At 66.1% G+C, this 55,357-nt stretch carries 55 protein-coding genes (1 of these 55 cut by a window edge); 28 read left to right on the forward strand and 27 right to left on the reverse strand.

The window, feature by feature from the left end; translation table 11 throughout:
- A partial coding sequence (locus AC1RWL_RS28925) for a transposase (RefSeq protein ID WP_493096987.1) occupies positions 1-281 on the forward strand: 281 nt, incomplete at its 5' end.
- Between the two features lie 79 nt (positions 282-360).
- Here the strand turns inward: AC1RWL_RS28925 and AC1RWL_RS28930 are convergent.
- From AC1RWL_RS28930 to AC1RWL_RS28940, 3 genes are all read right to left on the reverse strand, one after another.
- Complete coding sequence (locus tag AC1RWL_RS28930; RefSeq protein WP_256119166.1) at positions 361-1,260, reverse strand: DMT family transporter; 900 nt, start codon at positions 1,258-1,260, stop codon at positions 361-363.
- Between the two features lie 32 nt (positions 1,261-1,292).
- Positions 1,293-2,639, reverse strand: coding sequence for an NAD(P)/FAD-dependent oxidoreductase (locus AC1RWL_RS28935; protein ID WP_493096986.1), 1,347 nt, complete (start codon positions 2,637-2,639; stop codon positions 1,293-1,295).
- 103 nt (positions 2,640-2,742) lie between these two features.
- Complete coding sequence (locus AC1RWL_RS28940) at positions 2,743-3,603, reverse strand: NmrA family NAD(P)-binding protein (RefSeq protein WP_493096985.1); 861 nt, start codon at positions 3,601-3,603, stop codon at positions 2,743-2,745.
- A gap of 82 nt (positions 3,604-3,685) precedes the next feature.
- Between AC1RWL_RS28940 and AC1RWL_RS28945 the strand changes: the two genes are divergently transcribed.
- Complete coding sequence (locus AC1RWL_RS28945) at positions 3,686-4,618, forward strand: LysR family transcriptional regulator (protein WP_493096993.1); 933 nt, start codon at positions 3,686-3,688, stop codon at positions 4,616-4,618.
- 8 nt (positions 4,619-4,626) lie between these two features.
- On the opposite strand, the gene AC1RWL_RS28950 is transcribed toward AC1RWL_RS28945, so the two are convergent.
- Positions 4,627-5,562 carry an AraC family transcriptional regulator gene (locus tag AC1RWL_RS28950; RefSeq protein WP_493096984.1) on the reverse strand — a complete coding sequence of 312 codons (936 nt, stop codon included), beginning with the start codon at positions 5,560-5,562 and terminating at the stop codon, positions 4,627-4,629.
- A 151-nt stretch (positions 5,563-5,713) separates the two neighbouring features.
- Between AC1RWL_RS28950 and AC1RWL_RS28955 the strand changes: the two genes are divergently transcribed.
- Positions 5,714-6,772, forward strand: a complete 1,059-nt coding sequence (locus AC1RWL_RS28955; protein ID WP_493096983.1) for an NAD(P)-dependent alcohol dehydrogenase — start codon at positions 5,714-5,716, stop codon at positions 6,770-6,772.
- Positions 6,773-6,776: 4 nt separating this feature from the next.
- Here the strand turns inward: AC1RWL_RS28955 and AC1RWL_RS28960 are convergent, their stop codons facing one another.
- From AC1RWL_RS28960 to AC1RWL_RS28975, 4 genes are all read right to left on the reverse strand, one after another.
- Positions 6,777-7,760 carry a Gfo/Idh/MocA family protein gene (locus AC1RWL_RS28960; protein WP_493096982.1) on the reverse strand — a complete coding sequence of 328 codons (984 nt, stop codon included), beginning with the start codon at positions 7,758-7,760 and terminating at the stop codon, positions 6,777-6,779.
- A gap of 8 nt (positions 7,761-7,768) precedes the next feature.
- Positions 7,769-8,932, reverse strand: coding sequence for an adenosylhomocysteinase (locus AC1RWL_RS28965; protein WP_493096981.1), 1,164 nt, complete (start codon positions 8,930-8,932; stop codon positions 7,769-7,771).
- 66 nt (positions 8,933-8,998) lie between these two features.
- Complete coding sequence (locus tag AC1RWL_RS28970; RefSeq protein WP_493096980.1) at positions 8,999-9,952, reverse strand: LysR substrate-binding domain-containing protein; 954 nt, start codon at positions 9,950-9,952, stop codon at positions 8,999-9,001.
- A 69-nt stretch (positions 9,953-10,021) separates the two neighbouring features.
- Complete coding sequence (locus AC1RWL_RS28975) at positions 10,022-10,531, reverse strand: hypothetical protein (protein WP_493096979.1); 510 nt, start codon at positions 10,529-10,531, stop codon at positions 10,022-10,024.
- Between the two features lie 138 nt (positions 10,532-10,669).
- On the opposite strand from AC1RWL_RS28975, the gene AC1RWL_RS28980 reads away from it, so the two are divergent.
- The 6 genes from AC1RWL_RS28980 (at position 10,670) to AC1RWL_RS29005 (ending at position 17,686) form a co-directional block, all read left to right on the forward strand.
- On the forward strand, positions 10,670-11,332 hold the full coding sequence (locus AC1RWL_RS28980) for a TetR/AcrR family transcriptional regulator (protein ID WP_493096978.1): 663 nt from the start codon (positions 10,670-10,672) through the stop codon (positions 11,330-11,332).
- A 250-nt stretch (positions 11,333-11,582) separates the two neighbouring features.
- On the forward strand, positions 11,583-12,836 hold the full coding sequence (locus AC1RWL_RS28985) for a sarcosine oxidase subunit beta family protein (RefSeq protein ID WP_493096977.1): 1,254 nt from the start codon (positions 11,583-11,585) through the stop codon (positions 12,834-12,836).
- Positions 12,837-12,935: 99 nt separating this feature from the next.
- Positions 12,936-13,220, forward strand: coding sequence for a sarcosine oxidase subunit delta (locus AC1RWL_RS28990; RefSeq protein WP_493096976.1), 285 nt, complete (start codon positions 12,936-12,938; stop codon positions 13,218-13,220).
- Positions 13,201-16,002, forward strand: coding sequence for a 2Fe-2S iron-sulfur cluster-binding protein (locus AC1RWL_RS28995; protein WP_493096975.1), 2,802 nt, complete (start codon positions 13,201-13,203; stop codon positions 16,000-16,002). Before AC1RWL_RS28990 ends, AC1RWL_RS28995 begins: the two co-directional genes overlap by 20 nt.
- A complete protein-coding gene (locus AC1RWL_RS29000) occupies positions 15,995-16,516 on the forward strand; it encodes a hypothetical protein (protein ID WP_493096974.1) in 522 nt (173 codons plus the stop codon). Before AC1RWL_RS28995 ends, AC1RWL_RS29000 begins: the two co-directional genes overlap by 8 nt.
- A 54-nt stretch (positions 16,517-16,570) precedes the next feature.
- The gene (locus AC1RWL_RS29005; RefSeq protein WP_493096973.1) at positions 16,571-17,686 is read left to right on the forward strand and encodes a branched-chain amino acid ABC transporter substrate-binding protein; all 1,116 of its coding nucleotides are present in this window, start codon (positions 16,571-16,573) and stop codon (positions 17,684-17,686) included.
- A gap of 110 nt (positions 17,687-17,796) precedes the next feature.
- On the opposite strand, the gene AC1RWL_RS29010 is transcribed toward AC1RWL_RS29005, so the two are convergent.
- Both AC1RWL_RS29010 and AC1RWL_RS29015 read right to left on the reverse strand, forming a co-directional pair.
- A complete protein-coding gene (locus AC1RWL_RS29010) occupies positions 17,797-18,972 on the reverse strand; it encodes a M20 metallopeptidase family protein (RefSeq protein WP_493096972.1) in 1,176 nt (391 codons plus the stop codon).
- Complete coding sequence (locus AC1RWL_RS29015; RefSeq protein WP_493096971.1) at positions 18,972-19,931, reverse strand: threonine/serine dehydratase; 960 nt, start codon at positions 19,929-19,931, stop codon at positions 18,972-18,974. The genes AC1RWL_RS29010 and AC1RWL_RS29015 overlap by 1 nt, the downstream gene beginning before the upstream one ends.
- 164 nt (positions 19,932-20,095) lie before the next feature.
- Here AC1RWL_RS29015 and AC1RWL_RS29020 point away from each other — a divergent pair, with 164 nt between their 5' ends.
- Together AC1RWL_RS29020 and AC1RWL_RS29025 are read left to right on the forward strand one after the other, a co-directional pair.
- Positions 20,096-20,704: a helix-turn-helix transcriptional regulator gene (locus AC1RWL_RS29020; RefSeq protein WP_493096970.1), complete on the forward strand. Its 609-nt coding sequence runs from the start codon at positions 20,096-20,098 to the stop codon at positions 20,702-20,704.
- On the forward strand, positions 20,701-21,663 hold the full coding sequence (locus AC1RWL_RS29025) for an ornithine cyclodeaminase family protein (RefSeq protein WP_493096969.1): 963 nt from the start codon (positions 20,701-20,703) through the stop codon (positions 21,661-21,663). The genes AC1RWL_RS29020 and AC1RWL_RS29025 overlap by 4 nt, the downstream gene beginning before the upstream one ends.
- Before the next feature lie 3 nt (positions 21,664-21,666).
- Here the strand turns inward: AC1RWL_RS29025 and AC1RWL_RS29030 are convergent, their stop codons facing one another.
- Entirely contained in the window at positions 21,667-22,386 is a 720-nt protein-coding gene (locus tag AC1RWL_RS29030; RefSeq protein WP_439629399.1) for a YopT-type cysteine protease domain-containing protein, read from the reverse strand.
- A gap of 209 nt (positions 22,387-22,595) precedes the next feature.
- Positions 22,596-23,630 (reverse strand): helix-turn-helix transcriptional regulator, encoded by a 1,035-nt coding sequence (locus AC1RWL_RS29035; RefSeq protein ID WP_493096968.1) that lies wholly within the window; start codon positions 23,628-23,630, stop codon positions 22,596-22,598.
- 354 nt (positions 23,631-23,984) lie between these two features.
- On the opposite strand from AC1RWL_RS29035, the gene AC1RWL_RS29040 reads away from it, so the two are divergent.
- The 7 genes from AC1RWL_RS29040 to AC1RWL_RS29070 all read left to right on the forward strand — a co-directional run bounded on the left by AC1RWL_RS29040 (position 23,985) and on the right by AC1RWL_RS29070 (position 33,719).
- Positions 23,985-25,538, forward strand: coding sequence for an ABC transporter substrate-binding protein (locus AC1RWL_RS29040; protein WP_256119186.1), 1,554 nt, complete (start codon positions 23,985-23,987; stop codon positions 25,536-25,538).
- Positions 25,539-25,615: 77 nt separating this feature from the next.
- Positions 25,616-26,605 (forward strand): ABC transporter permease, encoded by a 990-nt coding sequence (locus AC1RWL_RS29045; protein ID WP_130520143.1) that lies wholly within the window; start codon positions 25,616-25,618, stop codon positions 26,603-26,605.
- Positions 26,605-27,519: an ABC transporter permease gene (locus tag AC1RWL_RS29050; protein ID WP_256119187.1), complete on the forward strand. Its 915-nt coding sequence runs from the start codon at positions 26,605-26,607 to the stop codon at positions 27,517-27,519. The genes AC1RWL_RS29045 and AC1RWL_RS29050 overlap by 1 nt, the downstream gene beginning before the upstream one ends.
- Positions 27,516-29,348 (forward strand): dipeptide ABC transporter ATP-binding protein, encoded by a 1,833-nt coding sequence (locus tag AC1RWL_RS29055; protein WP_493096967.1) that lies wholly within the window; start codon positions 27,516-27,518, stop codon positions 29,346-29,348. The genes AC1RWL_RS29050 and AC1RWL_RS29055 overlap by 4 nt, the downstream gene beginning before the upstream one ends.
- 34 nt (positions 29,349-29,382) lie before the next feature.
- Positions 29,383-30,969, forward strand: a complete 1,587-nt coding sequence (locus AC1RWL_RS29060; protein WP_493096966.1) for a GMC family oxidoreductase — start codon at positions 29,383-29,385, stop codon at positions 30,967-30,969.
- Between the two features lie 116 nt (positions 30,970-31,085).
- Entirely contained in the window at positions 31,086-32,519 is a 1,434-nt protein-coding gene (locus tag AC1RWL_RS29065) for an aldehyde dehydrogenase (protein ID WP_493096965.1), read from the forward strand.
- 30 nt (positions 32,520-32,549) lie between these two features.
- A complete protein-coding gene (locus tag AC1RWL_RS29070; RefSeq protein WP_493096964.1) occupies positions 32,550-33,719 on the forward strand; it encodes a M20 aminoacylase family protein in 1,170 nt (389 codons plus the stop codon).
- Between the two features lie 2 nt (positions 33,720-33,721).
- On the opposite strand, the gene ltnD is transcribed toward AC1RWL_RS29070, so the two are convergent.
- The 8 genes from ltnD to AC1RWL_RS29110 form a co-directional block, all read right to left on the reverse strand.
- Positions 33,722-34,627, reverse strand: a complete 906-nt coding sequence (ltnD, locus tag AC1RWL_RS29075; RefSeq protein WP_493096963.1) for an L-threonate dehydrogenase — start codon at positions 34,625-34,627, stop codon at positions 33,722-33,724.
- A gap of 19 nt (positions 34,628-34,646) precedes the next feature.
- Positions 34,647-35,423 carry a hydroxypyruvate isomerase family protein gene (locus AC1RWL_RS29080; RefSeq protein WP_493096962.1) on the reverse strand — a complete coding sequence of 259 codons (777 nt, stop codon included), beginning with the start codon at positions 35,421-35,423 and terminating at the stop codon, positions 34,647-34,649.
- Positions 35,424-35,426: 3 nt separating this feature from the next.
- Positions 35,427-36,059, reverse strand: a complete 633-nt coding sequence (gene otnC / locus AC1RWL_RS29085; RefSeq protein WP_493096961.1) for a 3-oxo-tetronate 4-phosphate decarboxylase — start codon at positions 36,057-36,059, stop codon at positions 35,427-35,429.
- Positions 36,056-37,306 (reverse strand): 3-oxo-tetronate kinase, encoded by a 1,251-nt coding sequence (gene otnK / locus AC1RWL_RS29090; RefSeq protein ID WP_493096960.1) that lies wholly within the window; start codon positions 37,304-37,306, stop codon positions 36,056-36,058. The genes otnC and otnK overlap by 4 nt, the downstream gene beginning before the upstream one ends.
- Position 37,307: 1 nt before the next feature.
- Complete coding sequence (gene denD, locus AC1RWL_RS29095) at positions 37,308-38,300, reverse strand: D-erythronate dehydrogenase (RefSeq protein ID WP_493096959.1); 993 nt, start codon at positions 38,298-38,300, stop codon at positions 37,308-37,310.
- Positions 38,301-38,311: 11 nt separating this feature from the next.
- The gene (locus AC1RWL_RS29100) at positions 38,312-39,043 is read right to left on the reverse strand and encodes a FadR/GntR family transcriptional regulator (protein WP_493096958.1); all 732 of its coding nucleotides are present in this window, start codon (positions 39,041-39,043) and stop codon (positions 38,312-38,314) included.
- 129 nt (positions 39,044-39,172) lie between these two features.
- A complete protein-coding gene (locus AC1RWL_RS29105; RefSeq protein ID WP_256119194.1) occupies positions 39,173-40,045 on the reverse strand; it encodes a lipid kinase in 873 nt (290 codons plus the stop codon).
- A 62-nt stretch (positions 40,046-40,107) separates the two neighbouring features.
- Positions 40,108-40,299, reverse strand: coding sequence for a hypothetical protein (locus AC1RWL_RS29110; RefSeq protein ID WP_493158573.1), 192 nt, complete (start codon positions 40,297-40,299; stop codon positions 40,108-40,110).
- A 41-nt stretch (positions 40,300-40,340) separates the two neighbouring features.
- On the opposite strand from AC1RWL_RS29110, the gene AC1RWL_RS29115 reads away from it, so the two are divergent.
- The 4 genes from AC1RWL_RS29115 to dhaL all read left to right on the forward strand — a co-directional run bounded on the left by AC1RWL_RS29115 (position 40,341) and on the right by dhaL (position 45,654).
- Positions 40,341-41,288 carry a substrate-binding domain-containing protein gene (locus AC1RWL_RS29115; RefSeq protein WP_256119195.1) on the forward strand — a complete coding sequence of 316 codons (948 nt, stop codon included), beginning with the start codon at positions 40,341-40,343 and terminating at the stop codon, positions 41,286-41,288.
- 80 nt (positions 41,289-41,368) lie between these two features.
- Positions 41,369-42,868 carry a sugar ABC transporter ATP-binding protein gene (locus AC1RWL_RS29120; RefSeq protein WP_493096957.1) on the forward strand — a complete coding sequence of 500 codons (1,500 nt, stop codon included), beginning with the start codon at positions 41,369-41,371 and terminating at the stop codon, positions 42,866-42,868.
- Positions 42,858-43,850, forward strand: coding sequence for an ABC transporter permease (locus tag AC1RWL_RS29125; RefSeq protein ID WP_023515831.1), 993 nt, complete (start codon positions 42,858-42,860; stop codon positions 43,848-43,850). Before AC1RWL_RS29120 ends, AC1RWL_RS29125 begins: the two co-directional genes overlap by 11 nt.
- 37 nt (positions 43,851-43,887) lie before the next feature.
- The gene (gene dhaL, locus AC1RWL_RS29130) at positions 43,888-45,654 is read left to right on the forward strand and encodes a dihydroxyacetone kinase subunit DhaL (RefSeq protein WP_493096956.1); all 1,767 of its coding nucleotides are present in this window, start codon (positions 43,888-43,890) and stop codon (positions 45,652-45,654) included.
- Between the two features lie 67 nt (positions 45,655-45,721).
- Here dhaL and AC1RWL_RS29135 read toward each other — a convergent pair whose 3' ends face one another.
- Complete coding sequence (locus AC1RWL_RS29135; protein ID WP_256119198.1) at positions 45,722-46,678, reverse strand: sugar-binding transcriptional regulator; 957 nt, start codon at positions 46,676-46,678, stop codon at positions 45,722-45,724.
- 181 nt (positions 46,679-46,859) lie between these two features.
- On the opposite strand from AC1RWL_RS29135, the gene AC1RWL_RS29140 reads away from it, so the two are divergent.
- Both AC1RWL_RS29140 and AC1RWL_RS29145 read left to right on the forward strand, forming a co-directional pair.
- Entirely contained in the window at positions 46,860-47,273 is a 414-nt protein-coding gene (locus tag AC1RWL_RS29140) for a SyrB-like regulator (protein WP_493096955.1), read from the forward strand.
- Positions 47,274-47,414: 141 nt separating this feature from the next.
- Entirely contained in the window at positions 47,415-47,927 is a 513-nt protein-coding gene (locus AC1RWL_RS29145; RefSeq protein ID WP_493096954.1) for a hypothetical protein, read from the forward strand.
- On the opposite strand, the gene AC1RWL_RS29150 is transcribed toward AC1RWL_RS29145, so the two are convergent.
- The 3 genes from AC1RWL_RS29150 to AC1RWL_RS29160 form a co-directional block, all read right to left on the reverse strand.
- Positions 47,928-48,422, reverse strand: coding sequence for a hypothetical protein (locus AC1RWL_RS29150; RefSeq protein WP_493096953.1), 495 nt, complete (start codon positions 48,420-48,422; stop codon positions 47,928-47,930).
- 104 nt (positions 48,423-48,526) lie between these two features.
- Positions 48,527-49,009, reverse strand: a complete 483-nt coding sequence (locus AC1RWL_RS29155) for a transposase (protein WP_493096952.1) — start codon at positions 49,007-49,009, stop codon at positions 48,527-48,529.
- A gap of 111 nt (positions 49,010-49,120) precedes the next feature.
- Positions 49,121-49,519 (reverse strand): hypothetical protein, encoded by a 399-nt coding sequence (locus AC1RWL_RS29160; RefSeq protein ID WP_493096951.1) that lies wholly within the window; start codon positions 49,517-49,519, stop codon positions 49,121-49,123.
- Between the two features lie 78 nt (positions 49,520-49,597).
- Between AC1RWL_RS29160 and AC1RWL_RS29165 the strand changes: the two genes are divergently transcribed.
- On the forward strand, positions 49,598-50,305 hold the full coding sequence (locus tag AC1RWL_RS29165) for a glutathione S-transferase (protein ID WP_493096950.1): 708 nt from the start codon (positions 49,598-49,600) through the stop codon (positions 50,303-50,305).
- Between the two features lie 19 nt (positions 50,306-50,324).
- Here AC1RWL_RS29165 and AC1RWL_RS29170 read toward each other — a convergent pair whose 3' ends face one another.
- The 3 genes from AC1RWL_RS29170 to AC1RWL_RS29180 form a co-directional block, all read right to left on the reverse strand.
- The gene (locus AC1RWL_RS29170) at positions 50,325-51,278 is read right to left on the reverse strand and encodes a pirin family protein (RefSeq protein ID WP_439617260.1); all 954 of its coding nucleotides are present in this window, start codon (positions 51,276-51,278) and stop codon (positions 50,325-50,327) included.
- A 68-nt stretch (positions 51,279-51,346) separates the two neighbouring features.
- On the reverse strand, positions 51,347-51,958 hold the full coding sequence (locus AC1RWL_RS29175) for an alpha/beta hydrolase (RefSeq protein ID WP_493096949.1): 612 nt from the start codon (positions 51,956-51,958) through the stop codon (positions 51,347-51,349).
- Between the two features lie 63 nt (positions 51,959-52,021).
- Positions 52,022-52,954 carry a ring-cleaving dioxygenase gene (locus AC1RWL_RS29180; protein WP_493096948.1) on the reverse strand — a complete coding sequence of 311 codons (933 nt, stop codon included), beginning with the start codon at positions 52,952-52,954 and terminating at the stop codon, positions 52,022-52,024.
- Positions 52,955-53,180: 226 nt separating this feature from the next.
- Between AC1RWL_RS29180 and AC1RWL_RS29185 the strand changes: the two genes are divergently transcribed.
- The 3 genes from AC1RWL_RS29185 to AC1RWL_RS29195 all read left to right on the forward strand — a co-directional run.
- Positions 53,181-53,738: a hypothetical protein gene (locus tag AC1RWL_RS29185; RefSeq protein WP_493158575.1), complete on the forward strand. Its 558-nt coding sequence runs from the start codon at positions 53,181-53,183 to the stop codon at positions 53,736-53,738.
- Positions 53,739-53,829: 91 nt separating this feature from the next.
- The gene (locus AC1RWL_RS29190) at positions 53,830-54,633 is read left to right on the forward strand and encodes a helix-turn-helix domain-containing protein (protein ID WP_435268228.1); all 804 of its coding nucleotides are present in this window, start codon (positions 53,830-53,832) and stop codon (positions 54,631-54,633) included.
- A 178-nt stretch (positions 54,634-54,811) separates the two neighbouring features.
- On the forward strand, positions 54,812-55,357 hold the 5' portion of the coding sequence (locus AC1RWL_RS29195; RefSeq protein ID WP_493096992.1) for a hydrolase. It continues 105 nt past the right edge of the window; only the first 546 of its 651 coding nucleotides appear in the window; its start codon is at positions 54,812-54,814; its stop codon lies off the right edge, out of view.

Below are 55,357 nucleotides of genomic sequence, written 5' to 3' on the forward strand. Positions count from 1 at the left end.
GGCGTCAGATCGCCTCACTGGCGGGACTGGCTCCCTTCACGCGGCAATCGGGCAAGTGGCGCGGCAAGAGCTTCATCAGCGGCGGGCGCGGCAAGGTTCGGGCCGTGCTGTTCATGGCTGCCCTCGTTGCGGCCCGTCACAACCCGGTCCTCAAAGCGTTCCGCGATCGTCTCGTTGAAGCCGGAAAGCCGAAGATCGTCGCCATCGTCGCGACAATGCGAAAGCTCCTCACCATCCTCAACGCCATCATCCGCGACAGCAAACCATGGAAAAGCGCTTGACTGACAAGACAGTCGCTCTCCCCGCGGGGGAGAAGGGGAAAACGGCAAAGTCGAATTCCATATGCGATAGCCCTGGCGCTCAGGGTGAGGCGATGTTCCGCGGCGACAGCGCGACGCGGCGCTCCCAGATAACGAGGACCATGCTGGCGGCGACGATGAGGAAGGCGCCGATGAAGACGTTGAGGGCTGGGATTTCCGCCCAGATGGCATAGCCGTAGACGAAGGCCCAGATCAGGCCGGTATATTCGACCGGCGCCAGCGCGGAGGCCGGCGCGTAGCGAAAACCCTCGTAGAGCAGGAACTGCCCGAGCGTCGCCACGAGGCCGAGCGCGAACATCAGCATCCACCCTTCCGCATCTGGCGTCTTCCACATCCAGGGGAAGGTGGCCGCACAGGCGATGCCGAAGAGCAGGCTGGTCGCGAACATCTGCGTGAGCGTGCTCTCGCTGCGGCTGACGAGGCGGATGAGGATGGTGCTCCAGGCCCAGCAGAAGCCCGCGACGAGGCACATGGCGGCGGGGATGAGGTTGGGCGAATGGGACGGGTTGGCCGCGATGATGACGCCGACGAAACCGCCGACGCAGGCGATCCAGCGGCCGGCGCCCACCGCCTCCTTGAGCACGAGGATCGACAGGAACACCGTGATGATCGGCGCGGAGAAATAGAGCGTGGTGAGTTCCGCGAGACCCAGATAGCGCGCGGCATTGTAGTAGAGCAGCCAGGCGACGAGCATCAGCGCGGCGCGCAGCACGACGGTTCCGCGATAGGGGCTCTTCAGGATCGAGGGGTGGCGGTAGACGCGGATCAGCACGCCGGAGACCAGCACGATGACGAGGCTTCGCACGAACAGGATCTGCGGAACCTCGTAGGTCGCCACCATCCATTTCACCAGCGCATCCTGCATGGCGAAACAGGCATAGCCGGCCGAGGCCAGCGCAATGCCGGCCAGCGGTTTCGTGTCGATCAGTCCGGAACTCATGATGGCCTCAAGATGTCATGCCTTTTTGCCCGTCAAAGCCCGGGGCCAGGCCGAATGGCGCTTCCATCGCTGAAGCGCGCCAGCCGGAAACGGTGGAGACGATGGCCGGGATCGTTGCCCTGGATGAGATCCGCGACGACGCGCCCGATGCCCGGCCCGATGCCGAAACCATGGCCGCTCATGCCGGTCGCCACGAAGAGGCCGTCGATGGCCTGCGCGCGGTCGACGATAGGCACGACATCCGGCATGGCATCGATCATGCCCGCCCAGGTCGTGCGCAGCGAAACCGGCCCGATCTGCGGGAAAAGCGCCTGGAAGTCGCGTTCGATCGCGTGGAGGCGGGCGTTTTCCGGCGCGGGATTAAGGACCCGCATCGCCTCGAAGGGGCTCGGGCCGTCCGGCGTCCAGTCGCGCGGCGTCGTCCAGCCGTCCGGAAACGCCGTCGGCGCGGCGAAGCGATAGCGCATGCCGAGCGGATTGGCCTTCAGGACGGGGAGATATTTTGGCGCATGCCGAAAGGCGTCCGGGCCAAGCGCGAGCTGGCTGCTGCCGCCCGGTGCCAGCGTGTAACCGCCATCCTGCCGGCGCCGGAAGGCGATTTGCGCATCGGCCGCCGCACCCGCATGGATCTCCGGCAGCGGCCCGGTGGCGGCCACGGTGGCGCGCACGCTGAGCTGCGGAATGGAAATGCCGTGCTTGCGCAGGAAGAGCGACGACCACGCGCCGCCCGCGACCAGCACGCTGGACGTTGCGATGAGGCCCGCCTCCGTCCACACGCCGCTGACCCGGCCGGCCGAAAGCTCCAGCGCGCGTGCGGCGCAGTTTTCCACGATCCTGACGCCGTGGCGCACGGCAAGGCGGGCGAGCGCCGGCACGGCGATCCACGGCTCGGCGCGCATGTCGGAGGGCGTGACCATCGCGCCGGCATAGCGGCGTGCGGCGCCCTCGAAGAGGCTGGCGGTCTCGTCCCCATCGATGAGGCGGGTGTCGAGGTCGTGCTCGGCGGCGATCTTCATGAAGGCGTCGAAGCCGGCGAGGTCCTTTTGCGACCGGGCGAGATAGGTCACACCCGTCCGGTTCAGGCCGATATCCTCGCCGCTTTCCTCGGCCAGCGCCCGCCAGAGGCGGCAGGCCTCGATGACGATCGGAAGCTCGTCCGCATCGCGGCCCTGCTTGCGGATCCAGCCCCAGTTTCGCGACGACTGCTCGGCGGCGATGCGTCCCTTTTCCACCAGCGTGACGGATATGTTCCGCTTGGCCAGGAAGAGCGCGGTGGTGACGCCGATGACGCCGCCGCCGATGATGACCACATCGGACGCCTGCGGCGGCGGCCCGGGATAGCGGATGGGATCGGCCAGGGAGAAGGGAAAGGTGAGCACGGGATGCATTCTGGGGCAGGAGAGTCGCTGCCTTGGCAGTACCAGATAAACCGCCGCCAAACTACTGGCTTCCGCTCGGATTCGCGCCCCGGAATGCTGCCGGTCACGGTGGGACGATGCGCTCGACCGCCGTCGAAAGCGCGATCATGCCGCGGCGGTGTTCGGTGCCGGCCTCATGCAGGAACAGGCCCTTGGCGATGCCGTCATACATGTCGATGAGCGCGCGTGCCACCGCGCCGGGCACGCCCTCCTCGGCCAGCAGCGCGGCGCGGCGCTCGGGGGGAACCAGCGCCGGCACCACCGGGCGGCCGAGAGCCTGCGCGAAGGCCGCGGCCACGTCGCCGGCGCTCCAGTCCTGCGGCCCGGCGATTTCCACCACGCGCTTGCCGGTCCAGTCTTCGCCGAGCAGGGCCGCGGCGGTGCGCCCGACATCGATCGTGCTGACCATGGCGATCTTCTGGGCGGGGTCAAGGAAGGAGGGCAGCACGCCTTCGGACAGGGCCGCACCCGCCACCTCGCTCCAGGTCTCGACGAAATAGCCCGAGCGCAGGAAGGCGGTCGCCGGCGCGGCGCCGTCCAGCAGCGTCTCGAACCGGTTGAGGGTGGCGATGATGCCGGTGCCGGCGGCATGCTGCGCGCCGATGGACGACAGGATGACCGCCTTGGGCAGATGCGCCCGCCGTGCTGCCTCGGTCAGCGCCGCGCCGAGTTCCTCCGTGCGCGCAAAGGGATCGCCGCTCATCGGCGGCGGATTGAGCAGGAACGCACCCGCCGCACCCTGCAACGCTTCCGCCAGCGCATCGGCATCCTCGATATGCGCGACGGCCACCTCGGCGCCGAGCGCCCGCCATTTTTCGCCCTGTTCCGCCTGCCGCAGGACGACGCGCACGGCCTCGCCGCGGTCGATGAGGGCGCGGGCGGTCTCGCCGCCGGCCCGTCCGTTTGCTCCCAGCACGACATACATGTTTGCCTCCTTCGGTTGTTGGATGGAGGAAAGCTTAAGCGCGGCATTTCCATGCGTCCAATGCATGGTATATATAGTCACCATGCACCAAGTGGATTTACGCCGGATCGATCTCAACCTGCTGGTGGCGCTGGAAGCGCTGCTCGACGAGAGGAACGTCACGCGCGCCGCCCACCGGCTTGGCATGAGCCAGCCGGCCGCAAGCCGCGCGCTCGGGCGGTTGCGTGCGCTGTTTTCCGATGCGCTGCTGGTCGAAGGGCCGGGCGGCTATGTCCTCAGCGCCCGCGCCGAGGAGATGCGCCCGCTGCTGCAAAGGATTCTGGCGGGCGTGGGGGAAATGCTGGCGGCGAATGCGTTCGAGCCTGCGAGCGCGACGGGCCGCATCCGGCTTCTCATGGCCGATCTCCAGGCGACCGCGCTGGCACCGCACCTGCTCGCCCGCCTCGCCCGCGAGGCGCCCTCCCTCGACGTCGATATCGTCGCGCCCGGCACCAACGGTTTCGAGGCGCTGGAGCAGGGGGCGGCGGAGGCCATGGTGGCGCTGGTCGAGGACGCGCCGGCCGGCATCCAGCGGCGCGGCCTCTATGACGAGGAACTCGTGACGCTGATGCGGGCGCAGCACCCGGCCCTTGCCGAACCCCTCACGCTCGACCGCTTTCTCGCCCTTGAGCACATCGTGGTGAGCGTCACCGGCGTCGGGCCTGCGCCGGTGGACGAGGCGCTGGCGCGGCTGGGACGGACGCGGCGGGTGAAGCTGCGCGTGCCGAACTTCCTCGCCGCCGTCGAGATCGCCGCCCGCTCCGACCTCGTCATGACGCTGCCGTCGAGCCTCGCACGCGCGGCCGCCACCATGGGGCGCTTCATCTCGCTCCCGCCGCCGCTCGATCTTGGCCGCTTCACGATGAGCCTCGCCTGGCACGCGCGCCAGCAGGATGCGCCGCGCCACATATGGCTGCGGCGCGCCATCGTCGCGGCGGCGGCGGATATGGCTTCGGGGAACGGGGCCGGAGGGTAGGGACCGGTTCAGCGGCCTTGCAGGAGCGCGATGTCGCGGATCGGCGGATTGCCGAACAGCCGCCTGTATTCGCGGCTGAACTGGGTGACGCTTTCATAGCCGACGCGGAAGGCCGTGGTGCCGGCATCGAGCCGCTCGGTCAGGAGAAGGCGGCGCGCCTCGTGCAGCCGGATCTGCTTCTGGTACTGCAGCGGGCTCATGCGCGTGATGGCGTTGAAATGGTGGTAGAAGGTCGACACGCCCATGCCGGCCATATCCGCCAGAACCTCGATCGAGGCCGGTTCGGCATAATGCGCGCGCAGCCAGCTGATGATGCCCGCGATCCGGTTGTGCTGCGTGCCATGCCGCGCGATCTGGCGAAGCTGCCCGCCCGCCGGCCCGACGAGCAGGTGGTAGATCACCTCGCGCAGCACCATGCGGCCGAGGATTGGGATGTCACGCGGCACATCCGCAAGGGCCGCCAGCCGCAGGATCGCGTCGAGCAGGCCGGCCGTCACCATGCCGATCGTCATGCCGGTGCCGGCATCGCTTGTGGCGATGCCCTCCAGGTCGATCTCGGCGCCGACCGCCTGCACCGCCGCAAGGTCGAGCTTCAGCATGAGCGACAGGAACGGATGCGCCTCGCTGCCGTCGAGCACCTGCGCGATCGTCGGCAGGTCGACGGAGGTCAGCATGAACCGGCAGGCATCGTACTCATAGACATTCGCGCCCACCATCACGCGCTTGCGCCCCTGCACGACGAGCGAGAGGCTGGGCTCGTAGAAGGCCGACGCGGGGTCGCAGGCCGAGCCGCGGCGATAGAAGGACAGGCCGGGAACGGCGGACTGGCGGTCGTCCGCGCCGGCGAGATCATGCAGGATGCGGTCGGCCAGCCGGGCGCGCGCGATCGCCCTCTCGTCGGGATGGCCGGCCGGGCTGTGTTTCTTGTCGTCGGGGCGCAACATGGCGGGCAGAGTAGCGTCGCACCCGCCCGGCAGCAAGCGGCCGGGCGGCGGGCAAGAGGATTGGGCAACAATCCGGAAGGATTGAGCTACCGCGGCGGGCAGGCTGCGGCTAGCTTCTCCCCATCTTCCCGAATGTGAACGGAACCTCCCCATGCAAACGACCGGATACGCCGCCTACGACGCGGACACACCCCTTGCCCCCTTCTCCTTCGCCCGGCGCGAGCTGCGCGACAACGACGTGGCGGTCGAGGTGCTCTATTGCGGCATCTGCCACACGGACCTGCATATCGCCAAGAACCTCTGGAAGGACTGGTTTCCGACGAGCTACCCGACCGTTCCCGGCCATGAGATCGTCGGGCGCGTCGTCGAGGTGGGCAAGGACGTCACGCGCCATGCCGTCAGCGACCTCGTCGCCGTCGGCACCATCATCGACAGCTGCCAGCATTGCGACCAATGCCGCCGGAACGAGGAGCAGATGTGCCGCCAGGGGCCGACGCTCACCTATGGCGGGGCGGACCGGATCGACCGCAGCATGACCTATGGCGGCTTTTCGAAACATATGATCGTGCGCGACAATTTCGTGCTCAAGCTGCCGGACGGGCTGGATGCCGCCCGCGTCGCGCCGCTGCTTTGCGCCGGCATCACCGTCTATTCGCCGTTGCGGCTGTGGAATGTCGGCCCGGGCAGCCGGGTCGGCGTCGTCGGGATCGGCGGCCTCGGCCATCTCGCCGTCCGCTTTGCCGCAGCCCTCGGCGCCAGCGTTACCGTCATCACGCGCTCGGCGGCGAAGGGCGAGGAAGCGCAAGCGCTCGGGGCCGACAGCGTGCTGATCTCGACCGCGCCCGACGCCATGGCGGCCGCGGCATCGTCCTTCGACGTCATCATCGACACGGTGCCCGTCGGCCACGACATGTCGCCCTATATCGACCTCCTGGATGTGGAGGGCGTGCTGGTGATCGTGGGGGCGCTCGATACCATGAAGGGCTTCAGCTCCCTGCCGCTCATCACCGGGCGCCGGCGCATCACCGGTTCGCCCTCGGGCGGCATCGCCGAGACGCAGGAAATGCTCGATTTCTGCGCCAGGAAGCAGATCCTGCCCGATTGCGAGATCATCGAGATGCACGAGGTCAACGACGCCTTCGACCGGCTGGAGCACGGCGACGTCCGCTACCGCTTCGTCATCGACATGGCATCGCTCGCCGTGGAATAGGCCTTCACGCCCGGCAATGCTGCTCCCAGTCGACAAGCATCGACAGAATTTCCAGCGAATCGGATAGGCGCGGCGCCGGGCGGGGTGGCCGCGTCGCTCCATCGGCAAGGCAGGCTTCGACCGTGCGGAGCTGGTAGTCGAAGGCATCGCCATCGGCCTCGACGATGATCTCCTCGACAGTGCCGTCGTGGTCGCGGATTTCGATCCGCGAAGGCCCGGCCTGCGGCAGCCAGGGATTGGCCGGCAGGCGCAGGCTCGCCTTCTCGCCATGCACGGCGAAATCGTGGGTCAGCCCATAACCGTCGCTGCATTGCAGGCTGGCCAGCACGCCGTTTGAGAAGCGCGCGGTCAGCGCCGCATCGATAAGGTTGCCGTTCGGAGCAGCGTTGCCCAAGCCCGTCACTTGCCGGGCGGCGAAGGCTTGTGGTCCGCAGGCGGCCTGCACCACGAAATGCAGCAGCGAGACCGGATAACAGCCGAGATTGAAGAGCGTGCCGCGCCCGGCCGGATTGGCGACGCGCCAGATATCGGCGGCGTAGAAGCCGGTAATGGCGCGCAGCGCACCGAGCCGGCCGGAGGCGAGGATCTCGCCCAGCCGCGCCGTCAGCGGGTGGGAGAGATACATCAGCCCTTCCATGAAGAAGATGCCGCTATCCTCCACCGCGCCTGCCAGTGCCTGCGCATCGGCAAGCGTGGTGGTCAGCGATTTTTCGCACAGCACCGCCTTGCCGGCCTTGGCGGCGGCAATGACCGCCTCGTGGTGCACATGGTTCGGCAGGCCGACATAGACGGCATCCACGTCGGGATCGGCGAGCAGCGCCGTGATGTCGCGGTAGGTGCGGGTGACGCCGTGGCGGGCGGCGAAGGCGGCAAGCCGGCCTTCGTCGCGTCCGGCGACGGCCTGGATGCGCGAGGCCGGGCTTTTCGCAATCGCGCCGGCCATGGTGTCGGAAATGAAGCTCGTGCCCAGAATGCCCCAGCGCAGCATGGTCGCTCCTATCGGTTGAGATCGAGGAAGGCGCTTGCCACGGCGCGGTCGATATCGGCGGGCACGGGCACGAGGCAGGCGTCTGCGCCCAGCGTGCGGCCTGCCACCCGCTCCAGGCAGCGGGCCTGCATGGCAAAGCCCAGATCCATCGCCTCGATGCTGTTGCCGAGCGGGCGCGGGCCGGCGAGATTGGCCATGTGCCCGGCCGCAAGCAGGTGGATGCGTCGGCCGTCCGCAAGGATAATCGTCTCGATGCCGTCTTCGGGCGACGATGCCACCGCGGCGACCGCGGGATCTGCGACGAGGCCGTCGCGGTCGATCTCGTGCGGAAAATGGCCGCCGTTCATCAGGATGACGCCGTCCTTCAACAGCGGCAGGTCGGCGGCGGTGACGATGCCCGGATGGCCGGTGACGGTGACGATCACGTCGGCCGCGCGGATGGCATCTGCCCGATGCGGTGTGGAAAACCCGTCGAGATGGGCCTCCAGCGTCGTCACCGGATCGATATCGACGACGCTGACGGCGCTGTAGCCCTGGCGGAAGCAGGCGGCGGTGCCCTTGCCGCAGGCGCCGTAGCCGAAGACGAGCACGCGCTTGCCGTTTGTCGAGCGGTTGGTGAAGCGCAGGAAGCTTTCGAACAGGCTCTGGCCGACGCCATGGCGGTTTTCGGCAAATTGCTTGATGGGGCTGTCGTTGATGACGAGGATCGGCCGCGCCAGCCTTTCGCGCAGCGGCGCCAGCCGCGTGCGGCCGGAGGTGGTCTCCTCCGTGCCGCCGATCAACCCGTCATAGGGGCGTTCGAGGAAGCGCGCGAAGAGATCGCCGCCATTGTCGAGCAGCAGGTCGGGCTTTTCGTCGAGAAGCGCATCGATGAAACCGTGATGCGCGCCGGCATTGCGGGTCTGCTCGCCGATGATGGCGATGCCATTGTCCGCGAGGAAGGCGGCGGTCGCCGGCTGGGTGCTGTTGAGGTTGCCGGTCGCAACCACCCGCGCGCCACCGGCCTTCAGCGTCAGGAGCAGCGCGGCGGTCTTCGGCTCCAGGTGGATGGCGGTGCCGATCGTCAGGCCGGCAAAGGGCTGCGTTTGCGCAAACTCGGCCGCGATGCCGCGGAGCAGGCGGCAGCCCGATGCCACCCAGTCGATGCGCGAAAATTGCGGGTCCTGTTGCATGTTTCCCCTATCCGGTCTCGTGGTTCGATCCAGATAGAACTTTCCGCCCGCCCGGCGGCAGGGACATTATTCTGCGCTGCCGGGCAGTTTTCCTGCGCCCTCCCGCGTCAGCCAGGCCCGGAGCGCGAGGATCGCCTTGCCCTCGGCGTCCATGGCGCGGCAGCACAGGCGGTAGCCGACGGGCCGGGCGACGAAGCCGAGCGGCGCGACGAGCGCGCCTTCCGCCAGTTCGCGCTCGATGGAGGCGCCGGGTGCTGCGACGATGCCGAGCCCCGCTTTCGCGGCGGCGATGGCAAGCTCCAGCGTCTCGGTCTCGAAGCGCTTGTGGAACCGCAGGGGCGGCGTGCCGCTTTCGCGGAACCAGTCGTCGAGGAGGTATGCGACATCGCGCGCGACGATGGCGACGGCGGCCGACGCCTCGCCGCCGTCCACCGCGCTTTGCAGCTTGGCCGCCTCGGCCGGCGTTCCGACAAGGCCGAACTCGTCCTTCATGAAGCCGAAGGCGGCGATATCGGGCAGCGGCCGGTATTCGCCGCCGACGATCAGCGCGTCGAGGTCGGGCCGGTCGGCCAGCGTGAAGGCGACGTCGACGGGGATGATGTCGATTTCCAGCGCCGGCAGGTCGGCCATCAGCCGCGGCAGGCGCGGGATTAGCCAGTTCGCGGCGAGCGGCATGGGGGCACCGAGGCGGATGCGCCGGCGCCGCTCCGCATCCGTGATCTCATCGGCCGCGCGTGTGAGAATATCGAGGGCAACGGCGACGGCGTCGGCGAAACGCCGGCCGGCATGGGTGAGCGCCACCCGTCCGCCCTCGCGGCTGAGCAGGGCGACGCCGAGGCTGTCCTCCAGGCTCGCCATCTGCTGGCGCACGGCGCCGGGCACGACGCGCAGCTCTTCCGCCGCGGCCCGCAGGCTGCCGCGCCGCGCCACCGCATCGAAGGCGCGCAGGGCATTGAGCGGCAGGGCTGTCGCCGCGCGCGGTCTGCCTCCCGGCAGGGACGGGGCGTCCTTCGCAGCCATGGTTGCCTCTCCTTCGCAAAGCTTCAGGAGTCTTTGCCATGGCCGGCGCGCGGGCAGAAGCGATTTTCGCTACTGGCGCTGGAGCGTGATCCGGCTCGTCGTCACCGTCTTGCCCGAGGCGGGGTCGCGGTCGGTGGTCGTGAGGGTCAGGCCGTCATTGCCGGCTTTCGCCACGGAGAGGCTTGCGCGCCGGTCGCCGTTCACCTCCTTGGCCCAGCCGATGGCGAGGTTCAGCGTATCGCCCCGGCGCTTGCCGGACAGCGATGCCGGCCCGGAGCCTGCGCCGATATAGGAGCCGCGATAGGCGCCGCCGAAAATCTTCAGGTCGACGCCGACCGCCCTCGACACAACGAGCAGGCCGCGGCAGCGCCCCTTGAGCGACAGCGAATTGCCCGATGCCGTCGAGGTGAAGGTGCAATCGACGTTGATCGGCTCCTTGTTGGTGCGCAGGCGCACCTGGCCCTGGCCGGCATACTGGCCCTCAAGGCCGCCCAGGAACTGTTCTTCGCTGGCATTCGCGCCCGTGGAGAGCAATATCGGCGCACAGCAGGCCAGCATGGCCGGAATGATGCGATTCATGATGTTTCTCCCAAAACCGGAGTAAGGCTGCTGGCGTAACCGCCAGAGACCCCGCGAAGTTCCCCCGAACTTGATATCCCGTCCGGCATTGCGCAACATAAGCCCGCATGGAGCGGCGAAACCGGGTGAGACGACATCGTGAATGAGAAGAAGCCCCCGGGCGCAAGAGCCGGCGCCGCGAAGCAGACGACCGGCCGCATGACGCGGGAGGCCTGGATCGAGGCGGGCATCGAGGCGCTCGCCGCGGAAGGCATCGCCAATGTGAAGATCCAGGTGATGGCCAAGACGCTCGCGGTGTCGCGGTCGAGTTTCTACTGGTTCTTCGCCGATCTGCAGGAACTGCACCGGGAACTGCTGGACTATTGGCTGCGCAAGAACACCAGCCCGATCATCGAGCGCGCCCTTCGCCCCGCGCAAACGGTGACGAAGGCCGTGTGCCACATCTTCGAATGCTGGGTGGACCCTGCGCTGTTCGATCCGCGGCTGGACGCGGCGGTCCGATCCTGGGGGCAGGTGGATGCGGCCGTGCGCAGCGTCGTCGACCAGGCGGACGACCAGCGCGTCGATGCCGTGGCGCGCATGTTCCTGCGCTACGATTATCCGCAGCAGGAAGCCTTCATCCGCGCCCGGGTGCTGTATTTCACGCAGATCGGCCACTACACGCTCGGCATGCGCGACGACCGCGACATGCGGCTGCGGCTCCTGCGGCCCTATCTCCTCAGTTTCACCGGGCGCGAGGCGCCGGACGACGAGGTCGAGGCTTTCGAAAGCCTGGTGCTGCGCGTGCAGCCCGACGGTTGACAATGGACAGGCCTGTACGGCCGCAAATCCTTCCCACCCGTCAGTGATGGCGGCGAACGCGCTTTCGACCGTTGCAGCCCGTCGCACTCTTCTGGACATCAGTGTCCAGATGTTTTATTGAGACCGTGGGATCAATCAAAAACGCGGCCTTGAAGGCCGGTTCCGCCATGCAGGGGCAGCGCATGAAGCAGCACTCAGCCTTCCCGGTTTGCCGTTGCGCGCTGGCGCATGCGGGCAAGGGCGCCGCGCGATGACGCGGCATTATTCGGCCCTCTCGCTGCTGAAGGAAGGCCTGAGAAGCCAGCAGGGATGGCAGCAGGCCTGGCGCTCGCCGGAGCCGAAACCGCGCTACGACATCCTCATCATCGGCGGCGGCGGGCATGGGCTGGCGACGGCCTATTACCTCGCCAAAGTGCACAATATCCGCAACATCGCGGTCATCGAAAAGGGCTGGCTCGGCGGCGGCAATACCGGGCGCAACACGACGGTGGTCCGCTCCAACTATTTCTTCCCCGAAAGCACGGCGCTCTACGACCTGGCACTGCGGCTCTACGAGACGCTCGGCCGCGACCTCAACTACAATATCATGCTGTCCCAGCGCGGCATCGTCACGCTCGCCCACAGCGAGGCGGAGATGGAGATGGCGGCGCGCACCGTCAACGCCATGCAGATCAACGGCACGGATGCCGAACTGTTCGGCGTGGACGAGGTGCGCCGCGTGCTGCCGCTCCTGAATTTTTCGCCCGAGGCGCGCTATCCGGTTTTCGGCGGGGTCTGGCAGGGCAGGGCCGGCACGGCGCGGCACGATGCCGTCGCCTGGGGCTATGCCCGCGCCGCCGACCGGCTGGGGGTCGATATCATCCAGTCCTGCGAGGTGGAAGAATTCCTTGTCGAGGGCGGGCGCTGCCGCGGCGTGAAAACCAGCCGCGGCGAGATCCGCGCCGAGCGCACCGCCATGGTCGTCGCCGGTCATTCCTCGCATCTCGCGGCCAAGGCCGGCTTCCGCCTGCCGATCACCTCCTATGCGTTGCAGGCCTGCGTTTCCGAGCCGATCAAGCCGGTGCTCGACACCGTCGTGCTGTCGCCGGGAACCGGCACCTATGCCAGCCAGTCCGACAAGGGCGAACTGGTTATCGGCGGCGCGCTCGACCGCGTCCCCTCCTATGGCCAGCGCGGCAACCTGCCGATGCTGGAAGGCGTCGTGTCGGGCCTGCTCGAAATGTTCCCGAGCTTCCGGCAATTGCGGCTGATGCGGCAATGGGCCGGCATCGTCGATGTCACGCCGGATTCCTCGCCCATCCTCGGCGAAAGCCCCCTGCCGGGGCTCTTCCTCAATTGCGGCTGGGGAACGGGCGGCTTCAAGGCGATCCCGGCCGGCGGCACGCTGCTCGCCCATCTGCTCGCCACCGGAAAACACCACGATGTCAGCCGGCCCTTCGATCTCGACCGCTTTGCGCGCGGGCGGCTGATCGACGAAGCCGCCGGCTCCGGCATCGCGCACTAGAGCAAATCCGGCGGACCGGACTTGCTCCAGATTTTTGTTTGTACCGCATTGTCCGACGCCGAAGCGACGCTCCGGCTGGAAATGCTCCAGGAGACCGCCATGCAGCTTTTTCCCTGCCCCTTCTGCGGCCCGAGAAGCGAGACCGAATTCCACTTCGGCGGTGACGCCGGCAACCGGCGACCCGAGGGGTTTCGCGCGGTGACGGATGGCGAATGGGCGGCCTACCTGCACGAGCGCAACAACCCGCGCGGCGCGGCCAGCGAAATCTGGATGCACATGACCTGCGGCGAAGTGTTCCGCATGGAGCGCGATACGGTGCATCACGGCGTGGCGCAGGCCTTCGCCCTTTTGGAAGGAGGCGGCGATGACGGCTTGGCGCACTGAGGGCGGCACGGCCATCGACCGGACACGGCCGCTGCGCTTCACCTTCGACGGGCGAAGCGTCGCCGGCTTTGCGGGCGATACGGTCGCCTCGGCGTTGCTCGCAAGCGGCGTCTCGATCGTCGGGCGCAGCTTCAAATATCATCGTCCGCGCGGCCTCTGGGGTGCCGGCGTCGAGGAACCGAACGCGCTTCTCGACATTGCGGGCGGCATGCCGAACACGCGCGCCACGCAGGTTCTCGCCGCCGATGGCCTCGTAGCGCGCAGCGTGAATGCCGAGCCGAGCGCGGAGAAGGATCGCCATGCCTTCCTCGACGCCTTTGCCCGCTTCATCCCGGCCGCCTTCTACTACAAGACCTTCATGTTTCCCGACTGGCACCTGTTCGAGCCGCGCATCCGCCAGATGGCGGGCCTCGGCACGCTGGACGAGAGGGTGCGCGCGCCGGCCTTCGCCGAACAGGTCAACCATCATTGCGACGTGCTGGTGGTCGGTGCCGGCCCCGCAGGCCTTGCGGCGGCCCGCGACGCCATGCGCGCCGGCCGGCGCGTCGTGCTCTGCGACGACGGCCGGCAGGCGGGCGGCAGCCTGCTCTTCCGCGCGGCGACGATTGAAGGAAAACCGGGCGCAGCCTGGGCCGCGGATGTGGTGGCGGAGCTGGAGCGGGCCGGTGCGCTGGTGCTGGCCGGCACGACGGCCTTCGGTATCTATGACCACCACCTTATCGGCCTGAACCAGAAGGGCGAGGGCGGCGCGCCCGACCGGCTCTGGCGGGTTCGCGCGAAATCCATCGTGCTTGCCACGGGCGCCATCGAACGGCCGCTGCCCTTCGGCAACAACGACCTGCCTGGCATCATGTCGGCCGAGGCCGCGCTCGTCTATCTCCGGCGCTTCGGCGTCGCCGCCGGGCGCCAGGTCGTGGTGGCGACGAACAACGGGCTGGCCTATGAGACCGCGCAGGCGCTCTCGGCCGCCGGTGCCGATGTCACGGTCGTCGACTACCGGGCCGATGCCCCGTCGCCCGAGGGGCTGCGGGTGCTCACGGGCCGCACCATCGTCAAGGCCAGCGGCCGGGGCGCCGTCAGCGCCGTGCGGCTGTCCGACGGCAGCGTGCTGGAGGCCGATGCGGTGCTCGCCTCCGGCGGCTTCACGCCGACCGTCCACCTCTATTGCCAGGCGCAGGGCAAGCTCGACTGGCGCGACGACATCCTCGCCTTCGTGCCCGGCCGGCCGGTGGACGGCGTCGAGGTGGTGGGGGCCGCCGCCGGTGACTTTTCGCTGCCGGCGGGGCTTGGGGAGGGCGCGGGCCAAGACCTCGGCATCGTCGCGGCCTGGCCGAAAGCGCGGGCGAAGGAGCGCGTCTGGATCGACCTCCAGAACGACGTGACGGCCAAGGACGTGGAGCTCGCCGTGCGGGAAAATTTCGTCTCCGTCGAGCACCTGAAGCGCTACACCACGCTCGGCATGGCGACCGACCAGGGCAAGACCTCGAATGTCAACGGCCTGGCGCTGGTGGCCGAATTGACGGGCCGACGCATTCCCGAGGTGGGCACGACGACCTATCGCCCGCCCTTCACGCCGGTTCCGCTCGCCTCCTTCGCGGGTGCGCGCTCCGGCACGCGCATGAGCCCGCTCCGCCGCCTGCCGCTGGAATCCGAGCACCGGGCGGACGGCGCGACCTTCCGCGAATATGGCGGCTGGCTGCGGCCGGCCTTTTACGGGGATGGTGCGCCGGAAGACCGCATCCAGGCGGAGGCGAAAGCCGCGCGCACGGGCGTCGCGCTGTTCGACGGCTCGCCGCTCGGCAAGATCGAGGTCATCGGGCCGGACGCCGCGTCCTTCCTCGATTTCATCTATTACAACACCATGTCGACGCTCGCCCCCGGCCGTTGCCGCTACGGCTTCATCCTCTCGGAAGCGGGCAATATCTACGACGACGGCGTGCTGGTGCGGCTCGACGAAAACCGCTTCGTCGTCTCCTGCTCCTCCTCGCATGTGGCGGGCGTGCATGCCCTGCTGGAGGAATGGCGTCAGGACCGTTTCGACCGCCGGCGCGTCTTCATTCACAACGCGACCGCCGAAATGGCGACGCTGACGGTGACCGGCCCGCAATCGCGCGCGCTTCTCGAAGCAATCGACCTCGACCTGGACGACGCCGCCCTGCCGCACATGGCCGTCGCCATGGGCCGTTTCGAGGGGCAGGCGGTGCGCATTGCCCGGGTCAGCTTCACCGGCGAACGCTCCTACGAAATCTCCGTGCCGGCCGACCACGCCGCTTCTCTCTGGTCAAGGCTGAGGCGGGAAGGGCAGGCTTTTGGCGCGACCTTGCTGGGTCTTGAGGCGCTGATGGTGCTGCGCGCGGAGAAGGGCTACATCGTCATCGGCAAGGACACGGACGGCACGAGCCGGCCGATGGATTTTGGGCTTACCGCGCCGCTGGAGAGGAAGAAGGTCGAGTTCATCGGCCGCCGTTCCCTGGTCACTGAAGATGCCGCGCGCCCGGACCGCCGGCAGTTCGTCGGGTTGGAGGCGATCGACGGCGCGGGTGTGCTGCCGACCGGCGCGCATGGCATCCAGCACTTGGCCGGCACGCCGCGCAGCATCGGCTATGTCACGTCGAGCTATTTCAGCCCCGCGCTCCAGCGGCCGATCGCGCTCGGGCTGATCGAGCGCGGCCTCGATCGCATGGGCGATATCATCGAGTTGCAGCATTTGCGCGAGGTGCGGCGCGCCCGCATCGTCGCCGCCTGCGCCTTCGACGCCGAAGGAGGCCGCCTCCATGCTTGACAATTCCCGCAAGTGGCGGCCCGAACCGGACTGGGCGAGCGCCCGCCTTGCGGGCCGCACGATCCAGCTTCGCGCCGTTACCGGCCTGCCGCAACGCCTCGTCAGTGGCGACCTCGACCGCTTCCTCGCCGGGCATGGTCTCGGCAAGGATGTCGGCGCGCTCGGCCTCGCCACGGGCGCACGCTATGCGGTGCGCCTCGCCCGCGACCGCCTCCTTGCGGTCGGCATTCCCGTCGATGACGGCTGGCACGATGCGGGATATGCCGTGACAGGCGCCGGCTCGGCCTTGCGGGTCTTCGAGGCGCGGGGAGATGGCATCCGCGATCTCCTGGCGCGCGCGACGACGATCGATGTCGACAATCCGGGGCCGTGCGCCGCCCTGTCGTTTTGCGGCGTGACGGCGGTCGTGTATTTTCACGAGGACACGCAGACATTGCGCATCCACGCCGACCGGGGGCTTGCCGCCTATCTGTGGGAATGGTTCGAATGCCAGCCGCTGCTGTCGGCGCGATAGGTGTTTTTTGGAAGGAGCAGCCGCGCTGGTGCGGCTGCAAAGAGGGAGTTGAGAATGAAGAAGATCCTGATTATCGGCACGGCCATCGGCCTGCTCATGGGTAGTGCCGCCCGCGCGGAAGACCTGACCTTCGCCGTGGCGGGTCCGCTGACCGGGCCGCTCGCCACGATCGGCGACCAGTTCAAGCAGGGCGCGCAGGCCGCCGCGGACGCCATCAATGCCAAGGGCGGCGTGCTCGGGCGCCAGATCAAGCTCCAGTTCGAGGACGACCAGTGCGACCCGAAGCAGGCCGTCTCGGTCGCCAACCGGATCGCGGCGAGCGGCATCAAGTTCGTCGACGGCCATGCCTGCTCGGGCTCCAGCATTCCGGCGTCGGCGGTCTATGCCGAAAACGGCACGCTGATGATGAGCCCGGCCTCCTCCAACCCGGTCATGACGGACGATGCGGCCGCCAAGGGCTGGACCAACATCATGCGCCTCTACACCCGCGACGACGCCCAGGGCGCCTTCATCGGCCCGTGGATCGCCAAGGAATATGCCGGCAAGAACGCCGCCGTGCTGCATGACAAGACGGCTTACGGCCAGGGCGTGGCGGATGCGGTGCGCGCCACCATGAACGAGAACGGCCTGAAGGAAGTGCTCGCCGAGGGCATCAATGCGGGCGAGAAGGACTATAACGCGCTCGTCACGAAGCTGAAGGACGCCAAGGTCGATGTCGTCTATTTCGGCGGCTATCACCCCGAAGCCGGCCTCATCCTGCGCCAGGCGGCGGAGCAGAACTACAAGTTCCAGCTGATCATGCCCGATTCCATCGCCTCGCCGGAATTCTGGCAGGTCGCAGGCCCGGCCGGCGAAGGCACGCTGTTCGTCTTCCCGTCCGATCCGCAGGCCAAGCCCGAAGCAAAGGAAGCCGTGGAAAAGATTTCCGCCGGCGGCTTCAAGCCGGAAGGCTTTACGCTCTTCTCCTACGCCGTGATCCAGGCCTTCGCTCAGGGCATCGAGCGCGCCGGCTCGGACGACCCGACCAAGGTTGCCGAGGCGCTGAAGAACGGCCAGTCGATCGACACCGTCGTCGGCACCATCACCTTCGACGAAAAGGGCGACCTGAAGGACGCCAGCTACGACATCAACCGCTGGCACGACGGCAACTACGCACCGATCAACAAGTAAGGGCTGTCCTTATACGAAACCCGGGCCTGGCAAATTGCCAGGCCTTTTCGTTCATCACCCCTGCGTGAAGCGGGAGGTGACCTCGCCCTGCCTTGCTGTTGGCCTCCGGCTTACGCAGTCCTGGTCTGAAGGCTTGCCTCGGCGGTCCGGGCGAGCAGTTCGGCTGCGGTCGTAAGGATGGCGTCGTTGAAGTTGTATTCCGGCTGGTGCAGGCCGGCGCTGGTGGTGCCGTTGCCGATCCAGGCGTAGGCGCCGGGGCGTTCGGTGAGGAAGATGGCGAAATCGTCGCCGGCCATCGAGGGTGGGCAGGATGTGAGCTGCTGCGAACCCAGCGTCGTTGCGACGTCGCGCATGATCTGTGCCTCGCGGGGGCTGTTGACGACGGGGGGAAAGTCGGGGCCGTCGAGGGTGAATTCGGCGGTGACGCCGCTCATCTCGGCGGTGGCGCGCACGGCGTTTTCGAGCCGCGTGCGGATATGGGCGAGCATGTCGAGCGAGAAGCCGCGATAGGTGCCGCGCAGCCGCGCTTCCTTGGGAATGACGTTCTGCGCCATGCCGGCATGGAACGAGCCGACCGTGACCACGGCCGATTGCAGCGGATCGACGGTGCGCGAGACGATCTGTTGCAGGCCCGTGAGGAAATAGCCGCCGGCGAGGATGGGGTCGGCGCTCAAATGCGGCATCGCGCCGTGCGCGCCATCGGCCCGGAAGACCACCTCGAATTCGTTCGAACCGGCCATGACCGGGCCGTCGGCGACCGAGACCGCGCCTTCGGCCAGTCCCGGCCAGTTGTGGAACGAGAAGATGCTGTCGAAGGGAAAACGCGCGAGCAGGCCGTCGTCCAGCATTGGCTGCGCGCCGCCATAACGTTCCTCGGCGGGCTGGAACACCAGCAGCACGCGGCCGGCAAAATTCCGGGTCGCGGCGAGATAGGCGGCGGCACCCAGGAGTGCTGCGGTGTGCCCGTCATGCCCGCAGGCATGCATGCAGCCAGGATGGCGCGACGCGTAGGAGAGCCCCGTCGCCTCCTGGATCGGCAGCGCATCCATGTCCGCCCGAAGGGCTACCGGCGGCCCCTCCGCCTTGCCGGCGATCTCGGCGACCACGCCATAGCCGCCGATATTCTCGTGGGGGACGAGCCCCAGCGCGCGCAGCTCCGCAGCGACGAGCCTTGAGGTCTCGATCTCCTGGCGGGACAGTTCCGGCATGGCATGGAGTTTCTGGCGCAGCGCCGTCAGGCGCGGCAGTTCGGTGGCGAGGAAGCCGGCGGCGGTTGCGTTGGACATCAGAGGATGCCCTTCAGCACCGGAATGCTGACATTGCCGCCACAGACGACGATCGCGACCGGGCCTTCGATGAGGCCGCGCTCCGCCTTGATGGCGGCCGCGATGGCAACGCCCGCGGCGCCCTCGCAGAGCATGTGGTGATGCTCGACGAAAAGCTTCATCGCCCGCGCGATCTCCGCCTCGGAGACGTCGATCCAGTGATCGACCAGGTCGCGGCAGGGCGCAAAGGTGATGGTGTCCGGCTCCACGCCGCCCGCCGTGCCGTCCGAAAGCGTATCGTCGGAATCGAGATCCAGCACGCGCCCGGCCACGACCGAGGCGGCCATGACGCGGGAGGCCTGCGGCGAGCAGCCGACGATCTTCACCTGTGGGGCTGCGGCCTTGAGATAGGTCGCGATGCCGGCGATCAGCCCGCCGCCGCCGACGGAGGCGATGACGGTGCGCACATCCGGCAGTTGGCGCAGGATTTCCACCCCGAGCGTGCCTTGGCCGGCCATCACGTCGATATCGTTATAGGGCGGCACATAGACGCCGCCTTCGGCCTCGGCGAACGCCCGCGCATGGGCTTCCGTGACCGCGGAATCGGTGCCGTGGAAGCGCACTTCCGCGCCGAGCCGGCGGATGGCGGCAACCTTTGCCTCGGAGGCATTTTCCGGAACGAAGACGATGCCTTCGCCGCCGACCTGCCTCAGCGCGAAGGCCACGGCCGCCCCGTGGTTTCCCGACGAGGCGGTGACGACCCGCGTGGTCGCGGCGGCGCTCCCAAGCGACAGGATCTTGTTCAGCGCACCCCGCAGCTTGAACGAACCCGTATGCTGGAGGTTTTCCAGCTTGAGATGCACGTCGAGGCCGATCGTCTTCGACAGATAGGGCGAGGCTTCGAGATAGGTCTCCCGCACGAACGGCCGGATGCGCGTTTCGGCGTTCCGGATGGCATCGATTGCAGTGGTGGTTTCCATGGCTGCCGCCCTCAAACTGGTGTGGACTGAATGTCCATGTAACACAATGCGTCCACGATAGGAGCGGCGTTTTCGGGGAAAGTCAAGCGGCGTGGATGAAATTTCTATTCTGGACAAATTTGTCCACGAATGGCAGTGTCGCGGTGAAATGTGAGGCCAAAGACGTGAACCAGCAACTTGAGAGTTACGCCCGGATCTGCGACGCCGTCGCCCTGCTCTTCCAGCCGTTTGCCGAGGTCGTGCTGCATGATCTGGCGACCGAGACGGTCGTCTATCTGGCGGGCAATTTCTCCAAGCGGGAAATCGGAGAACCGTCTTTGCTGCACGAGATCGATTTCCAGCCGGACGAACGCCTGATCGGGCCTTACGAGAAGGTGAACTGGGACGGCCGGTCGATCAAGGCGATCAGCGTCGTGCTCGCGGACCATCTCGGAAAACCCGCCGCGGTGCTCTGCATCAATGTCGACCTGTCGGATTTCCACTCGGTGATGCGCACGCTTTCGACGCTGATCCGGCTGCCGGAGGACAAGGCCAAGCCCGCAAGCCTCTTCAAGGAGGACTGGCACGAGCGGATCAACGAATATATCCAGCAATGGACCCATGCCCGCGGCATCCGCATCACCGACATGACCCGCCAGCAGAAGCGTGAACTCGTCGTGGCGCTCTCCTCCGACGGCGCGTTTTCCGCGCGCAATTCGGCGCCCTACATTTCCCGTGTGCTGGGGCTCGGCCGCGCCACCGTCTACAAATATCTCAATGAAGGCAATGCATGATGATCAGCCTCACGCTGGACGACCTCAAGCGCCTGCCGATTGCGGACTTCGCCGTCGATGCCATCCGCGACGCCTATGTCGCGATCGTCGACGGGCGGGCGAACATCCCCCCGGTCGGCTATCTGCGGCTCGAAGCGCAGAATGCCGACTGCCACATCAAATACGGCTATATCGCGGGCGACGATGTCTTCGTCGTGAAGATCGCCTCCGGCTTCTACGACAACCCGCGCCGCGGGCTGCCATCGAGCAACGGCATGATGATCGCCATCTCCTCGGAAACCGGCCAGGTGGTGGCCACGCTCTATGACGAGGGCTGGCTGACCGACCTCCGGACCGGTTTCGGCGGCGCCATCGCGACGCTGGCGCTCTGCCGGCGCGACAGCCGGTCCATCGCGATCGTCGGATCGGGCACGCAGGCCCGCCAGCAGATCAGGGCGCTGTCCGCCATCGCGCAGCATCCGCTCACCTTCCGAAACTGGGGCCGCGACGGCGCCAGGGCGGCGACCTTCGCCAGCGAGATGACGGCCGAAGGCTTCCCGGTCAAAGCAGAGCCGGACCTTGCGGCGCTGTGCGCAACGTCGGATGCGATCATCACCACGACGCCGTCGGCCGCGCCGATCGTCATGGCTGAGTGGATCCGGCCCGGCACCCATATCACAGCGCTCGGCGCCGACGCCCCCGGCAAGCAGGAACTGCACCTCGACCTCCTGTCGCGCGCTGCAGTGATCGCTATCGATCACCGCGCGCAATGCGCCGACCATGGCGAGATCGCGACGGCGGTCGCGGCCGGCCTGCTCGACCCGTCCGGATGCCCGGAACTCGGCGCCATCCTCAACGGATCGCAGCCGGGGCGGACCGCCGACACGCAGATCACGATCGCCGACCTTACGGGCGTCGCGACGCAGGATATCGCCATCGTCCGCGCGGCTCTTCAAGCGCTGAAACAGGCATCGCCCTGAAGCTCAGGCGGCTGCGACATAGGTGCGGGGACGGAGGCTCTTGTAGCTCTTGGAATAGGTCTTGGCCCAGAAGAACTTGAACCAGGTGGTCAAGGCGGCTTTCGAGGGAAACCAGAATTCGCCGTAGTTGGGATCCATGAACAGCGCATCGGAACCGTCGTACCAGGCGCTGACGGCATGCCCGCCGCCGGCGCCCGAATTGGTCTTTTTCAGGCTGATCATCTTGTAGCCGTTGACCGAGGTGATCAGGGCTGCCGCCTGGTCCGTCGTGCCGGCCGTCAACGGCATGTAGACGTTCGGCAGTTGCCCGCCCGATATCGACTTGTTGCGCAGCTGCACGCCGAACTTCTTCATGAAGTTGTCGAAATAGATGAGCTGGTTGCCGGACGACTGGTGGTGCTCGACGACGATATTGGTGGCCGCACCCGTGTTCAGCCCGCCGTCGTTGAACAGGTAGTCCCAGACGGACCGTCCCTTGGTGAAGGCGCTGCCGCCCTTCTTGTCCTGCATGGCATGGAACACCACCCAGAAGGCGCACATGGTCATGCAGACGCCACCCATCGGCTGGCCGTTTCGCAGGACCATCTTGTACATCTTGCCCTGGCTGGGATCGTCCGTCTCGATGACCTTGAAGGCGTTGGCCTGGCTGAAATCGTAGGCCCTGAAGCCGCCCACGGTCTTGGCGAATGCATCAAGCGCGTCACTGGTCGGGCTCTTACCCATGTTCAGTTCCCCCGTTGCCGTTGAGTTTCCGAATAGCCGTGCCCCTGCACGCTCCGCGCGAATGGTTGCACACCCGCTCCCGCAGCACAATGAGCGCTGACGGCAGCAAAGCAAAAACCTGTATGCGATGGTAACCAGGTTCTTCCCGGCGGCTTGTGGGGACAATCGGGGAGGGCTGGCAGCGGCGTTTCAACGCCTCGGCCAGGACCTCACTTCATCTGGTATTTCTTCGGCGCGATGCCGAACTGTTTGCTGAAAGCGCGGGTGAAGGCGGAGATTTCGGAATAGCCGACCTGCTGGGCGACCTCGCTCACCGACATCTGGCGGTTGACGAGCAGGTCGCGCGCCTTCTGCAGGCGCCAGTCGCGCCAGTAGGCCTCGACGGAGGTGCCGTAGACCTCCTTGAAGGTGGTGACGAGCTTGGTGCGGTTCATCCCGACACGCCGCGCGATATCGGCAAGCGAATCCTTCGAGGCGGGGTTCGACGTGAGATAGCTCGCCACCGCCTCGACCTTGCGATGGTCGCCGTCGCCGCAGAACGAGCGTTTCTGGTTGGCCTGGTCGACCAGCGACTGGTAGATGGTCGACAGCAGTTCCAGATATTTGGAGCGCACGAAGGCGCGGCGCACGCCGCCGGAAAAATTGCAGGCCAGCACGTCGTTGACCGCATGGTACATCTGCGTCGTCAGCGGTATCGAGGCGTGATAGACCCGGTCCACGCGCCCCGCCTTCAGCCAGAAGAGTTCGTCGGGAATGCGCGATTCCGTCGTTTCGAGCATTCTCAGCAAGGCCTCCGGCTTGAACCAGAGACAGGCGATCTTGTATTGCCCGTCGAGCCGCGACATGCGGTCGATCACCGATTTCGCCGGATAGCGCGTGATCGTGCATTCGTAGCGCTCCTGCTCGACCACTTCCTGCCCGAGCACGTTTTCGCAAATGGCAGAGTCCAGACAGAGGGTGAAGTGGATCCAGTCCTCGTCGCCGACGGTCTGGACGTGGTGGCGCACATTGGGCAGCGGGAAGGGACTGCCGAAGCCGGCAAAGGCGAGCACGTCCGGCTCGAACTGGATCAGGTCCTGGCGGAATGGGCCGCCGTCGACATGGGTGCGCACCACCATCCCGCGGTCGTCGTCATAGTAGCGTCCGGCCGGCTCCGGCTCGACGCCATAGTAGGTTTGCGCCGTTTTCCGATCGAAAAGCATCTCATAGTCGATACGCGATGACAGATCGATAACGCGTTCCATTCGTAACCCTTCGACGCATTGGCAGTTCGGGAGGTTTGACGTCGGGCGCCTCGCGCAGCCCGTTCGTCATGTTTTCATCATGATTGCCGGTGCCCGGCCGAATCGCAAGGCCTTTTGCCGCACGCGGCGACAAAAGACGGTTGGCGGGTTGCCGTGCTGGTGTAACGGCACGACCGCCGGTTGCTGCCCTGCACAAATCCGTTGCTGCAATCCTGCCGTTGCGACAAAAAAGACGTACGCGGTGTCAAGCCGGGAGTGCCGTGCGGCTGCTAACGTTGCTGCAATTGGAAGGGGACGGCGGTCGGGAAAGCCGCCGCTCTCCTCCGGCAGATCAACGATAAAGGGAACCTATCCATGATTACACGTCGCGAATTGCTTGCGAGTGCGGGTGCTGCCGTTGCGGTGGCGGGCCTTGCCTCGATTGCCGGGCCTGCCGCAGCGCAGGCGAAGAAGACCGTGGTCCTCGCCTCGATGGGTCCGGTGACCGGGAACTGGGACCCGACATCGCACACCACGCTCGGCCAGTCCAACTTCGAAAAGTTCGTGTTCAGCCATCTGACCCGCTGCCAGATGGAGGAGGGCAAGGTTCCCGAGCTGGAGCCGGATCTCGCGGTGAGCTGGCAGCTCATCGACGCCAACACGCTGGAATTCAAGCTGCGCGACGGCGTGAAGTTCCATGACGGCAAGGATTTCGGCGCCGAGGACGTCAAGGCGACGATGGAATATGCCTCCAACCCGGAACGGCCGGCCGCCTCCTTCTATCCGGGTCGCGTCGATGTCGAGGTCGTGGACCGCCTGACCGTGCGCCTCAGCACCGCCAAATACGGCTATCCGGCCTCGGCCTACTGGTTCATCTCCAGCTTCCTGCCGATCCTGTCGGCCAAGGACGTCGCCGATCCCGCGACGCTGCAGAAGCGTCCGAACGGCACCAATGCCTTCAAATATGTCGAGACGGTCGGCGATCGTAGCATGCTGGCGGCCAATGACGCCTATTACGGCGGCCGGCCGAAGATTGACGAGATCGTCTATGCCTATGTGCCGGATGCCAATACCCGCCTGCTCGGCCTGATGAACGGCGAATACCAGATCGCCGAGCGCCTGGAGCCCGAGCAATATGCCACGCTCGCCGGCAACGACGCCATCGTCGGGCATCGCGGCCTCTCCACCGAGAACAAGTACCTGCACTTCCGCTGCAACAAGGCGCCCTTCGACGATCCGCGCATCCGGCTTGCCGCCTGCCATGCGATCGACCGCGAGCAGATCCTCATGCTGATGGGCGACGCCGCCTCGGCGACGAGCTGCTTCATCTCGCCGATGAAGTTCGGCTTCAAGGATATCGAGACCTATCCGAAATACGACCCGGAGGAATGCCAGCGCCTTTTGGCGGAAGCCGGCTTCCCGAACGGCGAGGGCCTGCCGCCGCTCGAATATATTACCTCGATCGGCTTCTACCCGAAGACCAAGGAATATGGCGAGATCATCACCGCGATGATGGCCGAGCAGGGCTTCAACGTGCAGCTGACGGTGCTGGAACCGGCGGCCTGGGAACAGGCGATCTACCGTGCCGCCGACGGGCAGGGCCAGGGCCATATGTGCGACGTGGGCTGGATGACCGGCTCGCCGGAGCCCGACCTGGTGCTGCGCCCGAACTGGCATTCGAAGGCGGCGCTCATCACCGGCGTCAACGATCCGGAGATCGACGCCGTGCTCGACGAGGAGCGGGGTGCCGCGACGCCGGAAGAGCGCCTGAAGATCCTTCAGGAAAAGGTCTTCCCGCTGATGGCGCAGAAATCGCCGAGCTTCTCGCTGTTTTCCGCCGTCAACTTCCACGGCGCGGCGAAGGGCCTTCAGGGTGCCTATTACTTCCCGAACGGTCCCATCGATCTCAGCAAGGCGGACCTGGTCTAAAGCATTTCCAGCCGAAGCGGCATCGCTTCGGCGTCGGATAATGCGGCAGACTGTAACGGCATCGCGGGGTACCCTACATGCTCTTTGCTCTCGATTTCTTCATGCGAAGAATAGCGCAGGGTCTCATCATCGTTCTCCTCGTGGCACTGCTCATCTTCACCTTGTTGAGGGTAGTGCCGGGAGACCCCGTGCGCATCATGCTGGGGCCGATGGTGTCGCCATCGGTCGCAGAACAGACGGCCAAGGAAATGGGGCTGCGCGACCCGGTGCTCGTGCAGTTCGGCCGCTATGTCGGGCAGATCGCCCAGGGCGATTTCGGGCGTTCGTTCGTGCGCAGCGCCCAGGGCGCCAGCACCGGCGGCACCCGCGCCGCCGATACGTTCAACGCCGCCAACCGGGCGTCGGTCATCGGGCTCATCGCGACGGCAGTGCCCTACAGCCTGCTGCTCGCCGGCCTCGCCTTCGTCTTTGCGCTCGCGCTGGCGGTGCCGATCGGCATCTATGCGGGGCTGCGGTCGGGCAAGTGGCCGGATCGCTTCGCGCTCTACCTAAGTTCGATCTTCGTCTCGCTGCCCAATATCTGGCTGGCGCTGGTGCTGATCTTCCTCGTCTCGGCGAAGGCCGGCTGGCTGCCGGCGATCGGCTACAAGGGCTTCAGCTACGCCATATTGCCGGCGATCGTGCTGGCGGTGGAACTGGCGCCAGTCTTCATCCGCTCGATCGCGGTGTCGGTCAGCGGCAACCTGATGGAGGCCTATGTCTCCGTCGGCCAGATCCGCGGCCTGTCACGGTCTCGCATGATCGTCTTCCACGTCTTCCGCAATTCGCTGATCCCGCTTCTCAACACGCTCGGCATCCAGGCCGTCGGCGTGCTGCTCGGCAGCCTGTTCCTCATCGAATACGTGTTCAACTTCCCGGGCGTGGGCCTCCTGATGATCAACGCGGTGTTCCAGCGCGATTTCCCGATCATCCAGGCGATTTCCATCCTCGCCTGCGTGGTCCTCGTCGTCGTCAACATCCTCGTCGACTTCGCCGCCACCACCATTGACAGAAGGCTGCAGTACTGATGGCTATCGGAACGGATATCGATCCCGCCGGAACGGCCGTCGCAAGAAAGCGCGGCCCCGGCACCAGCCTCTTCGCAAAGGCATGGCGCACCGCCGATTTCAAGATCGGCTTCGCCATCGTGCTCGGGCTGCTGCTCCTGTCGGTGATCGGCCCCTATCTCCTCAACCTGTCGCCGACGCAGTTCAACGTCAGCAAGAAGTTCCTCGAACCCGGGCTTCTCGACGGCGCGAACATGCCCTACCTCTTCGGCACGGACCAGCTCGGGCGCGACCTGTTCTCGCGCTCGCTGATCGGCCTGCGCAACGCGCTCTTCATCGGCGTCGTCAGCGTCATCGGCATGTTCATCGTCGGCTCGGCGATCGGCATGATCGCCGGCTATGTCGGCGGATGGGTCGGCCTGGTGCTGATGCGGCTCACCGATGCGCAGATGTCCATCCCCGTGGTCATCCTGGCGATCACCATTCTCGGCGTCACGCGGCCGACGCCGCTGACCATCATCCTCGTCTTCATCCTCGCCGGCTGGCCGGCCTATGCCCGTGTCGCCCGCAGCGTCACGCTGTCCGAGCGGCGGCGGGAATATGTGCGGGCGGCAAAGATCCTCGGTGCATCGGACCTCCGGATCCTGCTCGTGCATATCGCGCCGAACATCCTGCCGCCGATCGCCTTCGTCGCCGTGCTGGATGTGGCGAAGATGATGATCTTCGAGGCGGCCCTCGGCTTCATCGGCATCGGCGTGCAGCCGCCGACGCCCACCTTCGGCACGATCATCGCCGACGGCACGAAATACCTCATGAACGCCTGGTGGATCACCACCGTGCCCGGCCTGCTGCTGGCCCTCTCGCTGTGCGGCATCAATTTCATGGGTGGGGCACTGGAACGTTCGCGCAACAAGATTCTGCAGGGGGTCGAATGAACACGTCCTCGAAAATCCTGGATGTCCAGGGCCTTTCCGTCGATCTGCTTCTGGGCTCCGGCGCAAGGCGGCCGGTGCTCCGGGACGTTTCCCTCAGCATCGAGGAAAACCGCGTGCTTGGCATCATCGGCGAAAGCGGCTCCGGCAAGACCGTGCTGTCGCGCGCGCTGATCAACTGGGTCGCCAGGCCGCTGGAAATCACCGGCGGCAAGATTCTCTATCGCGGCGAAGATCTCGTCACGCTGCCGCAGCGGCAGATGCAGGCGCTGCGCGGCCGCAAGATCGCCTATATCGGCTCCGATCCCGGCAGCGCGCTCGACCCGACCATCCCGATCGGCCACCAGATCGTGGAGAAGCTGAAAGCCGTCGAGCCGGGCATCAGCACGGCCGATGCGGCGCGCCGGGTCGTGCGCACGCTCGATGCGGTGCGGATCCCCTCGGCGGCGCAGCGCTTCCAGGAATTCCCGTTCCAGTTCTCGGGCGGCATGATGCAGCGCGTGATGATCGTCGATGCGCTCGTCACCCAGCCGGATCTGCTGGTGGCCGACAACATCACCCAGCCGCTCGACGTGACGGTGGCGGCGCAGATCCTGCGCCTGCTGAAGGATCTCCAGCGCGATTTCAACACGGCGATCCTCTTCGTCTCGTCGTCGCTCGGCACCCTGCATGACATCGCCGACGAGGTGCTGGTCCTGTCGGCGGGTCAGGTGGTGGAACACCAGCCTTTCGCAAACTTGCTCGCCGCGCCAAAACATCCCTATACGGCGAACCTCATCTCGGACCTGCCGAAAATCTGGGAGGCCGACACGCGCAACACCGGCGCCTCGATTGCCGACAAGATTTCCGACAGCGAGGTGGTGCTGTCCGTGCGCGACATCAGCCGCGTCTACAGCACCAAGGACCCGACGAAACTGTTCGGCAAGCAGCATGTGCATGCCGTGCGCGGCGTGTCCTTCGATGTGCACAAGGGCGACAGCCTCGGCATCGTCGGCGAATCCGGCTGCGGCAAGTCCTCGCTCTCGCGGCTGCTCAGCCTGCTCGAACTGCCCAATACCGGGCAGATCCTGTTCAAAGGCAAGGATATCGCGCGGCTCAATGCCAAGGGCCAGCTCGACCTGCGCAAGCGCTTCCAGCTTCTGCTGCAGGACCCGTTCAACGCCATCCCGCCGCATTTCACCATCGGCCGCACGATCGCCGAACCGCTGAGGATCCACGGCATGGCGGGCAGCGCGATCCGCCCGAAGGTAGAGCAGGTCATGCAGGAAATCGGCCTGTCGCTGGATCTGCACGACAAGCTGCCGGTGGGTCTCAGCGCCGGCCAGCGCCAGCGGGTGAACATCGCGCGCGCCATGGTGCTCGATCCGGAACTGCTGATCCTCGACGAGACGCTGTCGGCGCTCGACCAGGTGGAGCAGACGAAGCTTCTGGCGCTCTTCGAGAAATTGCAGCGCGAGCGCGGCATCACGCTCCTCTACATTTCGCACGATCTCGGCATGGTGCGGCGGGTCTGCAACCGCGTCGCGGTGATGTATCTCGGCCGCGTCGTCGAGCTTTCCGACAATCAGACGACCTTCTTCAATCCCGGCCATCCCTATACGCGGGCGCTCCTCAGCGCCGTGCCGTCGATCGAGGCGCGGCCCTACGACCCGGAAAAATACCTTCTCGAAGGCGAGCCGCCGAACCCGATCAACATCCCGCCGGGATGCAGCTTCCGGACGCGCTGTCCCTTCGCGATCGAGAAATGCGCAACCATCGATCCGGTGCTGACACCGCGCGAGGGGCAAGCCTTCGCTGCCTGTCACCTGGCGAAAATCGTCGAAGCGGCGTGACGGATAATCCAGAGGTCTACAGCAAATGAGTGCCTTGAAAGAATTTGATTATATCGTGGTGGGATCGGGCAGCGCCGGTTGCCCGCTGACCGCCCGGCTTCTCGAAAAGAAGAATTCCGTGCTGCTGGTCGAGGCCGGCAAGAAGGAACGTCTGAACCTCACCCATATCCCCGCAGCGCTCGTGCACACGATCGGCAACAAGCGCTACGACTGGGACTTCCAGACCGAGCCGGACCCGACCCGCGACAACCTGGTGGAAAAATGGCCGCGCGGCCGCGTGCCCGGCGGCTCGTCGGCCATCAACGGCATGATCTTCATTCGCGGCGCGGCGAAGGACTACGACGCCTGGGAAGCCATGGGCAACAAAGGCTGGGGCTGGAATTCGGTGCTGCCCTATTTCCGCAAGATGGAGACCGCCGACAACGACAAGGACAATGCGCTGCGCGGCGGCCTCGGCCCCCAGCGCGTCTCAGCCTTGCGCTGGAAACATCCGGTCTCCGAGGCCTTCCTCGACAGTTTCGTCAATGCCGGCGTGCCGCTCAATCCCGACCTCAACGGCGCCTCCCATGAGGGCGTCGCCTGGAACCAGGGCTCGACGCGCGAGGGCAAGCGGCATTCGGCCTGGGAGGCCTTCATCAAGCCGAAGCTCGGCAATCCGGACCTCACCTTCGTCGACGGCACGATCGTCGAGACCATCCTGTTCGAAGGCCGACGCGCTGTTGGTATCCGGGCGATCAAGGACGGAACGCGCGTCACCTTCAAGGCGCGCAAGGGCGTCGTGCTTTCGGCCGGCTCGATAAACTCACCGCAGATTCTCATGCTATCGGGCATCGGCGATCCGGCGCAGCTAAAGCGCCACGGCATCGAGCCGATCGTCGAAAGCCCGGATGTCGGGCGCAACCTCATGGAACATCCCGGCCTCTACGTGCTGGCCGAGATGAACGTGACGACGGCCAACAGCCTGGCGACGCCGATCAACGGCGTGAAGACGCTCGCCGAATGGGTTTTCCGGCGCAAGGGCTTCATGAGCGTGCCGACGGCGCAGGTGCTCGCCTTCCTGAAATCCGATCCGTCCTTCGAGGAGCCGGACCTGCAATTCCACCTCTTCCCCTTCGGCTGGGTGAAGAAGAAGGGCCGCTATACGGTTCCGAACCGCAAGCTGACCACCATCCTGGTCAACATCAACCACCCCAAGAGCATGGGCCACCTGGAGCTCCGCTCGAAGGACCCGCTGGCGCCGGTGGCCATCTATCCGCGCCTGCTCGACCACCCGGACGATTTCGACGGCGTCAGGCGCGGCCTTGCCTGGGTGCGCAAGATCGCCTCGACGGCGCCCTTCGGGTCGCAGGTCATCAACCTCATCGACGTGCCGGACCCGAGCGCGGGTGCGGCGGCCGACGAGGCCTATATCCGCAAATCGACCGTGCCCTTCCTGCATCCGGTGGGCACCTGCCGCATGGGCATCGACGCGCGCGCGGTCCTGACGCCGGACCTGAAGGTCCGCGGCGCCGACAACCTCTGGGTCGCCGATGCCTCGATCTTCCCGCGCCACATTGCGGGCAACACCAATGCCACATCGATCATGATCGGTGAGAGGGCCTCAGACCTTATAGAACCCTGACAATCTAACCCCACCACAGTCCGGGCGCTGGTCCGGACACCGAACTTCTCCACCTTGCCCGCGCCTGCGCGGGGGCGAGACACCCTTCCTATAACTTCGAACAGGCTGAGCGCGACATGGTACATTTCACTGGAAACTTCATTGGCGGCCGTCGACAGGAACCACTGGGCGCGGAGCGCATCGAGGTCCGCTCGCCCTATGACGGCGCGCTCGTCGGCTCGGCGCCGCTGGCCTCGCGGGCGGATGTCGACCTTGCCGTGGCCACGGCCCGCGACGCCTTCGACAAGGGCGCCTGGCCCCGCCTGACGCCGGCCGAGCGCATCGCGGTGCTGCGCCGCTTCTTCGATCTCTACGAGGCGAAAGCGGAGGAATTCGCGCAGTTCGTCTCGCGCGAGATGGGCGCGCCGCTCTGGTATACGCGGGCCATCCAGACGCTGATCCGCGACCAGAGCCTCGCCTATTTCAAGGCGGCGGGAGAATATCCCTGGGAGGCGACGCGGGATGGTTTTCCCGAAGCGAAAACCCTCTGGATGCGCGCGCCGGTCGGCGTCGTCGCCGCCGTCATTCCGTGGAATGCGCCGCACCAGGTCGCGCTCGTCAAGCTCTATCCGGCGCTGCTGGCCGGCTGCACGGTCATCCTGAAGCTTGCACCGGAAACCGCGCTCAGCGGCCAGTTCCTCGGCGAACTCTTTGCCGAAGCCGGCGTGCCGGAGGGCGTGGTCAGCATCCTCGTGGCGGACCGCGAGGTCAGCGAACATCTCGTCAGCCATCCGGGCGTCGACAAGATCGGCTTTACCGGGTCGAGCGCCGTCGGCAAGCGCATCGCGCATATCGCCAGCGACCGGCTCGCGCGCTTTAGCCTGGAGCTCGGCGGCAAGTCGGCGGCGATCGTGCTGCCGGATGCCGATATCGACAGCACCGTCAGCGCGCTGCGCTACCGCTCCTTCCCCAACAACGGCCAGGTCTGCGTCGCGCAGACGCGCATCCTTGTGTCCGAAGGCCAGCATGACCAGTTCGTCGATGCGCTGGTGGGCGAGGTCTCGAAAATGGTCGTCGGCAATCCGTCAGACGAGCAGACCTTCATCGGCCCGCTCGTCTCCGAGCGCCAGCGCAAGCGGGTGGACGACTATATCGCGCTCGGCATCGAGGAGGGCGCTTCGGTTGCGATCGGCGGCCACGGCATGCCTGACGGCATCAACCACGGCTCCTTCATCCGGCCGACCGTCTTCACCGGCGTGACGAACACCATGCGGATCGCGCGCGAGGAAATCTTCGGCCCGGTCGTCAGTGTCATCCGCTACCGGGACATCGACGAGGCGGTGGAGATCGCCGGCGATTCCGAATACGGCCTCGCCGGTTCCGTCTGGACGCGCGATGTGCCGGCGGCACTCGACATCGCCCGCAAGGTGCGCACCGGCGGCCTGTCGATCAATGGCGCGGCGGCCGACCTGATGGCGCCCTTCGGCGGCTTCAAGCAGAGCGGCATCGGCCGCGAGTTCGGCGCCGAGGGCATCAACCATTACATCGAGCACAAGACGATCAGCTTCTGACCGCAGTCAGCAAATCCGGAGGTTACGCCCATGCCGCTCAACAAGGACATCGCCCCGATGCTGGAGGAAATCGTGGCGTGGCGGCATGATTTCCATAGGCATCCGGAATTGCAGTACGAGGTGCACCGCACGGCCGGCATCGTCGCCGAGAAGCTTGCCGAATTCGGCTGCGATGAGGTGGTGAGCGGCATCGGGCGGACCGGTGTCGTCGGTCTCATCCATGGCTCGGCCGGCGCCGGCGGACCCGTGATCGGCCTTCGGGCCGACATGGACGCGCTGCCGATCATGGAGGAGACCGGCTGCAGCTATGCCTCGCAGACCGCCGGCCTGATGCATGCCTGCGGCCATGACGGGCATACGGCGATGCTGCTGGGTGCTGCGAAATACCTCGCCGCAACACGGCGATTTGCCGGAAGCGTCGCGGTGATCTTCCAGCCGGCCGAGGAGGGCGGCGGCGGCGCGAACGAGATGGTGAAGGACGGGCTGCTGGACCGCTTCGGCATCACCCAGGTCTACGGCATGCACAATATGCCGGGCCTTGCCGCCGGCACGTTCGGCATGCGCACCGGCCCCATCATGGCCGCGGCCGACCGTTTCCGCATCGAGATCGACGGTCGCGGCGGCCATGCCGCCCGCCCGCACGATTGCATCGATCCCATTCTCGTCGGCGCGCAGATCGTCAGCGCCGCCCACTCGATCGTTGCGCGCAATGTCGATCCGCTGAACAGCGCCGTCCTCTCCTTCGGCGCCTTCAATGCGGGGTTCACGGACAATGTGATCCCGAACGTCGCGCTGCTGAAGGGCACGGTGCGCACCTTGAACGGGGCGGTGCAGGACCTGATGGAGCGGCGGCTCGGCGAGGTGGTGGACCTGACGGCGAGGACCTTCGGGGCGACCGCGCGGCTGCACTATCTGCGCGACTACCCGGTGACCGTGAACGCGGACGCCAATGTCGACATCGCCTTTGCCGCCGCCGCCGCGGTGGCGGGCGCCGAGAATGTCGATCGCGACGTGGCGCCGATGATGGGCAGCGAGGACTTCGCCTTCATGCTGCAAAAACGCCCCGGCGCCTACATCTTCCTCGGCCAGGGCAAAACCGCCGGCCTCCACCACCCGAAATACGATTTCAACGACGACGTCATCCCCGCCGGCGTGAGCTACTGGATCGAACTGGCCTCATCGTCCGCGGGCGCGCTTTGAGGCTAGACCTCCGGCGGAAGGTCGAGCTTGCAGATACCGGCGAGGAGGCGGGCGACGGAGGCGTCGTCATCCGCCCCCATTCCCGCGGCCTCGCACATCAGGAACAGTTGCAGCGCCGTGCCGGCCATCGAGGCGGGAAACTTGTTGGCGCGCGCCATGTCGGAGACGATGCCGAGATCCTTGGTGAAGATCGAGACGCTGCTTTTCGGGCTGTAGTCGCCGGCAAGAACATGCGGGATTCGATTTTCGAACATCCAACTGTTTCCGGCGGATTTGGTGATGACCTCGAAGACCTTGGCGATGTCGAGGCCGAGCGACTTGGCAAAGGTGATCGCCTCGCAGGCGGCGGCGATGTGAATGCCGGCGAGGTGCTGGTTGACCATCTTGAACGAGGAGCCGATGCCGACATCCGCACCGAGGTCGTAGACGGTTTCGGCGATAGCCTTCAGCGCGGGTGCCGCGGCATCGAAGGCCTGCTTCGGGCCGGAGGCCATCACCGTCAGTTTTCCCGCGGCCGCCTTTTCCGCGCCGCCGCTGATCGGGGCGTCGAGATAGAGGATGCCGTATTCGCCGGCGCGCGCCGCGAAAGCCTTCGCCCGTTCGGGCGCGATGGTGGCGCAGCAAACCACGACGGAGCCCGGCTTCATGGCTGGGACGGCGCCGTCTTCGCCGAACAGGACGGCCTCCACCTGCGCCGCATTCACCACGACGACGATGACGATATCCGCCGCGCCGGCCGCCTCTGCGGGCGTGCGATGGGTCGCTACCCCGTCGCGTTGCATCGCCTGCAATGCTTTCGCGTTGACATCCGTCCCGGCCGTCGGGATCCCGCTGCGATGCAGCGCGCGCGCCATGCCGGCACCCATCGATCCCAGCCCGATCACGGCGGCGCTTCGACGATCATCCATTGCGGCAACTCCTGTGGTTTCAAAGCGTGACGTTCAGCGTTTTCGTCCAGGTGAGCCCGTCATCCGTGCCGCCGCGCGGCTTGTATTCGCAGCCGACCCAGCCGTCGTAGCCGAGGCGGTCGAGTTCGGCGAAGGCGTGGGCATAGTGGACCTCTCCCTCGTCGGGTTCCGCCCGGCTCGGCACGGCGGCGATCTGCACATGGCCGATGAGGGGGAGGTAGGTTTCGAGCTTGCGGAAGATGTCTCCCTCGGAAACGCCGACATGGTAGATGTCGAACATGATCCTGACGTTCGGCGCACCGACCTCGGCGATGATGTCCGCCTTTTCGGCGATCGTGGAATAGAAGTAGCCGGGCTTGTCGCGCTGGTTGATGCCTTCCAGCAGGAGCGTCATTGCGGGCGCCAGGGCGGCGGCCTTGCGCAGGTTTTCGACAAGCGTGCTGCGGCCTTGCGCCTTCTGATCGGCCGCGACGACACCCGCCATCACATGGATGGCCGAGGCACCGGCAGTTTCGCCCCAGGCAAGGCATTGCCGAAAGCCCGTCTCGAAATCCGCCTCGCGGCCGGGCAGGGCGCCCAGCCCGAAATCGCCGTCCTGGGTGCGGCCAAGCGGCGTGTTGATGCCGAGAAGCTGGAGGCCGTGCTCGGCGCAGCGTTGCTTCACGCTGCCGGCGGGCACGTCATAGGGCCAGTGCAGCTCCACCGCGCGAAAGCCGGCCCTGGCGGCGGCGTCGATGCGGTCGAGCAGGGGTCTGTCCGGCCAGAGGAAGCCGAGATTGGCGGAAAATTTCGGCATGGTTCACCGCAGCTTGAAGGTGGCGTTGAGATCGTCGACGGCGGCCTTGGACAGGTGCCTCACCGGCAGGCCGCGCGTTAGAATTGCGAGCCGTGCGGCCTCCTCCAACTCCTCGATGGCAAAGACCGTGGCATCGAGCGTCGCGCCGGAGACGATCGGCCCGTGGTTTTCGAGGAGGGCCGCACTGTGCTCGGCGACGATCCGCGCGATGAGCGGCCTGACCTCCGCCGCGCCCGGCCGTGTATAGGGCACGACCGGAACCCGGCCGACGCGCATCACCACATAGGGCGTGATGGCCGGGATGGCGTCTTCGGGATCGGTATCCGACAGGCAGGAGAGGACGGTGGCATAGGTCGAATGCAGATGGACCACGGCGCCGCAGGCGCGGCCCTCGTAGAAGGCGAAATGCAGGGGCAGTTCCTTCGTCGGCGGGTCGCCGGAAAGGTGGGTGCCGTTCGCATCGAGCTTCGACAGGCGGTCCGGATCGAGGAAGCCGAGGCAGGAATTCGTCGGGGTGGCGATGAAACCATCTTCCACGCGGGCGGAGATGTTTCCGGACGAGCCGGCGGTCAGCCCGCGCTCGAACAGCGACTTTCCCCATCGGACGATAGTGTCGCGCACGCTTGCTTCGTTCATGGCTGTCCCACCCGGCCGAGCGCCTTTTCGAAGAAGTCCACCGTGCCGAAGTTTCCGCTTTTGAGCGCCAGCCCGAGCGGGCCGTTGCGCTCGCCGACGAGCACGGGAACGCCCGGATCGATCTCGCGGCCCACCTGCATGCTCGACAGGTCGAGCGCCTCCACGACGGCGCCCGAGGTCTCGCCCCCGCCGACGACGATGCGGCGGGTGCCCGTATCGGCGAGATGACGGGCGAGGGTGGCGAAGAAGTCCTCGATCTTCGCCGCGACGGCCGCGCGGCCGAAACGCGCCTGCGCCTCGGCAACCGTGTCTTCGGCGGCGGTGGAATAGACGATGGGCGTTTGTGCGCTCTGCTCCCCGATCCAGCGCGCGACACCGTCGACGGTTGTCTCGCCGCGTATGAGGGCCGACGGGTCTATGGCCAGGGAGGGGTGGTTTGCCGCGTAGACGGCAACCTGCTGCTGCGAGGCCGTGGAGCAGGAACCGCACAACACGATGCCCGGCCCGCGCACGGCCGGCAATTCCCGGGGTGTTGCGGAGAGCTTGCCCTGGGCGCGGAAATTGCGTGGCAGGCCCTGCGCGATGCCGGAACCGCCGGTGACCAGCCTGTGCCCGGCGATGGCGGCGCCGATCGTCATCAGGTCGTCGTCGTCGATGGCATCCGTGACGACCAGCCGGCGGCCGGCCTGCGCGTTGAGGGCAAAGGCGGCCTTCACGGCATCGACGCCGGAGCGAATGGTGTCGAGCGGGACGCCGCCCACCTCGCCGGCGGTCTGGAGGGACAGCCAGCGGCGGATGTCGGGATCGGTCATCGGCGTCAGGGGATGATGCCGCATGCCCGTTTCGGACAGGAGGCGATCGCCGACGAAGAGATGGCCCATGAAGATGCGCCGGCCTGCGCCCGGAAAGGCCGGGCAGACCACCGCCGTGCCGCCGCCCAGCAGGTCGAGCAGCGCTTCGGCGACCGGGCCGATATTGCCCTGCGGCGTGGAATCGAAGGTCGAGCAGTATTTGAAGACGAGCTGCTCGCAGCCCTGGTCCAGCAGCCAGCGCGCCGCGGCAAGGGATTGCGAGACGGCATCGGCCGCGGGAATGGAGCGTGTCTTGAGCGCGACGACGCCCGCTTCGCAATCCGCCGCCTCATGGCCGATGCCGGAAAACTGCACGGTCGACATGCCGCCCTTTGCCAGCGTGTTGGCCAGGTCGCTCGCGCCGGTGAAATCGTCTGCAATGGCGCCCAGCAGCATGTCAGGCGCGCTCCGGAGCCCGGTTTTCCAGCTCGTCCTCGATATGCACGCGGATGATCTCCTCGAAGGACGTCTCGGCTCGAAAGCCGAGGGCTTCGGCGCGGCTTGCGTCAAAGCCCTTCGGCCAGCCGGCGATGATGCCGGCGATCGTCTCGTCCGGTTCGCGGCGGATGAGCTTCGTGGCGCCATCGCCCGCAACGCGGCGAAGCGCCTCGATCTGGTCGCCGACGGTGGCGCAAAGGCCCGGCATGGTGATGGTGCGCAACTGGCCGAGCGACCCGGTATCGAGTTCGGCCGCATGCAGCAGGAAGCCGACGGCGGCCCGCGGACTGGCGAACCAGTGGCGCACCGTCTCGCTGACGGGCAGGACGGCCGGCTCCCCGACCAGCGGCTCGCGCAGGATGGACGAGAAGAAGCCCGACGCGGCCTTGTTGGGCTTGCCCGGCCGGATCGAGATGGTCGGCAGGCGAATGCCGATGCCGTCGAAGAAGCCCTTCCGGGAATAATCCGCCAGCAGAAGCTCGTCGATCGCCTTCTGGGTGCCGTAGCTCGTCAGCGGGGTGAGGCATTGCGTGTCGCCGATCACCGCCGGCAGCGGCTCCCCGAACACCGCGATCGACGAGGTGAACACGACTCGCGGCCGGTAAGGGCGTTCGAGGCCGGCGCGGCGGATGGCTTCGAACAGTGCATGGGTGCCGCCGAGATTGACGCGGTAGCCCTTCTCGAAGTCCGCCTCGGCCTCGCCGGACACGATGGCGGCGAGGTGGAATATGATATCCGGACGGGAGGCGATAAGGGCCGCCGCGGCGCCGTCATGCGCGAGATCAGTCGCGATGGCCTCGACCTCTCCGTCGAAATCAGGCTTTTCCGGCGCCACGATATCGGCAAGGGTGAGGCGGCGTATCGGCTTGCCGGCCACCGTGCCGGCCCGCAGCAGCGCGTTCACCAGCTTGCGCCCGACCATGCCCGCCGCGCCGACTATCAGGATATGCATAGGCCAACTCCCTAGTTTGTGAGGCCGCGCTCGTCGACGGCGCGCGATGTGTCGCGAATGCGCAGGATATGCTCGGAGAATGCCGCCGCCACGGCCTCCGGATTGCGCATCTTCAGCGCCCGCACGATGAAACGGTGGTCTTCCAGGCTCTTCTCGATCGCACCGGGCTCGCCCATCGCGATGCGGCGATGGTCGAGCATGTAGGTGTAGAGATCGACCACGAAATCGGCGAGCAGCCGGTTGGTGGAGGCATAGTAGATCGTCAGGTGGAACTCACGGTCGCAGATCAGGAAGCGGACCGGGTCGTCGAGGGCCTGCTCCTGCGCGGCGATCGAATCCTCAAGGCGGCGGATATCGTCCGCGCTGAGATGGCGCGCGGCATCCGCCGCCACCGCGGTCTCGACAAGCAGCCGCGCCGCATGCACGGCCTCCAGGCTGTAGCCGTTGATGGAGGTGGGATCGGTGACGCCGATGCGCTGCGTGCGCACCGTCACGTCGACGCGGCAGACGCGGGTGCGCGCCCCCTGCGAGACCTGCACGACGCCTTCGCCGGCAAGAAGCTGGATCGCGCCGCGAACGGTTTCCCGGCTGACGGCCAGCATGGTGGAAAGCTCGCGCTCGCTCGGAAGCTCGTCGTCCAGTTGCAGGATTCCGGACGCGATCATGGAGATGATCTTGTCGCGGATCATCTCCTTGGCGGTCTGCTTGTGGATCGTCTCGTTCAGGGGCGAGAGGTTCGGCATGGCTTGCTCTGGCTGGACTGCTTTATAGACCAGTTAAGCCATCTGTTGCCAGCTGTCACCTCCCTTGTGGAAAAAATGCGCAAGGACTGCGACGCCGAGTGGTCTATTTCCACGACCAGTTTGGGGGCGTCAGGGCACGAAGACGGAGACGGCTTTTTCGAGGATCGCGAAGGTGACGGGGGTCGTGGTCTTCAACTCGCCGTCCAGGTTGACGGCGCGCGGTTTGCTCGTGCGAATGGTCAGCGCCTTCGTCGAGAAGGCGCGCACATCGTCCCATTCGCCCTGCGTGCCGTTCCTGAGGCTCGGCAGCAGCCGCAGCAGCCGCCACCAGTGGTCGACCTCCAGGCTGTAGAAATCGAGCATGCCGTCGGTGGCCGTCGCATCGGCATGCACGGTCATGCCGCCGCCGTAGAAGCGCCCGTTGCCGACGGAGACCTGCAGGGTTTTAAGCTCCTCGGCCTGCCCGTCATGTTCGAGCGTCGCGGTGAACAGACGGGAGCTCGCCAGCAGCCGGGCGGCCACCAGGCCATAACCCAGCTTGCCCCAGCGCTTCTTCGCCTTCTCGGTCAGCGACATGGCGAGATCGGCGCTGAAGCCGATGCTGGCGACATTGAAGAACGGGTGCTGGTTGGCCTGGCCGAGATCCACTTTCGTGGTGTTTCCCTTCGCGATCACGCCGATGGCAGACGGCAGGTCCAGCGGTATGCCCACCGTCTTCGCAAAATCATTGGCGGTGCCGAGCGGCAGCACGCCGAGCGGCAGGCCGGTATCGAGCAATCCCGGTGCCGCACCGTTCAGGCTGCCATCGCCACCCCCGACGATCGCCATATCGACGCGTGCGGCGTGCTCGCGAATGGCATCCGCCGCCGAGACATCCGCCGTCGGCGGCAGTTCGACATAGTCGATCTGCGCGCGGCTCAGCAGGTCACGAACTTGAGGAAGGCTTTCTCTGCCACGGCGCGAATTCGGATTGACCAAAAGCAATGCGGTCTTCGGTGTCATGCGGTCATTGTCTTTCGCTGGCTCAGCCCGGGCACCCTATATGCGCATTGCGACCCCCGCATTCAACGACGCCCCGCGATGCGGCGTCTGCAAGCCACACCTTCCTCGCGCTTCAGGCGATGCGCGCCTCCGCCGCCATGCACGATCACGCTCGTCATTTTACTGTTGTAAAAATGAAAATACATCTGTATCAAATTCGCCGTGGGCTTTGGGTTTTGGGAGAGAGCCCCCATGCAAAGCCCCTGTTCCATCATTCAGGCGGGAGGGATTTTCGCCTGCTCCAAGGGAGGTCATCATGAAGAAACTTGCCACGCTCCTGGCATGCGCCGCCGCGCTTGCCCTGCCGCTTTCCGTTTCGGCCCAGGACGCCGAGGGAACGACCAAGAAGGACAGCTACCGCTTCGTCGTCGTGCCGAAGGTCGTTCATCCGTGGTTCGACAAGGTGAACGAGGGCGCACAGGCCGCCGCGGCCGCGATCAAGGCGCAAACCGGTTCCAACGTCGAGGTCATCTACTCGGCGCCGCAGTCCGCTGACGTCGTGCAGCAGAACCAGATCATCGACAGCGCGCTTGCGACCCAGCCCGATGGCCTGGCGCTCGACCTGCTCGATCCGTCCGGCAACCGCGCCTCGCTGGAGGAAGCGCAGAACCAGAAGATTCCGCTGGTGATCTTCGATTCGATCCCGCCGGAAGGCATGGCCATCCCCTATATCGGCTCCGATTTCTGCGAGCAGGCCAAGATCGCGGCTCGCCGCCTCGTCGAGGTTCTCGGCGGCGAAGGCGAAGTCGCCATCATGCAGGGCGTGCCGACCGCGCCGAACCACTCGATCCGCGCCGAATGCCATCGCCAGGTCTTCGCAGAACATCCGGGCATCAAGGTCGTTGCCGAAGGCATCGACAATGACAGCATCGAGACGGCGCAGCAGCAGGCGGCCGCCATCATGCAGGCGAACCCGAACCTCAAGGGCTGGGTCGCATCCGACGCCGCGGGCCCGATCGGCATCGGCCAGGCGATCGTCGAAGCCGGCAAGCAGGGCCAGGTCACCCTCGTCGGCCTCGACAACCTGCCGGAAATGCTCGACATGATCCGCGACGGCGTGGCCGACAGCTCGTCCGCCTCGCAGCCGGAACTCCAGGGCTACTGGTCGGTCATGCTGCTCTGGGCGCAGGCGACGGGCGCCAAGGTGCCGGGTTACCTCGACACCGGCAACGCCTTCCTCACCAAGGAAAATGTGGGCGGCTGATCCGGCACGACCGGACTGACGCGAGGCGCGGGGCACTCCCCCCGCGCCTTTTCCATCTCATTCCTGTACGCAGGTGTCCCATGGCTTATCTCGAAACCCGCGGCCTTGGCCGGGACTTTCCCGGCGTGACCGCCCTCGACGGGGTCGATCTGACGATCGAACTCGGCCGCACGCACATTCTCGCCGGCGAGAATGGTGCGGGCAAATCCACCCTCGTGAAGATTCTCACCGGCACCGACCGGCCCTCCCGCGGCCAGGTGCTGATCGACGGGCGCGATCCGGCGGAGGATGCGAGCCTCTACAAGAATGTCGCCTATGTGCCGCAGGAGCTCAATCTCTTCCCGCAGATGAGCGTTGCGGAAAACCTCTTCATGCCGTTCGACAGAACGGGGCATGGCGGCCTCTTGGTCAATCGCAATGCGCTCGTCGAGGAAGCCCGGACCTATCTGGAACGCTTCGGCATCGAAGCCGATCCGCGCGACCTGGTCGCCAATATTTCCGTCTCCGACCAGCAGCTCTTGCAGATCGCCCGCGCCTGTACCAATGCCGCCATGAAGGTGCTCATCCTCGATGAGCCGACCTCGTCGCTGACGCGCGTCGAGGTTGACCGCGTCTTTAAGGTCATCCGCGGCCTGCTCGACCGCGACCACGCCATCGTCTTCATCAGCCACAAGATGGACGAGGTCTTCGCCATCGGCGACGACTACACGGTGCTGCGCAACGGCGAGAAGATCGAAAGCGGCCGGATCGCCGACATTGCCGAGGCGGACCTGATCCGCGCCATGTCCGGTCGGGACCTTTCCTTCGACGAACATTTCCGCCCGAAGGGGCCGGTCACCGACACGATCATGCAGGTGCGCGGCCTTTCCGGCGCACGCTTCCACGATGTCGATTTCGAATTGCGGCGCGGCGAGATCCTCGGCTTTGCCGGGCTTGTCGGCGCCGGCCGTTCGGAGGTCATGCAGACGATCTTCGGCTTCCTGAAGGCCAAGGCCGGCAGCGTGACGGTCGACGGCAAGCCGTGGACGCTCAACGACACTTCCGCCTCGGTCGACGGCGGCATGCTGTACCTCTCGGAAGAGCGCAAGCACCACGGCATCTTCCCGCTTCTGTCGCTGCGCGAAAACATCGGCATCTCCATCCTCTCGCTGACGAGGGGTGCCCTTGGCATCAGCGGCGGGCGCGAGCGCGAGGCGGTGCAGAGGATCATCGACGATTACGGCATCCGCACATCCGGCATGGGCAAGCGCATCTCGCAGCTTTCCGGCGGCAACCAGCAGAAGGCCATCATCGGCCGTGCGATGGCGACGCGACCGCGCGTACTGATCTTCGACGAGCCCACCAAGGGCATCGACATCCGCACCAAGACCGAGATCTACAAGATCATGAAGGGTCTGGCGGAGGAGGGCGTCGGCGTTATCCTCGTCTCATCCGAACTCGACGAACTCAAGAAATGCGCAAGCCGCATCGTGACCATGCATCACGGCCGCATCACCGGCGAGTTCGACACCACCAACACCAGCAACGAAACCCTCGTAGGCGCCATCTTCGGCACGGAGGCGAAAGCCCATGCAAACTAGTTCCACGCAAACCAGGCCCATACAGGCCAGGCCTTGGGCGATCCTGTCGCGCAGCCCGCTTGCCGGCGTCTTCGTTGCACTCGCCGTGATCTTCACGCTTTCCGCGCTGATCTCGCCCTATTTCCTCACGCCCTACAACCTGTCGGTCATCGCGCGCGGGCTCGCCTTCGTCGGTCTGATCACCATTGCGCAATCCATGCTGATGGTGCTGGGCGAACTCGACCTGTCGCTCGGCGTGATCGGCGGGCTTTGCGGCGTCATCTCCGGCATCCTCATGGTGCGGCTCGGCTTCGAGCCCTATTCGGCGATGCTGCTGGCGATCCTGCTCGGCGCCTGCCTCGGCCTCATCAACGGCCTGCTGGTGACGGTGCTGCGGCTGCATTCGCTGGTGCTCACCATCGGCACGGCCGGCATCTTCGGCGGCGCCAACCTGGTTTTGACGCGCGGCGTCGCGATCACCGGCATTCCAAAGGACGTGCACTATCTCGGCCGTGGCGACCTTCTCGGCGTTCCCGTGCCGTTCATCATCATGCTCGTGGCTTTGGCTGTCGCGACCTTCGTCATGCTGAAGACGCCCTTCGGCCGCTACATGTACGCGATCGGCAACAACCAGGCCGGCGCCCGCATGCTCGGCATCAAGGTCGACAAGGTGCGCCTTCTCGTCTTCACCGCCGCCGGCGCCATTGCTGCGCTCGCCGGCGTGCTGATGGTCGCCCGCCTCGGCACTGCCCAGCCGTCGATCGGCGAGACCTGGGTCCTGGCGCCGATCGCCGCCTCCGTCATCGGCGGCGTCGCCACCACCGGCGGCATCGGCAGCCCGATCGGGGCGATCTTCGGGGCGGGCATCATCGCCATCATCGAGAACATCATCGTGCTCTTCGGCGTGTCGCCCTATTGGCAGGGCATCGTCTCGGGTGCGATCGTCGTGCTCGCCATTTCCTTCGACGCCGTTTCCCGCCGCTATCTCCGCCGTGACGCTTGAAGCCGACGGCCGCATCGATCTGACGAAAGAAAGCAGAATGAACCAGGAAGTCAAAACGAAGAAGCTGATCAACGCGCCGGAAAACATCATCGCGGAGATGATCGAAGGCATGGTCGGCGCGCATCCGGACATGTTGCGCGTCGAGGGTGCGACGGGACGGGCGGTCGTCGCCGTGGACGGCCCGCGCGATGGCAAGGTGGGCATCGTCGTGGGCGGCGGCTCGGGCCATGAGCCGGCCTTTGCCGGCTATGTCGGGCGCGGCCTTGCCGATGCCGCCGCCGTCGGAAACATCTTCGCGTCTCCCTCGCCATCGCACATCGTCGAAGCGGCGCGCGCCGTCGATGGCGGCGTCGGCGTCGTCATGCTCTACGGCAACTACACGGGCGACGTGCTGAACTTCACCATGGCGGCCGAGGAGCTGGAACAGGCCGGCATCGCCGTGCGCCATGTCGCGGTCGCCGACGATGTCGCTTCCGCCCCGATCGAGCGCAAATCCGAACGCCGCGGCATTGCCGGCGACTTCTTCGTCTTCAAGATCGCCGGTGCAGCCGCCGATCTCGGCGAGCCGCTGGCGCGCGTCGAGGCGCTGGCGCAGGCCGCCAATGACGCGACCCGCTCGATGGGCGTGGCGCTCAGCCCCTGCTCGCTGCCGCAGACCGGCAAGCCGAATTTCACCATCGGCGACGACGAGATGGAAATCGGCATGGGCCTGCACGGCGAGCCCGGCATCCGCCGCCAGAAGCTCGCGCCGGTGGACGAGGTGAGCGACGAACTCGTGGAGGCGGTTCTAAAGGAGCTGGACCTCAAGGCGGGCGAACGCGTCGCCGTTCTCGTCAACGGCCTGGGCGCCACATCACAGATCGAGCTCTACCTCATCTTCCGTCGTGTCAAGCAGCGGCTCGATGCTCTTGGCATCGAGATCCACGCCTCCTGGGTCGGCGAATATGCCACCTCGCTGGAAATGGCCGGCGCCTCGGTGACGCTGATGAAGCTGGACGATACCCTGCAGGCCCTGCTCGACCATCCCTGCCGCACGCCGGCCCTCGTCGTCGGCGCCTTCGAGAAGACCGACGACATCGCGATCCGCAGCCGCAAGGCGGTGAAGCTTGCCGAAAGCGGCGCCGCCGTGCAGGAAAAGCCCCGTGAGCTGTTGACCGAGGGCGACGTCACGCCGGCGATCTTCAAGACGATGATGCATGCCGTCGGCGACGAGATCATCGCGGAGAAGAACTGGCTTTCCGAACTCGACGGCGTGATTGGCGACGGCGACCATGGCGTGACGATGGAAATCGGCTGGAAGGCCGTGCAGCGCGCGCTGGAAGATACCCAGGACGACGAGACGATCGAAGGCATCTGCAAGCGCATGGCCAAGGCCTTCCTCGATGCCGTCGGCGCCTCCTCCGGCCCGCTTTATGCCACGGCGTTCCTGCGCGCCGGCACGGCCGTCAGCCACCGCCTCAACCTCGACGGCGCAGGCATGGCCGAATGGCTGAGTGCCGCCTGCCAGGGCATTCGCGACCGCGGCCGCGCCGAACAGGGCGACAAGACGATGATCGACGCCTGGGTGCCGGCGGTCGAGGCGGGCTTTCGTGTTGCCAAGGACGGCGGCTCCACGCTGGACGTGCTGGTTGCCGCCCGCGATGGCGGGGAGGCCGGCATGAAGGCGACGGCGGCGCTCGAATCCCGGCGCGGCCGCTCGGCGAAACTCGGCGAACGCTCCGTCGGCCATATCGACCCCGGTGCCGCCTCGACCTATGTGACGCTGCGCGCCATGGCGGAGGCGCTTCGCAAGGCGCTCGCTTGATTTGAGACTTGAAAAGTTGACGCTTTTCCGGGCGCAAAACCGCTGCGCACTTTTGCTGGAATAGCTTTCAGCGCGGGCCTTGCAGCAAGGCCCGCGCGACACCCTCATTGGTGACGAGCCGGTTGACATAGCCGGCGCGCAGGATCGCCCGGATGATCGGGATCTTGCGGATACCGCCGGACACCAGTACGGAAATCGGCTTCAGCTTCAGCTTGTCCGGCGGTAGCGCGATGATCGAATCGTTCAGAAAATGATCGATCGCCTGGCCGCGCGCATCGAGGAACCACCCCATGAACTCGCCGACGGCGCCGCGCTTCAGCACCGTATCGAGATTGTCCTTCACGACGCGGATCTGGGTCAGCGACGTATCCTGCGCCAAGGCCCCGCAGGAGACGATGCCGATATCGGCAATCTCGGTGCGTGCCAGCACGTCCGTCAATTCGTCGTTGAGCAGCAGCGCATTGCGGCTTTCGGGATTGGCGCAGTAGATCGGCGCCGTCAGATAGTGACATTCGACGCCGAGCGCGCGCGCAAACGCTGTCGCAACTTCGAACGTGTTGGTGGCCGAGCCGCTGGTGACACCACCGGTGAGCCCGACGACCCAGCTTTCGGATTTCGGCCGGGCGCGCAGGCTGCGCACGGCAAAGCTCAGCGTGCGCCCGGAGCCGATGCCGACCCCCATGTCGCGCCCCTCGATCAGTTCGCTCGCCAGCGAACCGGCCGCCTCGCCGATGACCCGCTTCTGCTCCAGATAATCGTCGAGATCGGGCACCACCAGCGCATCGACCAGGCCGTAGCGGGCAGAAACCTTTTCGGCGAGTTCGATACAGTCGGTCAAAGGCAGGCTGACATTGACCTGCACGCTGCCGGATTCCCGCACCTGGCCGATGATCTTGTTGACCTTCAGCCGCGTGATGTTCATGCGCTGGGCGATTTCCTGCTGGGTCTGCCCGCCGATGAAATAGAGCCATGCGACGCGCGCGCGCTCCAGTTCCTCATCGAAATGTCCCCAGTCTTCGCCCACGCCGTGCACTCTCCCCAAATCGTTTCTTTCGATACGCCAACTGGTGGGCCATGGGCAACCGCGGATTGATCAGCGCTGAAGCGTGATATGTCCCAGGCGAAGCAGGTTAATGACTCCCTGGATATTGACTCCCTCTGCAACGCGCCCGAAACATTACTTTAGCGATCAAGGGAGGCGAACGATGGCTGACGAGCAGACCCCAGGCACCAATTCCGACGTTGCAGCGGCGATTGCCGGCGTGACCCCGCCGGCGGTCAAGAAGCAGCGCGCCCCGAGAGTGAAGAAGGTGGCTGCGGAAGCCAAGGCAAAATCGTCGCCCTCCCAGCCGGCAAAGGTCTCCGATGCCCGCAAGAAGCGCGCCGGCAATGGCGCCGAGGTGACGCCCGCGGCCGAACCCGTTGCCGCCAAGCGCCAGCGCAGCAACGTCGCGCCGAAAAAACAGGCTGCTGTTGCCGTCAGCGCGCCTGCTTCGGCCGGTGACGAGATGGCCGAGCTTCTTCAGCTGGAAGAAGAGAACAAGCGGCTTCGCAAGATCCTGGCTGAGAAGCTTCGCGCGGAAAATGCCGACCTGCGAAAGAAGCTCGGTCTCGCCTGATCGGCGGGCACATTCGGGGCTGCAGACACGATCGGCCCTAGCCATGACATCGTCGGTAGCGAAAATGCGCTGAGGCTCACGTCCCGAGTCGGATTGGCGCGTCATGTCCGTCGTGACGCGAATGCTCGAGGTTGAAGCACGATGAAATCACCATGGAAGTTTATCGGGAACCTGATCTCGCGGGGCCGGCCGGCAGACGCTGACAATGGCCAGGATGCGGAGCCTGCCCACGCAGAGACGCGCGCCGAGCCCGCGCAGGAAGACACGCTTCCCGTAACAGAGCTGCCGCCTGAGCCGCCCGCCGATGTTGTTTCGCCGATTCCTGAAACGGAACCGGCAGAGGAAGAGGCGAGGGTGCCCGAGCGGTCCGCCCGCGTTCGCGCCAAGGCACGCACGGCGCCGAAACGACGCGAGGCCATCAAAGAGCTTGCAACGCGCAGGAAGCGGGTTGGCCGGGCGAAGAAGGCTTCGATCGATACGGCAAACGCGCCGGACAACCAGGCAGAAAGCGCCGCAAACACGCAGGACCACTTCCAGACCGAGGTGGAAAATGTGGATGCGGATGTCCGGCGGCTGAGGCGCCAACTGGCGGATGTGCTGGTTTTGCAGAACGCACAGCTCAAGAAGATGCTGGAGCGATTTGGCGTTTCTTGATCACGCGGCCGTCTTGCGGATGCCCACCCGTTCGAGCATCTCGACAAGCTGCGCGCGCTCCGCTTCGAGCCGCTTGCGCAACTGTACCCTGAGCTTCCGATTGGCGTCTTCAAGCTCGATCAACACGTCGTAGGTCGGGACGGCTGCGGGCGTCGCCGTCGGTTTCCGGCTTGGCTGCGGTTTCGCTGCGCTACGTTTACGCGCCGGCTGCCGCTTTGCGACCTCTGGCGGAGCCGCTTCGACGGGCTCGGGCGTCGGGATGATCTCGGGCGCCTCGATGGGTGCAGGTGCTTCCGCGACCTCTTCAACCAAGGCCGGTTCAGCAGCCGGCGGTTCTGCCGCAACCGGCTGCTCCACGAAAATACTTGGTGCCTCGATCTCGGCCTCGCGGGCAAGGGCCTTGAAGTCCGTGTCACCCCAGATAGACGATGCCTGGGCTTTTGACTGCCGGCGGCTGTTCTTTTTCACGACGACAAAGCTGCGCTGCGATTTCATGCGCGGGTAGACCTTTGGCTCAAAGTTTTGCCTCGCAGAAAACAAGGCTCGGCGTCGCATACATTAGTTGCGGCTACGATACAATCGATCGAGGGAATGGGGGTTCAGGCCAGGCCGAGCTTCTTGCGCAACTCGCTGTTCTCGGTGCGCAGCTTTTCGGCGAGCAGGCCGCGAAGGCGGATGTTTTCCGCTTCGAGCGCAAGCAAATCCGAGAGCCCATCGTCCTGGGATGCGGGTGCGGCAGGTTTCGCGTCCGCCGTCGGCACTGCCCGCTTCCACTGGTAAAAAGTCTGGTCTGAAATGCCGGCGTCCGCGGCAGCGGCCTTCAACGTCGATCCCTCGCTCAGGCGGCGCTCGATTTGAGCGAGCTTTTCTGCCTTCTCGCTTTCGGAGTGCCGGCGCGACTTCGAGGGCGAGACAGCAGGAGTCACGACCGGTGCTGCCACTTCCTTGCGCTTTGCCGGAGGCCGACGCTTCTTTGTCTCGGCAGGGACTGCGGCCGGGGTGGCCTCAACCGCTTGGGTGCTCGCATCGAGATTTGGTTCGTCTGCCATCGTAAACTCCAACTGAACAAGGGCTTTTGTCATCTGTGCGGCCACGGGAGTCAAGCCAAAGGAAATGTAAGGGTGGCAGGCCCGATAAGTTCCATAACAAGTCCTATGTGACTTTGGCGGATGGGCTGTCCGCGTTTGCGCCTTTCAAGGCGCCACCTGCTCCTGGCCGGCGGCGGACATGGCTGACAGGAGCGCGATGGCCTCGGGCAGCAGGTGGGGATGCCGGTCGAAGCGGAAGAGGGTTTGTTGCGGGAGGCGGAGGGCCTCGGCGCCGGCTTCGGTGAGGTGGAGCGTGATGCCTTCCGGTGTGGCGGCGAGCGCGAGGAGGTCGCGGCCGTCGCAGGCGAGGTCCTGGTCGGTGCGCTCGATATACAGGAGGTCCTCGATCAGGGGCGGGATTTCGCCGCTGCGGGTGCGGCCGCAGGCGAAATGCAGGATGTCGAGCGGGTTTTCGGGCGAGATGAAGCCGAGCGAGAGGACCAGTAGGTCGTGCTGTTCGGTGAAGACCTCTTCGACCTGGAAGGTGCCGGATGATTGCGCCATCGGGTTATCATGACCGGCGTGGACGATCGCTTCAAGGCTTTTGCGGAACCCCGGCGGGGCTGATAGCATTTGGGCGGCATGACCTATGAACTGTACTACTGGAGCGGCATTCAGGGCCGCGGGGAATATGTGCGGCTGGCGCTGGAGGCGGCGGGCGCGCCCTATCGCGATGTCGCGCGGGAGGATGGCGACCGGGTGCTCTCTGCTTTCGGAAAGGGGATCGAGACGCCCTCCTTCGCGCCGCCGTTCCTGAAGGATGGGGCGGTGGTCGTCGGACAGGTGGCGGCGATCCTGCTCTATCTCGGCGACCGGCTGGAGCTTGCGCCGAAGGACGAACGGCTGCGGCTGTGGACGCACCAGATTCAGCTCACCATCGCCGATTTCGTCGTGGAGGGGCATGATGTACACCACCCGATTGGCGCCGGACAATATTACGAGGACCAGAAGCCGGAATCGCTGCGCCGGGCCGAGGAGTTCCGCGACGAGCGCGTGCCGAAATTCCTCGACTGGTTCGAGACCATCCTGGAGCGTAATCCCGCCGGCCCCGACCACCTCGTCGGCGATCGGCTGACTTATGCCGATCTCTCGCTGTTCCAGGTGATGAGCGGGCTTTCCTATGCCTTCCCGCGGCTGATGGAGCGGCTTTACGGCGACTATCCGAAGATAGCCGCCGTCTCGGCCGCCGTGGCGAAACATCCCCCCATCGCCGCCTATCTGAAAAGCGACCGACGGCTCGCGCCGAACGAGGACGACATCTTCCGCCATTATCCGGAACTCGACCCGTAATCTCGGCCGCCAAACGGTTTTAGTGGCCGGTGGGCAGGGTCTCCGGGAAGGGGATGAACTCGGCCTTGTCGTCCGGCGGCAGGCGGAAGCGGCCGTGTTCGAAATCGCCCTTGATCCAGGCTTCCCGCGCGGCCTCCAGCTTCTCCTTCGAGGAGGCCACGAAGTTCCAGGCGATGTAGCGCGGCCCGTTCATCGTCTCGCCGCCGAGCAGCATCAGGCGGGCGCCCGCCTCGCCTGCGGTAACGGTGATCGGATCGCCGGGGCGAAACACCATCATCCGGCCGGCCAGAAATTCCTCGCCGGCGATCAGCACGGAGCCCTGCGTGACGTAGAGGCCGCGGTCCTCGTGGTTGTCGGGCAGCGGCAGCTTGGCGCCGGCTTCGAGCACCGCATCGGCGTAGAACATCTCGGAGAAGGTTTTCACCGGCGCGCGCTCGCCCCAGGCATTGCCGAGGATGAGGCGCACTTCCTTGCCCTCGCCGGTGAGGAACGGCAGGGCGTCGGCGCCCTGATGTTCGAAGCTTGCGGGCTTGTCCTCGTCGGCTTCCGGCAGCGCGACCCAGGTCTGGATGCCGAACAGCGAATGGCGTTTCGCGCGGGTCTCGGGGCTGGTGCGCTCGGAATGGGTTACGCCGTTGCCGGCGACCATCCAGTTCACCTCGCCCGGATAGATCATCTGGTTGGTGCCGAGGCTGTCGCGGTGCTGGAACTCGCCCTGGTAGAGATAGGTGACGGTGGCAAGGCCGATATGGGGATGCGGGCGCACGTCGATGCCGCCGTCATGCAGGAATTCGGCCGGTCCCATCTGGTCGAAGAAGATGAAGGGGCCGACCATCTGGCGCTCCGGCGCCGGCAGCGCGCGGCGCACCTCGAAGCCACCGAGATCGCGGGCGCGGGGCACGATCAGCATCTCGATGTCGTCGACCGTGCCGGCCTCGGGACATTGCGGTTCAATACCGGGCATCCAGCTCATGGTTTTTTCTCCTCGTTGGATTGTTTGAAAGCCGGCCCCGGGGCGGGAGCCGGCCGCTTTCGTGCACCTTATCCCTGATCGGCAAGGAAGGCAGCAATGGCGTCGATCTCCGGCTGGCGCACCTCATGGCCGCCATCGTGCAGCGCGAGATCGACCGAAGCGCCCTCGCCTTCCAGATAGGCGGCGAGCTTCTCCGTCAGCGGCAGCGGGCAGATCGGATCGCGCCTTCCGGCGGTGATCAGGATTTTTCGCCCGGCAAGCGCTGCGTTTGGCGCGGGTGTCCAGGGGATCAGCGGATGCATCAGCACCGCGCGGTCGAACAGGTCCGGCGCCTCGAAAAGCACGGCGGCGAGGATGTTCGCACCGTTGGAATAGCCGAGGCCGTAGATCGGCGTCCCGGGGTTTTCGGCCTTATGGGCGCGGATGAAGTCCGCCATCTTTTTGGTGCGCAGCGCAAGGTCCGCCATGTCGTAGACCCCTTCCCCCGTGCGGCGGAAGAAGCGGTTTGCGCCATGTTCGGAGACGTCGCCGCGCGGCGAGACGATGCCGGCGGCGGGCAGGATCTGGTGCACGAGGCCGGTGAACTGGTGTTCGTCGCCGCCGGTGCCGTGGAAGGTGAAGACCAGCGGCGCGCCGGCTTCCGGCGTCCGGGCGAAATGGTGGTAGGCGTCACGGGACATGATGGTCTCCCTGAAACAAAGAGGAGGCCGCCGGCTGGAGGAAGCCGGTGGCGGGATCGCAATTTAGTCGACGATCGGCGGCAGGATCTCTTCGATCTGCGCGCGCAGATGGTCGTGCTGGCGCGGCAGCTTCAACGCCTGGCCGAGATGGGCGGTGTCCTCGTCGCGGTTGAAGCCGGGCTCGTTGGTCGCCACTTCGAACAGCACGCCGCCCGGCGTGCGGAAGTAGATCGCCCAGAAATAATCGCGGTCGATCACCGGGGTGACGTGGTAGCCGGTATCCATCAGCGCCTTGCGCACCTCTTCCTGCGCCGCGCGGTTTTCCACCGCGAAGGCGACGTGGTGCACGGAGCCGGCACCCTGGCGGGCGGACGGCGCGCCGGGCAGCACTTCGAGGTCGATGACATCAGCGCCGTTGCCATCCTTGACGGCATAGCGGGTCATCGCGCCGCGGCGGTCGATTTCCTCATAGCCCATATATTTCAGGAGTTCGCCGGTGGCGCCGCCATCGCGCAGCCGCATGGTCACGCCGTGGAAACCGTGCACGCCCTCAGCGGCCGGAACCGTGCCGCCGGCAAAGGGCAGGCGCTTGTCGCCGTCGACCTCGGTCAGCGCGAAGCCGTCGCCATCGGGGCCGAGGAAGCGCAGGCGCTTCTCGCCGAAGGCTTCGTCTTCCGCAAGGCCGGTCAGGCCTGTGCCGGAAAAGCGCTCCTTCCAGTAACCGAGCGAACCCTTCGGCACGGAAAACACCGTCTCGGAGACTTCGCCGGCGCCGCGGTTGCCCTTGGCGATGTGCGGGAAGGGGAAATAGGTCATGACCGTGCCGGCCGAGCCGGTCTCGTCGCCGTAATAGAGATGGTAGACGTCCGGCGCGTCGAAGTTGACCGTCTTCTTGACGCGGCGAAGCCCGAGCGTCTTGGTGAAGAAGTCGTTGTTTTCCTGTGCGTCGGCCGCCATCGAGGTGACGTGGTGCAGGCCTTTGATCTGGGTAAGCATGGATTTGTCCTCGCTCTCGGTTCATTCGTTGAGCAAGAGATAACCTTCCTTAGCCTTCACCAGAAGATCCATAATATTGCATATATTGTTGACGTTTTCGCAATAGTGCCGATTGCGTTGCGCGGCTGGGCGGCGTCGACTAAGGTCAAATCCACCCGCAGACATGGTTGAGAGATTGCCGTTGACGCTTCCCGACAAAGACCCGGCCCATAAAGACCTGACATGCGTGGGCCTCTATTTCGGCACGCCCGAAGCCCCCAGCCTCACCACGGTGCCGATCCGGGCCGCGGGCTTTTCCGTCACCAGCATCTGCAAGGAATTCGAGCCGGGCGGGGCAAACGACGTGCCCCTTCCCGCGGCTGACGCCTATTTCCTCATGCTCTACCTGGAGGATGCCGCGCACGCCGATATCCGCGCCGACGGGTCGGCGACGCCGGTGCGCCACTACGAGCGCGGCTCGATCTGCCTGGTCGACCTGGAAGACGGTGCGCGCATCCGCCTCGCGAGCCGGCTTCGCGCGCTTGCCTTCGTTTTGCCCAAGGCGTTGTTCGACGAGGCGGCTGCGCTGTCGCCGGGTGTCGCGAGCCGCCGGCTGGTCTGCCGGCGCGGCGCACCGGATTCCGTGCTCGGCAATCTCGGCACGGCGCTGCTGGCACTGCTTGGAAGTCGCGCGGAGCCCTCGCCGCCCGCGCTGCTGCGCCATGTCGCGGTGGCGATCTGCGCCCATCTGCTGCACCAGTACGGCGAGAAACCCGCCGTCTGGGACCGCAGGCACCTGAATTGACGGGAGGGAGGCCGCGGTGAACGAAGCATTTTTTGCAGATCCCGCCAGGGCGGCTGCTCTTCCGCGCAGGGCGATCCTGCATGTCTCGCCGATGACCGTGACGCGCCTCAGCTCCGACCGCGACGACCTCGTGACGAGCCCGCCGAACCCGCGCGAGGAAGCCTTCAACATCATCACGCAGCTTGCCGATTTTCGCCTACACCGGCTGTGGCGCGGCGCGGCACTGGTCTTCGAGGGCGGCCATCCGAAGGGCGCGCTTGCGATCACCGACCTGCGCGAGGAATGGCGCTGCCACCACCTTTCGCCCTTCGACAATGTGCGCTTCCAGATCCCGTTCTGGCATGTGCGCGCCTTTGCCGCCGAGATCGGCCGGCCGGACCTGTCGGGCTTCAAATGCCCGCCCGGCACGCTCGATCCGGTGATGCTGGGCCTTGCCCAGGCGCTGCTGCCGGCGCTGGAGCGGCCGCAGCAGGCAAGCCGGCTGTTCCTCGAACAGGTCGGGCTTGCCATCCTCACCCACCTGACGCAGGCCTATGGCGGCGTCTATTTCCCTGCCGAGCGCCGCGGCACGCTGGCGCCCTGGCAGGAGAAACGCGCGCTGGAATTCCTCGCCGCCCGTCTCGACGGCGGCTTTTCCATCGCGGAGCTGGCGGAAAGCTGCGAGCTGTCGCAGAGCTATTTCATCAAGGCCTTCAAGGCGAGTTTCGGCCGCACGCCGGCCCGCTGGCTCACCGAATACCGCGTCGCCTGCGCCAAGGACATGCTGCTGACGGACCTGCCGATCGCCGAGATCGCCATCAGTTGCGGCTTTGCCGACCAGAGCCACCTGACCAAGATCTTCTCCGCCGTCACCGGCGGCACCCCGGCCCGCTTCCGCCGCGACAGCCGCTCCTGAATTTTTCGGATCGGCGCGATGGGCCGCGCGCATGGTTGCGTGCATTTTCAACCTAGAAACCTGGCGGAATCTTCAAAAGACGAACATACCGGACAAGAACGGCGCGGGGCGCGGGGGCATAGTCGGGTCATTCCGGAACCCGCAACCCGCATCCTGCAAAGGGAGACCGTCCATGACCCTGAATGCCACGCCCACCCCCGGCAGCCAGCTCATTTCGCCCAAGGACCACACGCTGATCATGATCGACTTCCAGTCGCAGATGTCCTTTGCGACCAAGTCGATCGACGCCGTCAACCTGCGCAACAACGCCGCCCTCGTCGCCCATGGCGCTAAGGGTTTCGGCGTTTCCACGATCCTCACGACCGTGGCGGAAAAGACCTTTTCCGGCCCGATGTTTACCGAGATCACCGAGGCCTTTCCCGGCCAGGCGCTGCTGGATCGCACCTCGATGAACACTTGGGAGGATGCCGCCGTCATCGCGGAGGTGAACCACATCGGCAAGAAGCGCCTGGTGCTGTGCGGCCTGTGGACCTCCGTCTGCATCGTCGGCCCGTCGCTCTCGGCCCTCGACCAGGGCTTCGAGGTCTATGTCATCGCGGATGCCTGTGGCGACATCTCCACCGAGGCGCATGACCGCGCCATGGACCGCATGGTGCAGGCCGGCGTGCGCCCGATGACCTCGCTGCAATATCTGCTGGAGCTGCAACGCGACTGGGCGCGCGGC

The sequence above is a fragment of the Shinella sp. GW821-FHT10F02 genome (assembly GCF_058809275.1).

Bases quoted from the DNA above. Each gene is read 5' to 3' on its own strand.
- AC1RWL_RS28930 (WP_256119166.1), bottom strand. From the start codon at position 1,260: ATGAGTTCCGGACTGATCGACACGAAACCGCTGGCCGGCATTGCGCTG.
- AC1RWL_RS28940 (WP_493096985.1), bottom strand. From the start codon at position 3,603: ATGTATGTCGTGCTGGGAGCAAACGGACGGGCCGGCGGCGAGACCGCC.
- AC1RWL_RS28945 (WP_493096993.1), top strand. From the start codon at position 3,686: ATGCACCAAGTGGATTTACGCCGGATCGATCTCAACCTGCTGGTGGCG.
- AC1RWL_RS28950 (WP_493096984.1), bottom strand. From the start codon at position 5,562: ATGTTGCGCCCCGACGACAAGAAACACAGCCCGGCCGGCCATCCCGAC.
- AC1RWL_RS28955 (WP_493096983.1), top strand. From the start codon at position 5,714: ATGCAAACGACCGGATACGCCGCCTACGACGCGGACACACCCCTTGCC.
- AC1RWL_RS28960 (WP_493096982.1), bottom strand. From the start codon at position 7,760: ATGCTGCGCTGGGGCATTCTGGGCACGAGCTTCATTTCCGACACCATG.
- AC1RWL_RS28965 (WP_493096981.1), bottom strand. From the start codon at position 8,932: ATGCAACAGGACCCGCAATTTTCGCGCATCGACTGGGTGGCATCGGGC.
- AC1RWL_RS28970 (WP_493096980.1), bottom strand. From the start codon at position 9,952: ATGGCTGCGAAGGACGCCCCGTCCCTGCCGGGAGGCAGACCGCGCGCG.
- AC1RWL_RS28975 (WP_493096979.1), bottom strand. From the start codon at position 10,531: ATGAATCGCATCATTCCGGCCATGCTGGCCTGCTGTGCGCCGATATTG.
- AC1RWL_RS28985 (WP_493096977.1), top strand. From the start codon at position 11,583: ATGACGCGGCATTATTCGGCCCTCTCGCTGCTGAAGGAAGGCCTGAGA.
- AC1RWL_RS28990 (WP_493096976.1), top strand. From the start codon at position 12,936: ATGCAGCTTTTTCCCTGCCCCTTCTGCGGCCCGAGAAGCGAGACCGAA.
- AC1RWL_RS28995 (WP_493096975.1), top strand. From the start codon at position 13,201: ATGACGGCTTGGCGCACTGAGGGCGGCACGGCCATCGACCGGACACGG.
- AC1RWL_RS29000 (WP_493096974.1), top strand. From the start codon at position 15,995: ATGCTTGACAATTCCCGCAAGTGGCGGCCCGAACCGGACTGGGCGAGC.
- AC1RWL_RS29005 (WP_493096973.1), top strand. From the start codon at position 16,571: ATGAAGAAGATCCTGATTATCGGCACGGCCATCGGCCTGCTCATGGGT.
- AC1RWL_RS29010 (WP_493096972.1), bottom strand. From the start codon at position 18,972: ATGTCCAACGCAACCGCCGCCGGCTTCCTCGCCACCGAACTGCCGCGC.
- AC1RWL_RS29015 (WP_493096971.1), bottom strand. From the start codon at position 19,931: ATGGAAACCACCACTGCAATCGATGCCATCCGGAACGCCGAAACGCGC.
- AC1RWL_RS29025 (WP_493096969.1), top strand. From the start codon at position 20,701: ATGATGATCAGCCTCACGCTGGACGACCTCAAGCGCCTGCCGATTGCG.
- AC1RWL_RS29030 (WP_439629399.1), bottom strand. From the start codon at position 22,386: ATGGGTAAGAGCCCGACCAGTGACGCGCTTGATGCATTCGCCAAGACC.
- AC1RWL_RS29035 (WP_493096968.1), bottom strand. From the start codon at position 23,630: ATGGAACGCGTTATCGATCTGTCATCGCGTATCGACTATGAGATGCTT.
- AC1RWL_RS29040 (WP_256119186.1), top strand. From the start codon at position 23,985: ATGATTACACGTCGCGAATTGCTTGCGAGTGCGGGTGCTGCCGTTGCG.
- AC1RWL_RS29045 (WP_130520143.1), top strand. From the start codon at position 25,616: ATGCTCTTTGCTCTCGATTTCTTCATGCGAAGAATAGCGCAGGGTCTC.
- AC1RWL_RS29050 (WP_256119187.1), top strand. From the start codon at position 26,605: ATGGCTATCGGAACGGATATCGATCCCGCCGGAACGGCCGTCGCAAGA.
- AC1RWL_RS29055 (WP_493096967.1), top strand. From the start codon at position 27,516: ATGAACACGTCCTCGAAAATCCTGGATGTCCAGGGCCTTTCCGTCGAT.
- AC1RWL_RS29065 (WP_493096965.1), top strand. From the start codon at position 31,086: ATGGTACATTTCACTGGAAACTTCATTGGCGGCCGTCGACAGGAACCA.
- AC1RWL_RS29070 (WP_493096964.1), top strand. From the start codon at position 32,550: ATGCCGCTCAACAAGGACATCGCCCCGATGCTGGAGGAAATCGTGGCG.
- ltnD (WP_493096963.1), bottom strand. From the start codon at position 34,627: ATGGATGATCGTCGAAGCGCCGCCGTGATCGGGCTGGGATCGATGGGT.
- AC1RWL_RS29080 (WP_493096962.1), bottom strand. From the start codon at position 35,423: ATGCCGAAATTTTCCGCCAATCTCGGCTTCCTCTGGCCGGACAGACCC.
- otnC (WP_493096961.1), bottom strand. From the start codon at position 36,059: ATGAACGAAGCAAGCGTGCGCGACACTATCGTCCGATGGGGAAAGTCG.
- otnK (WP_493096960.1), bottom strand. From the start codon at position 37,306: ATGCTGCTGGGCGCCATTGCAGACGATTTCACCGGCGCGAGCGACCTG.
- denD (WP_493096959.1), bottom strand. From the start codon at position 38,300: ATGCATATCCTGATAGTCGGCGCGGCGGGCATGGTCGGGCGCAAGCTG.
- AC1RWL_RS29100 (WP_493096958.1), bottom strand. From the start codon at position 39,043: ATGCCGAACCTCTCGCCCCTGAACGAGACGATCCACAAGCAGACCGCC.
- AC1RWL_RS29105 (WP_256119194.1), bottom strand. From the start codon at position 40,045: ATGACACCGAAGACCGCATTGCTTTTGGTCAATCCGAATTCGCGCCGT.
- AC1RWL_RS29110 (WP_493158573.1), bottom strand. From the start codon at position 40,299: ATGATGGAACAGGGGCTTTGCATGGGGGCTCTCTCCCAAAACCCAAAG.
- AC1RWL_RS29115 (WP_256119195.1), top strand. From the start codon at position 40,341: ATGAAGAAACTTGCCACGCTCCTGGCATGCGCCGCCGCGCTTGCCCTG.
- AC1RWL_RS29120 (WP_493096957.1), top strand. From the start codon at position 41,369: ATGGCTTATCTCGAAACCCGCGGCCTTGGCCGGGACTTTCCCGGCGTG.
- AC1RWL_RS29125 (WP_023515831.1), top strand. From the start codon at position 42,858: ATGCAAACTAGTTCCACGCAAACCAGGCCCATACAGGCCAGGCCTTGG.
- dhaL (WP_493096956.1), top strand. From the start codon at position 43,888: ATGAACCAGGAAGTCAAAACGAAGAAGCTGATCAACGCGCCGGAAAAC.
- AC1RWL_RS29140 (WP_493096955.1), top strand. From the start codon at position 46,860: ATGGCTGACGAGCAGACCCCAGGCACCAATTCCGACGTTGCAGCGGCG.
- AC1RWL_RS29145 (WP_493096954.1), top strand. From the start codon at position 47,415: ATGAAATCACCATGGAAGTTTATCGGGAACCTGATCTCGCGGGGCCGG.
- AC1RWL_RS29150 (WP_493096953.1), bottom strand. From the start codon at position 48,422: ATGAAATCGCAGCGCAGCTTTGTCGTCGTGAAAAAGAACAGCCGCCGG.
- AC1RWL_RS29155 (WP_493096952.1), bottom strand. From the start codon at position 49,009: ATGACAAAAGCCCTTGTTCAGTTGGAGTTTACGATGGCAGACGAACCA.
- AC1RWL_RS29160 (WP_493096951.1), bottom strand. From the start codon at position 49,519: ATGGCGCAATCATCCGGCACCTTCCAGGTCGAAGAGGTCTTCACCGAA.
- AC1RWL_RS29165 (WP_493096950.1), top strand. From the start codon at position 49,598: ATGACCTATGAACTGTACTACTGGAGCGGCATTCAGGGCCGCGGGGAA.
- AC1RWL_RS29170 (WP_439617260.1), bottom strand. From the start codon at position 51,278: ATGAGCTGGATGCCCGGTATTGAACCGCAATGTCCCGAGGCCGGCACG.
- AC1RWL_RS29175 (WP_493096949.1), bottom strand. From the start codon at position 51,958: ATGTCCCGTGACGCCTACCACCATTTCGCCCGGACGCCGGAAGCCGGC.
- AC1RWL_RS29180 (WP_493096948.1), bottom strand. From the start codon at position 52,954: ATGCTTACCCAGATCAAAGGCCTGCACCACGTCACCTCGATGGCGGCC.
- AC1RWL_RS29190 (WP_435268228.1), top strand. From the start codon at position 53,830: ATGACCGTGACGCGCCTCAGCTCCGACCGCGACGACCTCGTGACGAGC.